The sequence below is a fragment of the Rhizobium sp. L43 genome, from assembly GCF_002531725.1.
Lineage (GTDB): Bacteria > Pseudomonadota > Alphaproteobacteria > Rhizobiales > Rhizobiaceae > Rhizobium.
The window spans coordinates 1-57,671 of sequence record NZ_NWSQ01000014.1 but is presented as its reverse complement, the minus strand read 5'-3'; the positions used below and the strand labels follow the sequence as shown (position 1 = coordinate 57,671).

Below are 57,671 nucleotides of genomic sequence, written 5' to 3'. Positions count from 1 at the left end.
GCTTTTTGCCGGCGCTGCGTCCGCGGCCGATTTGAAATTTCCCCCGGGACAGGATGCCAAGTTCAACTGGAAGAGCTATGACGAATTCAAGGCTGCGCATGCCGATCTGAAGGGCCAGCCGCTGACGATCTTCGGGCCGTGGCGCGGCGAGGACGAGGCGTTCTTCCAGAGCGTTCTTGCCTATTTCACCGAAGCCACCGGCATCGATGTCAAATATTCCTCTTCCGAAAACTACGAACAGCAGATCGTCATCGATACCCAGGCAGGCTCGCCGCCGAACATTGCCGTTCTGCCGCAGCCGGGCCTGCTCGCCGATCTCGCCAGCAAGGGCTTCCTGACGCCGCTCGGCGATGACAACTCCAAGTGGATCAAGAACAATTACGGCGCCGGCGACAGCTGGGTCGGATACGGCACCTACAAGGGCAAGGACGGCAAGGACGCCTTCTATGCCTTCCCTTACAAGGCCGACGTGAAATCGCTGGTCTGGTATGTTCCGGAGAACTTCGAGGAAGCCGGCTACAAGATCCCGACGACCATGGAAGAACTGCACGCCCTGACCGACCAGATCGTCAAGGATGGCGGCGTTCCCTGGTGCATCGGTCTCGGTTCCGGCGGCGCCACCGGCTGGCCGGCGACCGACTGGGTCGAGGACCTCATGCTGCGCATGCAGCCGCCGGAAGCCTATGACAAATGGACGACCAACGAGCTGAAATTCACTGATCCGGCCGTCGTCGCCGCGATCGACGAATTCGGCAAGTTCGCCAAGAACGAGAAATACGTCAATGGCGGCGTCGCGGCCGTGGCCTCGACCGATTTCCGCGATAGCCCGAAGGGCCTCTTCTCCGTTCCGCCGAAGTGCTACATGCACCACCAGGCCTCGTTCATCCCGAGCTTCTTCCCCGAGGGCACGAAACTCGGCCAGGATGCCGACTTCTTCTACATGCCGACCTATGCTTCGCATCCCGAACTCGGCAAGCCGGTGCTCGGCGCCGGCACGCTCGTCTCGATCGCCAAGGACTCGAAGACGGCCCGCGCCTTCATCGACTTCCTGAAGACCCCGATCGCCCATGAGGTCTGGATGGCGCAGTCGAGCTTCCTGACCCCGTATAAGGGCGTCAGCACCGAGGCCTATGCCAACCCGCAGATGAAGAAGGAAGGCGAGATCCTGACCTCGGCCACCACCTTCCGCTTCGACGGTTCCGACCTGATGCCGGGCAAAATCGGCGCCGGCGCCTTCTGGACCGGGATGGTCGATTTCGTCGGCGGCAAGTCGGCCGAAGAGGCTGCCGGCGAAATCCAGAGCGCCTGGGACGGCATCAAGTAATCGTCAAAATGATGCCGCCGGCGTGCCGGCGGCATGGCTTGCATGACTGGCCGGGCTCGCCAAGAGTCCGGCCATCGCAGGCTGTATTGTGTTGGGGCAATGCGAATAGATTGACGATGACCGGCGCTGACCCGTCAGCATAAAAACCGGTCGGGATAAGATCAGGGGAAGCAGGGGAGGGACGAAATGCTGTTGCAGATTGTGTCCGCTTTGGGCGTCGTGGTCGGGGCCGTTATCGCGTGCTCGGCCTATTTCTATTTTTCGAACAAGATCCTGGATCTGGCTCTGCCGGTGAAGGATGGCGACATCCGCGCCGCATCGCGCAATCTCAACCGCCGCGCGCTGATCCGGCCGTGGTTGTTCATCGGCCCGGCGCTCTTCCTGCTCATCGTCTATCTCGTCTATCCCGTCGTTGCGACCTTCATCCTGTCCTTCTACGACCGGTCGGGCAATCAGTTCGTCGGCGCGACGAACTACCTGTGGGCCTTGAACGACCGCGAATTCCGTCAGTCGATCTTCAACAACATTCTCTGGCTCGCCGTCGTGCCGGCCGCCTGCACCTTCTTCGGCCTCGTCATCGCTGTGATGACCGATCGCATCTGGTGGGGCAATATCGCCAAGAGCATCGTCTTCATGCCGATGGCGATCTCCTTCGTCGGCGCCTCGGTCATCTGGAAGTTCATCTATGAATATCGCGGCGGCAACGACGTCCAGATCGGCCTGCTGAACGCCATCGTCCAGACCTTCGGCGGCACGCCAGAAGTGTGGATCTCCGTTCCCTTCTGGAACAACTTCTTCCTGATGGTCATCCTGATCTGGATCCAGACCGGTTTTGCCATGGTCATCCTGTCGGCCGCGCTTCGCGGCATTCCCGAGGAGACGATCGAGGCCGCCGTCATCGACGGCGCCAATGGCTGGCAGATCTTCTGGCGCATCATGGTGCCGCAGGTCTGGGGCTCGATCGCCGTCGTCTGGACGACGATCACCATCCTCGTCCTCAAGGTCTTCGACATCGTGCTGACCATGACCAACGGCCAGTGGCAGACGATGGTGCTGGCCAACCTGATGTTCGACTGGATGTTCCGCGGCGGCGGCGATTCCGGCCGAAGCGCCGTCATCGCCATCATCATCATGCTCGCCGTCACGCCGATCATGGTCTGGAACGTGCGCCGCGCCAACCGCGAACTGAAGGGCCACTGAGATGACCGCTGCCGGAAGTTACTTCAAGATCGGCCCCGCCCGCCTCTTCGTTCACGCCGCCGTTCTGCTGATCGTCATCATCTGGCTGATCCCGACGCTCGGCATCTTCGTCAGCGCCCTGCGCGACAAGGACCAGATCGTCGTCTCCGGCTGGTGGACGGCCTTCGTCGGTTCGACGCAGACCGTCGCCGTCCGCTTGGGCACGCCGGACCAGCAGCAGCAGGAAGGTGCAGCCTATGTTATTGCTGGCAACGTGCTGGAAGGCCAGACCGGCCGCTCGGTGAAGGCCTTCGGCAACCGCGTGCAGCAGCCCGCCGCCTATAAGGCCGGCGAGACCGCCGATCTCGGCGACGGCGAAACCCTGCAGATCAACAGCGACGGCAGCTACCGCTATGTCAAGAACGCCGCCTTTTCGCCCGACGAACGCCCACGGCGCATCTATGCCTCCGTCTCGGCGCCGCCGGAATTCACTATGCAGAACTATAAGACCGTTCTCACAGGCGAGGGCATCGGCCAGTCCTTCATCAACTCGCTGACCGTGACGATCCCGGCGACGATCATCCCGATCCTGATCGCCGCTTTCGCCGCCTATGCGCTCAGCTGGATGGAGTTTCCCGGCCGGGCCCTTTTGATTGCGCTGGTCGTCGGCTTGATCGTCGTGCCGCTGCAGATGTCGCTGATCCCGCTGCTGCGCCTCTATAACGAGATCGGCAACCTGCTCGGCGAACCGTCGAAGACCTATCCCGGCATCTGGCTGGCCCACACTGCCTTCGGCATGCCGCTCGCCATCTATCTCCTGCGGGCCTATATCGCCGGCCTGCCGAAAGAGATCATCGAATCCGCCCGCGTCGACGGCGCCAGCGACTTCGAGATCTTTACCCGCATCGTTTTGCCTCTGTCCTTCCCGGCACTCGCCTCCTTCGCCATCTTCCAGTTCCTGTGGGTGTGGAACGACCTGCTCGTCGCTATGGTCTTCCTCGGCACCGACAAGGACCACCTCGTGCTGACCGGCAGCCTGAACGCGCTGCTCGGCTCGCGCGGCGGCAATTGGGAGATTTTGACGGCGTCGGCCTTCGTCACCATCATCGTGCCGCTGCTCGTCTTCTTCGGGCTGCAGCGTTATCTGGTGCGCGGCCTGCTGGCCGGTTCGGTCAAGGGAGGCTGACCATTCGCAAACGTGACTTCAAACAGGATATTCCATGAACGTGGCTTCCCAATCGATCTCGACCCCCGACAAGGACTGGTGGCGCGGCGCGGTGATCTATCAGATCTACCCGCGCTCCTACCAGGATTCGAACGGTGACGGCATCGGCGACCTGAAGGGCATCACCGCCCGCCTGCCGCATGTGGCAAGCCTCGGCGTCGATGCGATCTGGATCTCGCCCTTCTTCACCTCGCCGATGCGCGATTTCGGTTATGACGTTTCCGACTACGAGAATGTCGATTCGATCTTCGGCACGCTGGTGGATTTCGACACGATGATCGCTGAGGCCCATCGCCTCGGCATCCGCGTGATGATCGACCTCGTCATCTCTCACTCGTCGGATCAGCATCCCTGGTTCGTGCAGAGCCGCTCCAGCAAGACCAACGCCAAGGCCGACTGGTATGTCTGGGCCGACGCCAAGCCGGACGGTACGCCGCCGAACAATTGGCTGTCGATTTTCGGCGGCTCGGCATGGGCGTGGGATCCGACGCGCATGCAATATTACCTGCACAATTTCCTGACCTCGCAGCCGGATATGAACCTGCATAATCCGGAAGTGCAGGATCGTCTGCTCGATGTCGTGCGTTTCTGGCTGAACCGCGGCGTCGACGGCTTCCGCCTCGACACCATCAATTTCTATTTCCACGATCCGTTGCTGCGCGACAATCCCGCCCTTGCTCCCGAGCGGCGCAACGCCTCGACGGCGCCGGCGGTCAATCCCTATAATTTCCAGGAGCATGTCTACGACAAGAACCGGCCGGAGAACCTTGCCTTCCTGAAGCGCTTCCGCGCCGTTCTCGAGGAATTCCCGGCGATTGCCGCCGTCGGCGAAGTCGGCGACAGCCAGCGTGGTCTCGAAATCGTCGGCGAGTACACCTCCGGCAACGACAAGATGCATATGTGTTATGCCTTCGAGTTCCTGGCGCCCGATCCGCTGACGCCGGAGCGCGTCGAGGAGGTGATGGAGGATTTCGAAGCCGCCGCACCCGACGGCTGGGCCTGCTGGGCCTTCTCCAATCACGACGTCATGCGCCATGTCAGCCGCTGGGGCGGGCTGGTCGCCGATCACGACGCCTTCGCCAAGCTCTATGCCTCGCTGCTGATGACGCTGCGCGGCTCCGTCTGCCTTTATCAGGGCGAGGAACTGGCGCTGACCGAGGCCGATCTCGCCTATCAGGATCTGCAGGATCCCTATGGCATCCAGTTCTGGCCGGAATTCAAGGGCCGCGACGGCTGCCGCACCCCGATGGTCTGGGACAGCCAGGTCGCCCAGGGCGGTTTCTCGACAGTCAAGCCCTGGCTGCCGGTGCCGGTCGAGCATATCCTGCGCGCCGTCAGCGTCCAGCAGGGCGACGAGGCTTCGGTGCTGGAGCACTATCGCCGCTTCATCGCCTTCCGCAAGCTGCACCCGGCTTTTGCCAAGGGCGAGATCGAATTCGAGGAGACTGAGGGCGATACGCTGGTCTTCACCCGCGAATACGGCAATGAGAAGCTGCTCTGCATCTTCAACATGAGCCCGGCCGAAACAGGCGTCACCCTGCCTGCGGGAGAATGGCAGGCGTTGACGGGGCATGGCTTTATCAGCAACAACTATGGCGACAAGATCGATATTCCGGCCTGGGGGGCGTATTTCGCCCGTCTCGCTTAAGGATCAGCAGGGGAGAGAGACATGACTGGACTGACGCTGAAGGATATCCGCAAATCCTACGGTTCCGTGGACGTTCTCCACGGGATCGACCTCGATATCAAGCAAGGCGAATTCATCGTCTTCGTCGGCCCGTCCGGCTGCGGCAAGTCCACGCTTCTGCGCATGATCGCCGGTCTCGAGGCGATCACCGGCGGCGAGATGTATATTGACGGCCATCTCGTCAATGACGTGCCGCCCTCCAAGCGCGGCATCGCCATGGTCTTCCAGTCCTATGCGCTCTATCCGCACATGACGGTCTTCGACAACATGGCCTTCGGCATGAAGATCGCCGGCGAAAGCAAGCAGGAGATCGACCGCCGGGTGCGGGCGGCGGCCGAGAGCCTGCAGCTGACCAAATATCTCGACCGCCTGCCGAAGGCGCTGTCCGGCGGCCAGCGTCAGCGCGTGGCGATCGGCCGCGCCATCTGCCGCGATCCGAAGGTCTTCCTGTTCGACGAGCCGCTGTCCAACCTCGATGCGGCGCTGCGCGTCGCCACCCGCATCGAGATCGCCCGCCTGAACGAACAGATGGCCGATACGACGATGATCTACGTGACCCACGACCAGGTCGAGGCGATGACGCTCGCCGACCGCATCGTCGTTCTCTCCGCCGGCAATATCGAGCAGGTCGGCGCGCCGCTGGAGCTCTATGAGCGCCCGGCCAACCTCTTCGTTGCGAAATTCATCGGCTCGCCGGCCATGAATATCATCCCGGCGACGGTCGCCGGCACCGGAGGCCAGACGACGGTGACGCTGACCGGCGGCATGTCGGTGACGCTCGATGTGGCGACCGACGCGGCCGAAACCGGCAAGCAGGCAAGCTTCGGCGTTCGCCCGGAGGATCTGCGGATCGCCGACGGCGCCAACTACCTCTTCGAGGGCGAGGTGTCGATCGTCGAAGCGCTCGGCGAAGTGACGCTGCTCTATATCGAGGGCCTGGTGCCGGGCGAGCCGATCGTCGTCAAGCTGCCCGGAATCTACGATGTGAAGAAGGGCCAGAGGATGCGGTTTGCCGCCGACAGGCAGAAGTTGCATCTCTTTGACGCAACCGGTCATACCTACCGGAAATAAGGCGGCCATTTTTGGGGTGGTCATCCCAAGAATTGTCCGCGGCGGGCCGGATTCTCACTTTCTGTTAAAGATCGGCTGCTACCTTTTCCCAGTCAATTTATGAGGGGGATAAGCACGTGGCCGCTTCCAATCCGTCACAGCCAAAATCTCATTTCCTGAGCAAGGAAGAATCCTTCATGTATGACCGCGAGGCGCGGTTCAAGATGGAGGACACGATGAATGCCGCGCGCATCGAATATACGGAAAAGGGCGTCATGCACGCGGCTTCGCGCCGCTGCGACATTGTCCGGATTTCGATGAGCAGCGCGACACTGGCGATCCTGACCCAGTTCAACCTGCCGAAGCAGTTCTATCTGGATATTCCGGATGCCCGCATCACCAAGGTCGGCTGCCTGCTGATGAAGGTCAACGCCAACAACACGATCGAAGTCCGCTTCCTGCGCCTGCTGACGCAGAAGGAGCTGAACAAGATCTTCGTCTACAGCACCCACCCGGCGCATCGCGACTACGTGCTCGATATCCGCGCCTGACGGATCGCACGGGACTGATACGGAAAACCCGCGGGGTGCTGCGCGCGCTCCGCGGGTTTTTGTTTGCCGGGAATTGCGTAAAAACAAAAGGATAGAGCGGTTCTGCACTTCCGTTAAAAGCTGAACCGCTCTGGAGCGTCTATGCTCAGTGGAAGAGCACGCTGGCCCCCTGATCCGAAGCGCCGACGGCGCGGCGGAACGGCGCGAAGAGCTCGCGGCCCATGCCGAATTCATTGTCGGAGAGATCGACGGTCACTGGTTCGCGCTCGGCCAAGTCGGCAGCATCGACGAGCAGCTCGAGCGTGCCCTTGATCGCATCGAGGCGAATGATGTCGCCGTCGCGGATGCGGGCGATCGGGCCGCCGTCGACCGCTTCCGGGGTGACGTGGATCGCGGCCGGCACCTTGCCGGATGCGCCGGACATGCGCCCATCGGTCAGCAGCGCCACGCGAAAACCGCGGTCCTGCAGCACGCCGAGCGGCGGGGTCAGCTTGTGCAGCTCCGGCATGCCGTTCGCCTTCGGGCCCTGGAAGCGCACGACGGCGATGAAATCGCGGTTGAGCTTGCCTTCCTTGAAAGCGTCCTGCAGTTCCTGCTGGCTGTGGAAGATGATTGCCGGCGCCTCGATGATGTGACGCTCCGGCTTGACGGCCGAGATCTTGATAACAGCCTTGCCGAGATTGCCGCGCAGCATCTTCAGCCCGCCATTCGCCTGGAACGGCGTTTCGATGCTGGAGAGCACCTTCGGATCGTGGCTCTTGTCAGGCGACGGCTCGCGCAGGACGCCGCCCTTTTCGCCGAGGCGGGCATCGACCGTATAGGCTTGGAGGCCCTGGCCGAAGACGGTGCGCACATCGTCATGCACCAGGCCGTGCTTCAGGAGCTCCTTGATCAGGAAGCCCATGCCGCCGGCCGCCTGGAAATGGTTCACGTCGGCAAGCCCGTTCGGATAGACGCGGGCGAGCAGCGGCACCACTTCCGAAAGCTCGGCAATGTCCTGCCAGGTAAGATGGATGCCGGCCGCCCGCGCCATGGCGACGAGGTGCAGCGTATGGTTGGTCGAGCCGCCGGTCGCATGCAGGCCGACGACGCCGTTGACAACGGAGCGCTCGTCGATCATCTCGCCCGCCGGGGTGAATTCGTTGCCGAGCGCGGTGATCGCCAGCGCCCGCTTGGCGGCTTCGCGCGTCAACGCTTCGCGCAGCGGTGTGCCGGGATTGATGAAGGAGGAGCCGGGCATATGGAAGCCCATGATCTCCATCAGCATCTGGTTGGAATTGGCGGTGCCGTAGAAGGTGCAGGTGCCGGGGCCGTGATAGGATTTCGATTCCGCCTCGAGCAGTTCGGCGCGGCCGACCTTGCCCTCGGCAAAGAGCTGGCGCACGCGCGACTTCTCGTCGTTCGGAAGACCTGTCGTCATCGGACCGGCCGGAACGAAGATCGACGGCAGGTGCCCGAAGGAGAGCGCCGCGATGACGAGGCCCGGCACGATCTTGTCGCAGACGCCGAGGAAGAGGGCGGCATCGAACATGTTGTGCGACAGGCCGACACCTGCCGACATGGCGATCAGATCGCGCGAGAACAGCGAAAGTTCCATGCCCGGCTGTCCCTGGGTAACGCCGTCGCACATGGCCGGCACGCCGCCTGCCACCTGCGCCACGCCACCTGCCTCGGCGGCCGCTTCGCGGATGATCGCCGGATAGGTCTCGAACGGCTGATGGGCCGAGAGCATGTCGTTATAGGCGGTGATGATGCCGAGATTGGCGATGCGGTCACCGGCGAGCGCATCCTTCTCGGCGGGGGAACAGACCGCGAAGCCGTGGGCAAGGTTGGCGCAGCCGAGTACCGAACGGGCCACACCCTTGGATGCGGCGGCGCGCAGGCGTTCCAGGTAGCGCTCGCGAGATGGCTTCGAGCGTTCGACAATGCGATCGGTGATCGCAGAAATACGTGCGTGAGCGGACATGGAAAATCCCTGCCTTGTTCGTTGTCTTATCTGTTTCGGCGGCTCTGGCCTGAATCTCGATCCGGATTGACGGCCGATCAGGGAGCCCAGTAGATCTCGACCGGGGAAGTGGCCCGGCGCAGAACGGCGCGGATCGGCATTTCTGCCTCGTCTCCGTTGCCTTCCGCCTTGGCGAGAACGTCTTTTTTGCCTTCGCCCTCAATATGGAGAACCAGGAGTGCGGCATCCTGAAGACTGGAGAAGGTGAAGGTCAGGCGCGGCTCGCCGGCCCCTTCCGCTTCCATGGTGATGATGCCGCGCGGCGTCGATGCATCGAGTGCCTTGGCAAGATTGCTGCCGCCGGGAAAGAACGAGGCCGTGTGGCCGTCGCCGCCCATGCCGAGGATGACGACGTCGAAGGGTGAACTGATCGCCTTGGTCTTCTCGGTCGCGAGCGAGGCTGCCTCTTCCACCGAAGCCACATCCTGATAGAGCGGCAAGAAGTGTGCCGCCTTTGCCTTGTTCTGCAGCAGATTGGCGTCGACCAGCAAATGGTTCGAGCGTGCATTGTCGGCCGGCACGAAGCGTTCGTCAATGAGGGTGATCGTCACCTTGTCCCAGGCGATGTCGCGCGTCGAAAGCGCCTGGAAGAAGGCCTTCGGCGTGGAGCCGCCGGAAACGGCGATGGACGCCGTTCCGCGGGCGGCGATCGCCGCCGAAAGCGTATCCGCGACCTTGTCGGCAAGGTTGCCGGCGAGATCTGCCGCGCTGGCGAAGGAATGCAGGGTCGATGCCATCGATTTCCTCCTAGATCTCGTCATGCCAGGTGCGGCCATCGCGCTCGATCAGCGCAATGGCCTGGCTCGGGCCCCAGGTGCCGGCCGTATAGCCCTGCACCTGCTGGCCGGTCGTTTCCCAACCCTTGAGGATCGGATCGACCCATCTCCATGCGGCTTCGACTTCGTCACGGCGCATGAACAGCGTCTGGTTGGAGCGGATCACATCCATCAGCAGACGCTCGTAGGCGTCGGGATTGCGGACGTTGAAGGCCTGGGCGAAGCTCATGTCGAGCGACACGTTGCGCAGGCGCATGCCGCCCGGACCCGGATCCTTGATCATCAGCGACTGCTTGACGCCCTCATCCGGCTGCAGCCGGATGATCAGCTGGTTGGCGACGATGCGCCCGGCCGCCTGGTCGAAGATCGCATGCGGGATCGGCTTGAAGGTGATGACGATCTCGGACATGCGCCCGGTCAGGCGCTTGCCGGTTCTGATGTAGAAGGGAACGCCGGCCCAGCGCCAATTGTTGATCTCGGCCTTGATGGCGACGAAGGTTTCGGTGTTCGAGACGCCGCCTTCGAGCTCTTCGAGATAACCTTTGACCGGGCCGCTGCCCGACGCGCCGGCGCGGTACTGGCCGCGCACCGTCGCCTGCTCGACATTGGAGGCATTGAGCGGCTTCAGCGCCCGCAGCACCTTCAGCTTCTCGTCGCGAACGGCTTCCGAATCCATGGACGAGGGCACTTCCATCGCCGTCAGGCAGAGCAGCTGCAATATGTGGTTCTGCACCATGTCGCGCAGCGCGCCGGCCGTATCGTAATAACCGGCGCGGCCTTCGAGGCCGACCGCTTCGGCCACGGTGATCTGCACGTGGTCGATATAATTGGCGTTCCACAGCGGCTCATAGAGCGCGTTGGCAAAGCGCAGCGCCATCAGGTTCTGCACCGTCTCCTTGCCGAGATAGTGGTCGATGCGGAAGATCTGCTCTTCCTTGAAGGCCCGGCCGATCGTGTCGTTCAATTGCAGCGCCGAGGCGAGGTCACGGCCGATCGGCTTCTCGACGACGATGCGGGTCGACTTGGTGATCAGCTTGTGGTCGTGGATCTTCTGCGAAATGTCGCCGAAGATGCCCGGAGCGACGGCGAGATAGAAGGCGCGAACGCGGTCCTTGCCCTCGTCGAGCAGCTTCTTGAGATGATCCCAACCGGTGTCGGTGCGGGCGTCGACGGAAACGTAGAACAGACGGGCACAGAACTTTTCGACTTCCGCCTCGTCATATTCGCCCTTTTTCAGGTGCTCCTTGAGCGCGTCCTTGGCGAATTTGCGGTATTCCTCATGCGAAAGCGGGCTGCGCGAAGCGCCGATGACACGGGTCGGTTCCGTAAACTGGCCCTCGATCTGGCGATGATAGAGGGCGGGCAGCAACTTGCGCTCGGCAAGGTCGCCGCTGCCGCCGAAGACGACGTAATCAAAAGGCTCAACGGGAATGATCTGGCTGCTCATGAGCTTGTCTCTCAATCAGGCTGGTTGGCGGCCCTTTTAATCTAATCGATTTAAAAAAGCCAGTGTGCAGTGCAATGAATCTCTCAGGCACCGGTTTTAGAGCGAATTCCCGGAAGAGGAAATCCGCAATCGGACTAAAACTTGTCGCGAAGCGCAAACCACGACAAGGCGAGGAAAAGCAGCGGCGCCCGCATGCGCGCTCCGCCGGGAAAGGCGGGAATATCGAGCGATTTGAACAGGTCGAGATCGCCGGATTTTCCAAGCACCGTTTCCGCGTAGAGCTTGCCACAGTAGTTTGACAGCATAACGCCATGGCCGGAATAACCGCCGATCGAGATGACGCCGGGCATGACCTCGCGCACGAAAGGCTGGCGCGGCATGGTGATGCCGACGCTGCCGCCCCAGGCGTGGGTGATGTCGATATTCTTCAGCGCGGGGTAGATCTCGGCGATCTGCCGGCGGATATGCTCGGAAATGTCCCGCGGATTGTCCGCCGTATAGGCCTCGCGCCCGCCGAACAGCAGGCGGCCGTCGCCGAATTTGCGGAAGTAGCGCACGACGAAGCGCGAATCGGCCACCGCCTCGCCGCCCGGCAGCACATCGGGGTATCGGTCGAGCGGCGCCGTGGCGCCGATGAAGGAGCGGATCGGCATGATATGGCTTGCCGTCACCGGTTCGAGGCCGTCGATATAGGCGTCGCAGGCAATCAGCGCGCGCTCGGCGGTGATCACACCCCTTTCGGTTTCGATCGTCACCTTGCCGCCGCTTTGGCGGATCGCCGTTGCCTTGGTCATCTCGAAGATGTCAGCGCCGGCGTTGGCGGCGACCCGCGCCAGGCCGACCAGCAACTTCAGCGGATGGATGTGGCCGGTGCCGACATCGCGCACGCCGCAATGGAAACGCTTCGAACCGAGCCGCTCCTGCGTTTCCTTCTCGTCCATGAAGCTGATATGCGGATAGCCGTAGCGCTCTGCGGCGATCTCGGCATTTTCATAATAGTCGCGTTTGTAGCTCGCCTTGTGCGCGACGTTGAGTTGGCCGGGCACATAGTCGATCTCGATCTGGTGCTCGCGGGCGAAATCGATGAGATGCCGCTTGGCCGCCTCGGCAAGATCAAACAGCGCCTTCGAGCGTTCGTAGCCGATCTTCTCCTCGATTTCTTCCGGCCACCAGCGCTGGCCGGTGCCGAGCTGGCCGCCATTGCGTCCGGACGCCCCGTCGCCGAAGCGGCAGGCCTCGATCAGCACCACCGAAACGCCCGCTTTGGCGAGATGATAGGCGGCCTGCAGGCCGGTATAGCCGCCGCCGATGATGGCGACGTCTGCTGTTCTCGAGCCGTCGAGAGCGGCATAGGTGGGCCGCTCCCCGACCGTTGCCTGATACCAGGACAGCCCGGGCGCGATCGGGCTCTGCCACGTCTCCTGCAATGCCATGGATGGTTCCCTCACACGTTGAGCAGAAGGAATTCCCGCTCCCAGGGGCTGATCACCTGCATGAAGGTTTCGAACTCGCCGCGCTTGACGCCGGCATAAAGGCCGATGAACTGCGTGCCGAAAATCTCCTCGAAGGCGGGCTCGTCCTCAAGCAGCGCCACGGCTTCCAGGAGGCCGCGCGGCAGGTCGATCGAGCCTTCATTGGCCGAATCTTCCGTCGGTGCAGTCGGCTCGATCTCTTTCATGATGCCGAGCAGGCCGGCGGCAAGCGAAGCGGCGAGCGCCAGATAGGGATTGGCGTCCGAACTCGGCAGCCGGTTTTCGACGCGCCGCGCCTGCGGATCGGAAACCGGAACGCGGAAGGCCGTCGTCCGGTTGTCGTAGCCCCAGGCATTGTTGACCGGGCAGGACATATCGGGCTGCAGGCGCCGGTAGGAATTGACGTAGGGCGCCAGCATCGCCATCGCGCTCGGCACGAATTTCTGCATGCCGCCGATGAAATGGAAGAATTCCTTTGAGGCCGATCCGTCCGGATTGGAGAAGATGTTCTTGCCCGTCTCGATATTGACCACCGACTGATGGATATGCATCGCCGAACCCGGCTGACCCTGCATCGGCTTGGCCATGAAGGTCGCATAGATGTCGTGTTTCAGCGCAGCCTCGCGGATCGTGCGCTTGAACAGGAACACCTGATCGGCAAGCTCGATCGGGTTGCCGTGGCGCAGGTTGATTTCGAGCTGCGCCGGTCCCTCTTCGTGGATCAGCGTGTCGATCTCCAGCCCCTGCTTCTCCGAGAAATGATAGACGTCGTCGATCAATTCGTCGAATTCGTTGATGCCGGCGATCGAGTAACCCTGGCCGCCGAGGATCGAGCGGCCGGACCGGCCTTTGGGCGGGTGTAGCGGATAATCGGGGTCGTCATTCTTGGCGACTAGGTAAAATTCGATCTCGGGTGCGACGATCGGCTTCCAGCCGCGCTCGTGATAGAGGCTCAGGATCCGCTTCAGCACGTTGCGCGGCGTATAGGGCACCTCGCCGCCGTCCGAATCGACGATGTCGCAGATCACCTGCGCCGTCGGGTCGGTCTCCCAGGGCACGACCGACAGCGTCGAAAGATCGGGCATCAGCTTCAGGTCGCTGTCGCGCGGCTCGTAGCGGAAGCTTTCGGTCTCATCGGGATATTCGCCCGAAATCGTGTGCCGGTAGATGGCCGAAGGCAGCGCCAGCGAGGTGTTCGAGGTGAATTTCGAACTCGGCATCATCTTGCCGCGCGGAACGCCGGCAAGGTCCGGTGTGATGCATTCGATGTCCTCGATGCCGCGGTCCCTCAGCCACCGCGCTGCTTCCTTCCAGTTCGCAACGCCGCGCAGGGATCCGGGGTCCGGGGGAGTCTTCTTCGAGGCGGGTACGTTTCTGGCAGGCTTCAGCGTCGTCTTTTTTGGGGACATGACACACCGGTTTGGTTGATCGTGGCGCCATCATAACCGGACTTTGCCAATTGGCGAGAGGTTGAGAACGTTGACTTTCGCCCTTCGATGGAAAAAGAAGACGCTGTCTTGATCGGGGAAACGGGTTTGCAGCGCAAAAGCGACGTCATCGTCATCGGCGCCGGGGCGGCGGGCATGATGGCGGCTATCCGTGCGGGAAAACGCGGCCGCTCGGTCGTGGTTCTCGATCATGCAAGGGCGCCCGGCGAGAAGATCCGCATCTCCGGCGGCGGCCGCTGCAATTTCACCAATATCCATGCCGGGCCGAAGAATTTCCTCTCCGCCAATCCGCATTTCTGCAAGTCCGCGCTCGCCCGTTTCACCCCCGCCGATTTCATCGCCATGGTCGATCGCCACGGCATTGCCTGGCATGAAAAGACGCTCGGCCAGCTTTTCTGCGACGACAGCGCCAAGGATATCATCCGCATGCTGCTGGAGGAGATGCGCGCGGCTGGTGCTACGCTGCATCTCGGCGCGGAAATATCAGGCGTCGAAAGGACGGAGGCAGGCTTCCGCATCTCCACAGGCGAGGGCGTCTATGAAGCATCGTCGCTGATCGTCGCCACCGGCGGCAAGTCGATCCCGAAGATGGGCGCCACCGGCTTTGCCTATCGCCTTGCCGAACAGTTCGGCTTGGCCGTGCTCGAAACCCGGCCCGGCCTCGTGCCGCTGACCCTCGATCCCGGCCTGCTGGAAAGCATCGCCCCGCTCGCCGGCATCGCCGCCCCGGCCGAAATCCGCCACGGCAAGACGGCTTTCCGCGAAGCGCTGCTGTTTACGCATCGGGGGCTGAGCGGCCCCGCCATCCTGCAGATCTCCTCCTACTGGCGCGAAGGCGACGAGATCGTCGTGGCGATCGAACCGGACATCGACATCGCAGCACATCTGAAAACGGCAAAACAGCGCAATGGCCGCCAGTCGCCGCAGACCGCACTTGGCGACATCCTGCCGAAGCGGCTGGCGCAGTTTCTCGCGGAACGCGAAAAAATCTCCGGCAACATGGCCGACCTGCCGGACAAGGCGTTGCTGCGCCTCGCCGCCGGCGCCCAGAATTTTGCGCTCAAACCCTCCGGCTCGGAAGGCTACCGCACCGCCGAAGTGACGCTCGGCGGCATCGACACGGCAGCGCTGGATTCACGCAGCATGGAGGCAAAGGCGGTGCCCGGGCTTTATTTCATCGGCGAATGCGTCGACGTCACCGGCTGGCTCGGCGGCTATAATTTCCAGTGGGCCTGGGCCTCTGGTTTTGCCGCGGGCGAATGCGCTTAATGCATGTCGCCCAAAATTGCGCAGCGGTTTTGGGAGAACGACTTGCATAAGACAAAGAGAAAAGCCGATTCAAGACTTCTTAACAGAGGTGCGCCATCCTGTCTCAATTGGCGGTTTGCATGGTCGTTCCTAGATAATGCTTTACCGGCAAGCTGTTTTGTTGGATTGTTGTGTCAGACAGAAGTGAGGTTTCGACCATGACCAGAAACACACGACGCGCCCGCGCCATCGCAATTGCCGAGGCAAAGCCGAACGCCCGGATGGTGACCTTGCGTTATCTGATGCTTGCCGCCGGCGCCACCGCCGCCAGCCTCGCGCTGCTGCTCTCACACGTCATCTGATCCTGTCCGTAGAGTTGGAAAGAACATTCCGGCATGCCGATCGGCCGCACGGCGGCGTTGCGGCTTACAATCTGCAACTATTTCACCGCCTTGGCTTAACCTGCCATCACCGCTTATCCGAAAATTAATACCTAATCTGACACAATTGCCCGCGATTATTTGGGCATCTCCAAGTTGTTTGGACATGAACTGGCAATGACTGCCGCCTGGCCTCCAGGTTTCCCAATGTAAATTTAAAAACAGCTCGATGTGCACCCGGCTGGCGCCAAATGGCCGCCTGCGGGAGGGTGGTGTATGAAAGGCCCGGAACGCCATGTTGATTGACAAGATTCTTTCCCGCTTCAGGATCAAGACCAAGGTTCTGATCTTCGTTCTGCCTTTCGTCGTCACCATTTCGGCGGTGGGCCTGACCGGCCTTTACGCTTCGGGACTTCTGCAGGGCCGCATGGAAATATCCAACAGCGTGCTGCAGTCGCTGAGCGGCTTCAAGGATCTCTACGGTTCGATGGACGATTTCCTGCGCGTCACCAGCCCGGAGGCGCGCGACAAGCTGACCGCGGAACTGAAGACCCAGCAAGGCGTACTCGACCAGACGCTGAACCAGGTCGGCGACGAGGCCGCCGGCCGTGACAGCCTTGCCGAGGCATCGCGCCGCACCAAGGACATTTCGGGCGTCGTCGACAAGCTCTGGGCCTTGCATGAGCAGGAGCAGGCACTGCATGAGCAGATCGACGCCGCGCAGAAGAGCCTGATCAGCACCCGTTTCACGGTCTCCTACCAGGCCGAGGAATTGCAGACCGCGCTCCAGAACGACGAGGGTGCCGCCACCATCACGCTGCGCACCGCCGACCGCCTGCTGAAGGGCGGCGATTTCCTCGGCACCGTCGCCAGCGGCTACAGCAAGCCGCAGACGCCGCAGGACAAGATCGCCTTCATCAACGAACAGATGCCTGCGATCATCAAAGCCCAGCGGCAGATCGCCATTTCGGTTCCGACCAACCAGAAGAACGTCATCGACGCGCTGACCGCCACCATCGACAGCATCAAGGCGATCGCGCAGCTGCCCGCTCCGACCGACGAGGACGTCGCCGAACTCGGCCGTCTCGTGTCGCGCTTCCGCCAGACCTCGACCTATACGCAGCTGACGGCAACGCAGAAGATGCGCGAGGCGACACAGCGTTTCGCCGAGCTCGAGGGCCGCATTGCCCAGACCAACTCCGTCCTTCAGGATACGCGCCGCCTCGAAAATTCCGTCTATGCGCTGCAGATCGTCCTTTCCGATTTCCTCTCCAATTCGAGCAAGGATAATCTCGTGCGCCTGCAGCAGCAGGCCGGCACGCTTGGCAAGGACATGCAGGTGCTGACCACCAGCGCCAAGGGCATGGGCTTTGCCGAGGGCATATCGGGCGCGATCCAGCCGGCGCTCGACGCCATTTCCGGCGGCGGCTCGAAGATCGTCGATACGATCGGCGAGCGCGTCACCGCCTATGCCGCTGCCCGCCAGGAGCTCGATCAGATCTGGACGAAGCTGACCGATTTCGCCGAGCTGCAGAAACAGACGGCCGGTACCGAGCGCACCCAGGCAAACAGCATCTCGGTCATGACCACCGGTCTCGGCATCCTTCTGTCGATCCTCGGCGGCATCGCCCTGGTGCTGACGCTGCAGCGTCCGATCAGCCATATCACCGCCGCCATGCGCCGCATTGCCGAAGGGGCGCTGGATACCAGCATCTCCGGCGAGCAGCGCTACGATGAAATCGGCGACATGGCCCGCGCGCTCGGCATCTTCAAGGAAAACGCCATCTCGAAGATCCGCATCGAGGAGCAGAGCGACGAGGAGCGCGCTGCCGCCGAACACGAGCGCCAGCGCAACGATGCCGAAAAGCGCGAAATGGATCGTCAGATCGAATTCGCCGTCAACGCGCTTGCCGCCGGCCTCGAACGCATGTCGCAGGGCGATATCTCGACGACGATCGAGACGCCCTTCATCGGTCGCCTCGAACAGCTGCGCCAGGATTTCAACGGCTCGATGATGCGCCTGCAGGCGACGATGAGCCAGATCCGCGACAATGTCGAACTGATCCAGGGCAACGGCAATCAGATGGCCCAGTCGGCCGAGGATCTGTCCAAGCGGACCGAACAGCAGGCCGCCTCGCTCGAAGAGACCGCCGCCGCCGTCGACGAGATCACTGTCACCGTCCGCTCGTCGGCCGAACGCGCCAAGGATGCCGACCAGATCGTCCGCCAGGCCAAGCGCAGCGCCGATGATTCCGCCGTCGTCGTCAACAATGCGATCGACGCGATGGGCCGCATCGAGGATGCCTCGCGCCAGATCGAGCAGATCATCGGCGTCATCGACGAGATCGCCTTCCAGACCAACCTGCTGGCGCTGAACGCCGGCATCGAGGCGGCGCGCGCCGGCGAAGCCGGCAAGGGCTTTGCGGTGGTGGCGATGGAAGTCCGCGAACTCGCCCAGCGCTCCGCAGCCGCGGCGCAGGAGATCAAGGGCCTGATCAACAAGTCGACCAACGAGGTCAGCTCCGGCTCGCAATTCGTCCAGGAGACCGGCACGGTGCTCGCCAAGATCAGCGCCCAGATCGTCACGATCAGCCAGCATGTCGAGATGATCGCCCGCGCCAGCCACGACCAGTCCAACGCGCTGCAGAGCGTCAACGCCACGGTCAACCAGATGGACCAGATGACGCAGCAGAACGCCGCCATGGTGGAAGAGACGACCGCCGCCAGCCGCGAACTGGCCGACGAGGCCGATTCGCTCCGCCGGCTCATCCAGCAGTTCAAGATCGATGGCGAGGCAGCCTCCGCGCCGGTCTACCGCGCCGCCTGATCGTCGACCGACCCCGTCTTCACGCGAACGGCCCCGGGCTTTCCGGGGCCGTTTCTCTCTATTCAGCAGAAACTGCGCTCCAAGGAGATTTTGAGCGCGCCGGAAGAATAGCTCGACCACAGGCGGTCTATCACGCCGGGATAATCGGAAACGTCCGAAAACGAAGCGGGTGAATATCTCCGCGGCCCTGATTTACGGAAAATTTTCCTTAACGCTTTTCGCTTAATTTAACCCTGGTTTCTTCCGGGGGTCTTGATGCTGCGCCTTTTCTCTACGTCGATCGTACGCCAGATCGTTGCGATCACATTGTTTCTGCTGGCGATCAGCACGGCCGCCATTGTCGGCGTGACCTATTACAATCTGAGCCATCATGTCATGGACGGGGCCGTCGCCGATGCGAAGGAAGCCACCCGCGCCATGGCCGTCCTCTACGGCGCGGCCGATCAGGCGGCAAAGATCGAGCTGAAGGACAATCAGCTCTCCACCGTGACGGAAGATGCCATTCCGGCCCTTGCCGATCATTCGCTGGTCGACCGCACGGCGCAGTCGATCGCCGGTGTTGCGACGATCTTTCAGAAGCAGGGCAGCGACTACGTCCGCATCTCCACAAACGTCAAGAAGGAAAACGGCGACCGCGCCGTCGGTACCAAGCTCGTCGCCGAACATCCCGCCCAGCCGGTTCTCGCCAAGGGTGAGGCCTATTACGGCCCGGCGGTGCTTTTCGGCCGCCAGTTCATCACCGGTTACTTCCCCATCAAGAACGCGTCGAACGCCAATGTCGGCATTCTCTTCATCGGCATTCCGATGGAGGTCTATTACCAGCGCCTGAATGAGCTGCAGATCCTGGTTCTGGGCGTCGGCGCCATCGTCATGCTGATCGTCGGTGTTGTCGCCTTCTATGCGATCCGCCTGTCGGTGAAGCCTTTGCAGGCGCTGACCGCGAGCGTTCACTCGATTTCCGCAGGCGATCTCGATGGCGCCATCCCCTGTGTCGACCAGAAGAACGAGTTCGGCGATATCGGCCGGGCGTTGGCATTGTTCCGCGACAGCGCCCGCGCCAGGCGCGACCTGGAAAGCCAGGCTGCCGAACAGCGCGCCTTGAGCGATGCCGAACGCGCCAGGAACGATGCCGACAAGCGCTCGCTCGACGGCCAGATCGACTTTGCGGTCAATCAGCTCGCCGCCGGCCTCGGGCGCCTGTCGCAGGGCGATGTCTCGCAGACGATCGCTACGCCCTTCGTCGGCCGGTTGGAGCAGCTGCGCGTCGACTTCAATGCCTCGCTTCTGCGACTGCAGGATACGCTCACCGGCATCCGCGACAGCGCCTCGACGATCCAGCGCAACAGCGGCGCCGTTTCCGCCTCTGCCGGCGAGCTTTCGAAACGCACCGAGGCTCAGGCGGCAAGCCTGGAGGAAACCGCGGCGGCGGTGGAGGAGATCACCGTGACGGTGCGTTCTTCCGCCCAGCGAGCCCGTGAAGCCAACAGCGTCGTGGCTGCGACCAAGAAGACGGCTGACAATTCCGGCGCCGTCGTCGGCGATGCCGTTTCCGCCATGGAGCGCATCGAAGAGGCCTCGCAGCGCATCGAGCAGATCATCGAGGTGATCGACGACATCGCGTTCCAGACCAATCTTCTGGCGCTGAACGCCGGCATCGAGGCGGCCCGCGCCGGCGAGGCGGGCAAGGGTTTTGCCGTCGTCGCCCAGGAGGTCCGCGAACTCGCCCAACGTTCGGCCGATGCGGCGCGCGAGATCAAATCGCTGATCGAGACCTCAAGCCGGGAAGTGACGGCAGGCTCCGAACTGGTGCAGAAGACCGGCAGCGTGCTGGCCTCGATCAGCCAGGAGATCATCGCGATCAGCGGCCATGTCGAGACCATCGCCACCGCCAGCCGCGACCAGTCGGCGGCACTGCAGGAGGTCAACGGCTCCGTCAACGCCATGGACCAGATGACCCAGAAGAACGCCTCGATGGTGGCCGAGACGACACAGGCAAGCCGGCTGCTTGCCGGCGAAGCCGATACGCTGATGACGCTGATCGAGCGGTTCCGCATCGTCGCAGAGCCGGCCGCCGCTCATCTCGGCGCCAGGAAAGTCGCCTGAGGCGCGTGGCCGCAGTGGCCGCAGGATTGCGCCGCGGCCTTGCGGCGCTTTGTCAGATAGAGATCGAGCGACGTCAACCAGCTGCCGAAGCGAATGAGGCTGCTGTCTCCGAACTCGGCATAGAACCTATCCTCATCGGCCTTGCCGCGGCCTCGTCCGCCAGAGTGCCGATATCCGATAGTGCCCGCGATGGTCATCATGTCGATCATGGCAATGTCCTTTCTTATGTCAGACATCACATGATCTAGGCATCGAATTTCTCTTTATAAACGGGGAAAATCCCGCTATGTTTTTCATTGATGAAAAACGCGAATTGGGATTCCTATCAGCTTTTCCTGCAGGTCGCGCGCCTCGGCGGCCTGACCGGGGCAAGCAGCGCAAGCGGGCTGAGCCCGGCGACCGTCGGCCGGCGCATGCTCGACCTCGAACAGGAGATCGGCCGCGCCCTGTTTTCACGCAGCCAGACCGGATATCGCCTGACCCGGGATGGCCAGGCGCTGCTCGATCACCTTCAGGAGATGGAAGCCGCCGCCCGCAGGGTCGAGGCGTGGCGGCAATCGGGCGAGGGCGGCACGACGGTCAGGATTACTGCCGGCACCTGGGTCGCCTGGCTGCTGACGGAGAATTTCGCGGCAATCCGCATGCCGGGCGATGCCTTTGCCATTTCGCTCACCATCGGTGAGGCGCGGGCAAGCCTTGCTTATCGCGAGAGCGATATCGGTATTCGCGCCTTCGAGCCTGAGGAGGCCAATCTGGCGGCACGCCGGCTCGGCGAGGTGGCCTATGCCGTCTATATCAGACGCAACGCCGCCGAGACGGACGAGCGCTGGATTGCGGTTGCCGAGGAGGAGGCGATATCGGCCTATCTGCGCTGGCCGCACGCCCATGCCGCAACGGATATCGTCGCCACCGTCAACCGGCCGCGTTCGCTGCCGGATCTGGTGCGCGCTGGCGCCGGCAAAACCGTGCTTCCCTGTTTCGTCGGCGATCTCGAGCCAGAATTGCAGCGCCAGGGCGGCGAGTTGCCGGAATTGCGCCATACGCAATGGATCGTCATGAACGCCGAAGACCGCCATCGGCCGGAAATCCGCACAGTCGCCGACCGCATGACCAAGCTGATCAGAAGTTATGCCGATCTCTTCGCCGGAAAACGGCCGAGCCGCGGCTGACGTTTACGATGAAGCGCCCGCGCATCTCTTGCGACGCGCGGGCATTCCCCGGATCGAAGCCAGTTCGCCGGTCGTCTCAATGCCGGTTGGTGACGACGACGGGGATCAGCAGGTCACCCCAGTTGCCGTCGCCGCCGTGATGACGGGCCGAGCGCACCAGCTCGACCGAGACGCCGGCCTCGACGGCTTTCATGACCGATTGGTTCAGCCGATGCAGGTCGTTGGCGAGCATGCGGATCGTCGTCTGCTGATCCTCGCTCATGCTGGTCGCCTGCTCCTCGGCCCGTTCCCTGACGCGTGAAATGGATGCCATGATCGTCTCCTCTTCTTCGGGTTATTCCGCAGCCGGTTTGAACTGCGCATGTTCGGTCGAGCCGTGCATTGCCGTGGTCGAAGACCGGCCGCCGGTAATGGCGAGCGACACCGCATCGAAATAGCCGGTGCCGACCTCGCGCTGATGTTTGGTGGCGGTGTAGCCATTGGCCTCGGCGGCGAATTCCGCCTGCTGCAGCTCGGAATAGGCCGACATCTGCCGCTGCTTGTAGCCGCGCGCCAGTTCGTACATGCCGTAGTTCAACTGGTGGAAGCCGGCGAGCGTGATGAACTGGAACTTGTAGCCCATCGCGCCGAGTTCACGCTGGAACCGTGCGATCGTCGCCTCGTCGAGGTTCTTCTTCCAATTGAAGGAAGGCGAGCAATTATAGGCGAGCAGCTTGCCGGGATAGACCTTGTGCACGCCTTCGGCAAAACGCCGCGCCTGCTCGAGGTCGGGCTTCGAGGTCTCGCACCAGATGAGGTCGCAATGCGGCGCATAGGCGACGGCCCGGGCAATGCAGGGCTCGATGCCGTTTCTGACCTGATAGAAGCCTTCGACCGTGCGGCCGGCATCATAATCGACGAAGGGCTGGTCGCGCTCGTCGATATCAGACGTCAGGAGCTTTGCCGCTTCCGCGTCGGTGCGGGCGATGACCAGCGTCGCAACGCCCATGACGTCGGCGGCAAGCCGTGCGGCGTCGAGATTGCGGATATGGGCGGCCGTCGGGATCAGCACCTTGCCGCCGAGATGGCCGCATTTCTTCTCCGAGGCGAGCTGGTCCTCGAAGTGGACGCCGGCAGCGCCCGCCTCGATATAGGCCTTCATGATCTCGAAGGCGTTGAGCGGCCCGCCGAAGCCGGCCTCCGCATCGGCAACGATCGGCGCGAACCAGGTGTCGACGGAAAGCCCCTGGCCCTCCGAAGTCTCGATCTGATCGGCGCGCTGCAGCGTGCGGTTGATGCGCTTGGCAAGTTCAGGACCGGCATTGGCCGGATAGAGGGACTGGTCGGGATACATGGCGGACGCCGTATTGGCGTCGGCCGCCACCTGCCAGCCGGAGAGATAGATCGCCTTCAGCCCGGAGCGCACCATCTGCATGGCCTGGTTGCCGGACAGCGCGCCGAGCGCATTGACGAAATCCTCCTGGTGCAGCAGCCGCCACAACCGGTCCGCGCCCATTTCCGCCAGCGAATGGCGCAGCGCCACCGAGCCCCGCAGCCGTCGCACGTCATCGGCCGAGTAGGGTCTCTCAATGCCGTCGAAGCGGGTTGCCGGTGTGTTTGGGACGAGTTTGTAAAAATCGGTCATGCTGCTCTCCTCACTAAAAGCCCGTCAAAGGGTGCTGCATGACAAGATTGACAATGCAGCGCGGTATGGCCAGGAAAACCTTTGATTTCGGGGATGGAAAGAGGTTAAGATGACGAGGATTGACAGAGCGGCGCTGTGAATTTGTAAAATATTGTAAACAGAGCGCTCCTCGCCTGTCAAAGGGTGTGACATGGCGGAACGGAAGATATTCGCAGGCCCGAAAGTCAGGCGCATCCGCAATGCGCTGGCGCTGACGCAGACCGCCATGGCCGAAGCGCTTGAGATATCGCCGTCCTATCTGAACCTGATCGAGCGCAACCAGCGGCCGCTGACGGTGCAACTGCTTCTCAAGCTCGCAAGCGTCTATCGGGTCGATCTGGAAGAGTTGCGCGGGCAGACCGGCGGCAGTCTCGGCCAGCTCAAGGAAGTCTTTGCCGATCCGCTGCTGGCGGGCGAGCTGCCCGGCGATCAGGAATTAGTGGAGGTGGCCGAGGCGGCCCCCAATGCCGCAAGCGGCATGATCAAGCTCTACCGCGCCTATCGCGAACAGGCGGCACGGCTCTCCGATCTGACGGCGCTGATGGCCGCCGAAGGCCATGCGCCGGTTGCCGCCGGCCGGTTGCCGCTCGACGAGGTGCGCGAGACGCTGGAGCGCCGGTCCGGTTATTTCGGGCGGATCGAGACGGCGGCGGAAGCCTTTGCCGCGACGCTGCCCGGCGGCGTCGATCTTGCCGCCGGACTGAAGGACTGGCTGCGCTCCGAGCGCGGCATCGCGGTGCGTATTCTGCCGGTCCATGTCATGCCGGATCTGCGCCGCCGTTTCGATCGCCATTCGATGCGGCTTTTCATCTCCGAGCGCCTGTCAGCGGCCGACCGTGCGCATGAGATGGCAGTCGAGGCCGCGACGCTCGCCTTGCTGCCGGCCATCGATGCCGAACTCGACGATCTCCAGCTCTCCTCCGCCGAGGCGCGCCGCATCGCCCGCTTCGAGCTTGCCCGCATCGCGGCCCTGGCGCTGGCAATGCCCTACGAGGCCTTTCTCTCGGCGGCGAAGGCGACGCGCTACGATATCGATATTCTCAGGGCGCGCTTCGGCGTCTCCTTCGGCCATGCCGCCGCGCGCCTTGCCATGCTGCAGCGGCCGGGGGCAGCGGCCGTTCCCTTCTTCCTGATCGAGATCGATGCGGCGGGCCACCGGCTGCGCCGGGCGGGCGCTCAGGGCTTTCCGCAGGCCCGGTTCGGCGGCGGTTGTCCGAAGCTGAATATCCACGCCGCCTTCCTGCAGCCCGGCCAGATCCTCGCCGAAACGGTGGTCATGCCGGATGGCGCATCCTTCCTGACGGTCGCCCGCACCCTGGAGGGCCCGAGCGTCGAATTCGGCGAAAGGCTGCGTCGCACCGCGATCCTGATCGGCTGCGACGCCGCCCTTGGCGAGGCCCTGGTCTACGGCCAGGCGACGGCGCTCGATCCGATCGAAATCGGTCCGGCCTGTCGCCTGTGCGAGCGGCGCGGCTGCCTTTCCCGGGCCGAGCCGCCGGTGACGCGGCCGCTCGGTCTCGACGAGATGGTGGCGGGGCTCAGCGCCTTCGATTTCCAGTGATTGTGAAATCATTGAAGCGGCAGGATTTTGCGCTTGTAGGCTGCGAAATTCCTTCTTAGTCTGCGGGCAAAACCAGAGGGAAAAGATCTCCGGGGGTGCGGAAATCTTTGAACAAACAGGAGAAGTCATGAGGTCAACCATTCCAAGCGTGACGGCCGCCGTCGTTGCCGCACTCCTTGCCGCCGCTCCGGCCTTTGCGCAGGACCGCGTGGTCAACGTCTACAACTGGTCGGATTATATCGACGACTCCATCCTTGCCGATTTCACCAAGGAAACTGGCATCAAGGTCGTCTACGACACCTTCGATTCCAACGAGACGGTGGAAACCAAGCTGCTTGCCGGCGGCACGGGTTATGATGTCGTCGTTCCCACAGCCGACTTCCTGCAGCGCCAGATCCAGGCCGGCGTCTTCCAGAAGCTCGACAAGTCGAAACTGCCGAACCTTTCCAACATGTGGGATGTGATCCAGCAGCGCACCGCCGAATACGACCCGGGCAACGAACACGCGGTCGATTACATGTGGGGCACTGATGGCATCGGCTACAACGTCAAGAAGGCCGCCGAAATCCTCGGTCCCGATGTCAAGCCCGGCCTCGAAGTGATCTTCGATCCGAAGGTCGCCGCAAAATTCAAGGATTGCGGCATCTACGTTCTCGATACGCCGAAGGACGTCATCACCACGGCGTTTCGTTATCTCGGCCTCGACCCGAACTCCACAAAGGCTGAGGATTTCAAGAAGGCCGAAGAGCTGCTGACGGCGGCCCGCCCCTATGTCCGCAAGTTCCACTCGTCCGAATACATCAATGCGCTTGCCAACGGCGACATCTGCATCGCCTTCGGCTATTCCGGCGACCTGCTGCAGGCGCGTGACCGGGCGGCCGAAGCCAAGAACGGCGTCGAGGTCAATTATTCGATCCCACCGCAGGGCGCCCAGATGTGGTTCGACATGATGGCGATCCCCGCCGATGCGCCCCATGTCGCGGAAGCCCATGAGTTCCTGAACTACCTGATGAAGCCCGAGGTCATCGCCAAGGCGAGCGACCACACCTTCTATGCCAACGGCAACAAGGCTTCGCAGCAGTTCGTCAGCAAGGACATCCTGGAAGACCCGGCGGTTTATCCCACCGACGAGGTGATGAAGAACCTCTTCACGGTCAAGCCGTGGGATCCGAAAACGCAGCGCCTGGGGACGCGCCTCTGGACGAAGGTCGTTACCGGCCAGTAATTCAGCTTTAGGGCCCGGACGGAAACGTCCGGGCCTTTCAATTCCCGGCCTGGGTGGAGGCCGGCAAAACCTTGTATTCGGGGAATAATATGAAGTCTCTCGGCAATATCCGCCGCGCTTTTGCGCCTTGGACCGATCCGTCTGCAAAACCCTTCATTGCTTTCAAGAACGTCACCAAGCGCTTCGGCGATTTCACCGCCGTCGACGATCTGTCGCTGAATATTTATCACCGCGAGTTCTTCGCGCTGCTCGGCGCTTCGGGTTGCGGCAAGTCGACGCTGCTGCGCATGCTCGCCGGCTTCGAGCAGCCGACCTCGGGCGAGATCGTTCTCGACGGCACCGACATGGCCGGCACGCCGCCCTACAAGCGGCCGGTCAACATGATGTTCCAGTCCTATGCGCTTTTCCCGCACATGACGGTCGAAAAGAATATCGCCTTCGGCCTGAAGCAGGACGGCATGCCCAGGGATGAGATGATCGACCGCGTCTCGCAGATGCTGAAGCTCGTCAAGCTCGAGCAGTTCGCCGCCCGCAAGCCGAACCAGCTTTCCGGCGGCCAGCGTCAGCGCGTGGCGCTCGTCCGCTCGCTCGCCAAGCGCCCGAAGGTGCTGCTGCTCGACGAACCGCTCGGCGCGCTCGACAAGAAGCTGCGCGAGGAAACCCAGTTTGAGCTGATGGACCTGCAGCAGAGCCTCGGCCTCACCTTCGTCGTCGTCACCCACGACCAGGAAGAGGCGATGACCATGGCCGACCGCATCGCGGTCATGAGCCACGGCAAGGTCGTGCAGGTGGCGACACCGGCGGAGATCTACGAGGCGCCGAATTCCCGCTTCGTTGCCGACTTCATCGGCGACGTCAACATCTTCGACGGCAAGGTCGCCTCCTCGGGCAACGGCACCGTCGAGATATCGGTCGACAGCGGCTTCAGCGTGCGCGTCGCCTCTTCCGAGACGCCGGCGGCCGGCAGCGCCGTCGGCTTCGCGATCCGGCCGGAAAAGATGCGGGTCGGGCGCGCCGCACCCGCCAACGCTTCGGTCAACGCCGCCAAGGGCGAACTCTGGGACATCGCCTATCTCGGCGACATGACCGTCTTCCATGTGAAATTGCAGAGCGGCAAGATCGTCAAGGCCTCGTCCCTCAATGCCCAGCGCTCGGTCGACGATCCCTTCACCTACGACCAGGAAGTCTGGGTCTCGTTCGACGAGAACGCCGGCGTGCTGCTGAAGGATTGACATCATGGGCAAGCTCACGTCCGGCCTCTACAACCGCCTGGTCATCACCGTCCCTTATGCCTGGCTGCTGCTCTTCTTCCTGGCGCCGTTCTTCATCGTCTTCCGCATTTCGCTGTCGACGACGGCGATCGCCATGCCGCCTTATGAGCCGGTCTTCTCGCTTGCCGACGGCTGGGCCGGGCTGTGGAGCAAGATCGGCGAGCTTTCCTTCGACAATTACACCTACCTCACCGAGGACTCGCTTTATTTCAATGCCTATGTCTCGAGCGTGGTGATTGCCGGGATCTCCACTTTCCTCACCCTGCTGATCGCCTATCCGATCGCCTACGGCATGGCACAGGCGCCGCGCACCATCCGCCCGACGCTGGTGATGCTGGTCATCCTGCCCTTCTGGACGAGCTTCCTGATCCGCGTCTATTCCTGGATCGCCATCCTGAAGCCGGAAGGCCTTCTCAACCAGCTTCTCCAGTCGCTGCATATCATCGACAGCCCGCTGATCATCCTCAACACCAATACCGCCGTCTATATCGGCATCGTCTATTCCTATCTGCCCTTCATGGTGCTGCCGCTCTATTCGGCGCTGGAAAAGATGGACGGAACGCTGATCGAGGCGGCGCAGGACCTTGGCTGCACGCCGATCCGGGCTTTCTGGCGCGTCACCTTTCCGCTGTCGATCCCCGGTGTGGTGGCCGGCTGCATGCTTGTCTTCATTCCCGCTGTCGGTGAATTCGTCATTCCCGATCTGCTTGGCGGTTCGCAGACGCTGATGATCGGCAAGACGCTCTGGAACGAGTTCAACGCCAACCGCGACTGGCCGGTCTCCTCGGCGGTCGCAACCATCCTGCTGATGATCCTGGTGATCCCGATCGTCTTCTTCCAGAACGCCCAGGCCAAGGCCGAAGAGCGGGGGAAATAAGTCATGCTGAAATGGACCCGTTTCAACATCGTTTCGGTCACGCTCGGCTTTGCCTTCCTCTACCTGCCGATCGTGCTGCTGGTGATCTTCTCCTTCAACGAATCCAAGCTCGTCACCGTCTGGGGCGGTTTTTCCACCAAGTGGTATGTCTCGCTGCTCTCCAACCAGGGTCTGCTCGACGCCGCCTGGGTGACGATCCGCGTCGGCTTGCTGTCGGCGACGGCCGCAACCATCCTCGGCACGATGGCGGCGCTGACGCTGGTGCGCTACACCCGCTTTCGCGGCCGCATGCTGTTCTCGGGCATGATCTATGCACCGCTCGTCATGCCTGACGTCATCACCGGCCTGTCGCTGCTGCTGCTCTTCGTCGCAATCGGCTTCGATCGCGGCTTCTGGACGATCACGCTGGCGCATACGACGCTCACCATGTGCTTCGTCGCCGTCGTCGTGCAGTCGCGCCTGCTGAGCTTCGATCATTCGATCGAGGAAGCGGCTCAGGACCTCGGTGCGCCGCCGGTGCGCACCTTTTTCGAGATCACCCTGCCGATCATCGCCCCAGCGGTGATCTCAGGCTGGATCCTTGCCTTTACCCTGTCGCTCGACGATCTGGTGATTGCCAGTTTCACCTCGAGGCCGGGCGCCACCACGCTGCCGATGCGGATCTACAGCCAGGTGCGCCTCGGCGTGACGCCCGAGATCAACGCGGTGTGCACGATTCTGATCGGCATCGTCGCGGTCGGCGTCATCTGCGCCTCGATCGTCACCAAGCGCCGCGAAATCCAGCGCCAGCGGGACGAACGTGCGGCGGCTGCCGGCGCCTGATCCCACGCGCCGCGCAAAACCGCGACGCACTTTTGTTGGAATTGCTCTATTGCGCGTGGGGCGTATTGCCGAAGAGCGGAACCGGCGAGATCACCGGGTTCGGCCACGAGCCGCCAATGAAGAACGGCAGAAGCGGCAGCTCGGCCGCCTTGGCCGGATCGGTTGCCTCAAGCGATCCGGACAGCGCCAGCCCATTCGAGTGATAGGTGATGACGCCGGAAAGCGTCAGCGTCTCCGAGGGACCGGCGATACGGACGTCGTGCATCTCGGCGGAGCCGTTGGCGAAATCGGCCTGGAGGTTCAACTGGTTGAAGGCAAAGGCGCCGCCTGCCGCCGCGCTCAGCGGAAAGAACGGCTTTCCGGCTGCCTGTGTCCGGAGCGCTGCGGCATCGATGCCGGGGATCGTGCCTTCCCGTGTCCAGAAGCGCAGCCGGCCGGTGACGTCGGCAAGACCGGTCGTCCAGATCGCCTTCGGCGACTGCAGGTCGAGGTCGAGCGATCCGGTCGCCAGCGGCAGCGGTCCCTTCAGCTGCAGGCGCTCGGCAAGGGCTGCGAAGTCGGCATCGCGGATCGACAGCTGCAGCTTGCCGCCGCCGTCGAAGTCGCGCTGGGTCGCTTCCAGATGCGCGGTCATTTCGCCGCTCTCGAACCGGCTGTCGCCAATATCGAATTTCGCTTCGCCGCCCGAAACAATCATGCTGGCGCCGACATCGGAGAGTTCGAAGAGACCCATCTGCGCGCGCCGCGCCGAAAGTCTGACATCGACATCGAGCATTCGCAGCGGCCCGTTGATGCCGGCGGAGATTTCCTCCGCCTCGCCGGCGGCGAGCCTGAGCGCGAAGGCATCGAGGAACGGCTTGAGGTTCATCTCGTCGAAGGCGAGCGTGCCGCCGATTTTCGGTCGTTTGCCGGGTTGGGTGAAAAGGTCCATCACCCCCGTGGCGCTTGCTTCGTTCAGCGAAAGGCTGAGATTGTTGAAGCGCAGCCCGTTGCCCGACGACATGATGTCGGATTCCAGCGAGGCGCTCTTCAGCGTTGCGATGCCGGGGATCGATTTGCCCGCCCATGCCAGAAGCGCCGGCATATCGGGAATGCTGGCGCTAATATTACCCGAAAGGGCCGAAAGGCTGGCAATGCTGGCAATCCCCTGGAAGTGTGCCGTCAAAAGGTTCGATGTCAGCGACGTTCGTGTCTCTGCATTCCTGCCGGCAAAGGCAAGCAGCGGCTGGCGCGAGGCGAAATCGACCTTCAGGTCCTCGCCGTTGATGCGGGCGATGACGACCGCCGAGATCGCGCCCGACAGTCGCGGCCAGGCGATATCTGCGGTGACGCTGTCGAAATGATAGGCCTTGGCGGTCTTGATGTCGGTCACCGTGAGCGTGCCGTCTTCAACCGTCACCGCGCCGATCTCGGCATCGAGATCGGGATCGAGCATCTCGGCGCCGTTTTCGTAGCGTACGCCGCTGATCGCACGTGCGAGCAGGCCGGCATAACTCCAGTCGATCAGCCCCTTCTCGTCGCGCGTCAGCGCCAGATTGGGGCGCACCAGATGGAATTCGTGGAAGCTCGTCCGGCCTCTCAACGCATCGATGAGGCTGAAATCGGCCGACAGGCTTTCAATGCTGCCGAGCAGCTTGTCGCCGCTTTCGCGCGGTTGGCGGATGGTGATCTGGTTCAGCGTGATGCGCGGCGTCGGCCAGAATTCCAGAACCGGGCTGCCCTTGATCTCGGCATGATAGCCCGTCCATTTCGACAGCGCGTCCTCGATGCCGGAGCGCACGAAACCGGTCGAAATGAGATAGGGTGCGGCGACCCGGAGCGCCACGAAAAGCGCCAGCGCAATCAGCAGGAACACAGTCGACAGACGGGCGAAGGCCGGAAGCCAGCGCGAAACGGGTCCGATCTTCCTGCGCCACCTGCGATGTCTTGACGTGCTCATGATATCCGCCGGCAATTCAGCCGGTCATCCCGTTATGCGCTGGCCGTTATGCGCTGGTTTCGCCGATATAGGAAATATCAGGCATATGCAAATCCCTCCAGTGCCACGCGTCTTTTCAGCCCTGCAGAGGATGACGTGATAGGCGACGGATCGCGTCGGTTCCGCACTTTATAATGCAATGCAGCATGATATAAAGACGGTATTGGGGAGGAGGATTGAATGCTGGATAACAGACCACTTTGGGTGCCCTCGGAAGAGGCCGTTGCAAAAAGCCCGATCCATGCCTTCATGGAGCGCTGCAATGCCGACTTCGGGCTTTCGCTTTCGGGCTTTGAGGATCTGCATGCCTGGTCAGTGACCGAGCGGCAGAGTTTCTGGTCGGCTGTCTGGGATTTCTGCGGCGTGAAGGGAGAGCGCGGCGCAGAGGTGCTCGTCGACGGCGACCGCATGCTGGAGGCCCGCTTCTTTCCCGATGCGACGCTGAACTTCGCCGAAAACCTGCTGCCCCGCCGCGGCGAGGGCGACGCCATCATCTTCCGCGGCGAAGACAAGGCTGAGGATCGCTGGTCGTGGGATCGGCTGCGCGCGCTGGTCTCGAAGCTGCAGCAGGCCTTCGCAGCACGCGGCATCGGCAAGGGCGACCGCATCGCCGCCATGATGCCGAACATGCCGGAGACCGTTGCCGCCATGCTCGCCGCCGCCTCTATCGGCGCCATATGGTCGTCCTGCTCCCCCGATTTCGGCGAGCAGGGTGTGCTCGACCGCTTCGGCCAGATCGGCCCCAAGCTCTTCATCGCCTGCGATGCCTATTGGTATTCCGGCAAGCTGCAGGATGTCGGCGCCAAGGTCGCCACGGTTGCCAAAAGCCTGGATGTGCCGACGATCATCGTCCACTATGCCGGCGATGCCGAAGCGGTGGCGGCCAAGACATCAGGAGCTTCGACGCTGGAGGCCTCTATTGCGCCCTATGAGGCAAAAGAGGTCGCGTTCACGCCGCTTGGCTTTGCGCACCCGCTCTACATCCTCTTTTCCTCAGGCACGACGGGCGTGCCGAAATGCATCGTGCATTCGGCCGGCGGCACGCTGCTGCAGCACCTCAAGGAGCAGCGGCTGCATTGCGGCCTGCAGGCGGGCGAGAAGCTGTTCTACTTCACCACCTGCGGCTGGATGATGTGGAACTGGCTGGTCAGCGGCCTTGCCAGCGGCGCCACGCTCTGCCTGTTCGACGGCTCGCCCTTCGCACCCGATGGCAACGTGCTCTTCGACTATGCCGAGGCCGAAAAATTCGCGATCTTCGGCACCTCGGCGAAATATATCGATGCCGTGCGCAAAAGCGGGCTGACGCCGCGCGCAAGCCATGATCTCTCCAGCCTCCGGCTGATGACCTCCACCGGTTCGCCGTTGTCGCCCGAGGGATTCACCTTCGTCTACGAGGGCATCAAGCCGGATGTGCAACTCGCCTCGATTTCGGGCGGCACCGATATCGTCTCCTGCTTCGTGCTCGGCAATCCGCTGCAGCCGGTCTGGCGCGGCGAGATCCAGGGGGCCGGCCTCGGCCTTGCGGTCGACGTCTGGAACGATGACGGCAAGCCGGTCCGTGGCGAGAAGGGTGAACTCGTCTGCACCAAGGCCTTCCCCTCGATGCCGGTGATGTTCTGGAACGATCCCGATGGCGCCAAATATCGCGCCGCCTATTTCGAGCGGTTCGACAATGTCTGGTGCCACGGCGATTTCGCCGAATGGACGGAGCATGGCGGCCTTGTTATCCACGGCCGCTCGGATGCGACGCTCAATCCCGGCGGCGTGCGCATCGGCACGGCCGAGATCTACAATCAGGTGGAGCAGATGGAGGAGGTGGCCGAGGCGCTGTGCATCGGCCAGGAGTGGGACGACGACGTGCGCGTCATCCTCTTCGTCCGCCTGGCCCCCGGCGTGACGCTGACCGAGGATCTCGTCAAGGCGATCAAGACGCGGGTGCGCACCGGCGCCTCGCCGCGGCACGTGCCGGCAAAGATCATCGCGGTCGCCGATATTCCCCGTACCAAATCCGGCAAGATCGTCGAGCTTGCCGTGCGCGAGGTCGTTCACAACAGGCCGGTGAAGAACCAGGAGGCGCTCGCCAATCCCGAGGCGCTGCGGCTCTTCGCCGGCTTGAACGAATTGAAGGATTGACGGAACTCGTAAACCACAAACTTTCACCCTCTATCAATCTCTTGTGATGGAAACCTTTCGTTAAGAAAGCTTTGCCAAAGGTGAAGCTAACCTTGGGGCCGCACTGAACGAGGCGGCGTAGGGCCTTCGGGCTTACAACATGACGTTGATCGACTGAGCTCTTGTTGAACAGCACCAGATTCAAAGGCGGCCTCGTGGCTGCCTTTTCTTTATGGCGACCGCTTTGCTTTTACGCTGATCAGCCGGCCAGCACCCGCTGCGACGGGAAGGTGATTTCGACGAGCGTGCCCTCGTTCGGCGCCGAATTGATCGAGAACACCGCCCGGTTGGCATCGACCATCGCCTTGGTCAGCGGCAGGCCGAGCCCGGTGCCGTCGCCGCGATGGCGTGATTGGGTCGAGGAGACCTGCCGGAACGGCTTCATCGCCTGGTCGAGTTCGCTGCGCGTCATGCCGATGCCGGTGTCGCGGACCCTGAGCACAACACTGCCATTCGTCTCATAGGAGGTGGAAACGACGATCTGTCCGCCGGATGGGGTGAAACGGATGGCGTTCGACAGGATGTTGAGAGCGATCTGCTTGATCGAGCGCAGATCCGCCACGACCTCCGGCACCGCATGCGACAGCGCCGTGCGGATGATGACGCGCTGGCCGTTCGCCTGCGGCTGGACCAGCGCCACGGCCTCGGAGACCGCCTCGTTGAGGCCGACGGCGGCAAAGTCGAGGTCCATCTCGCCCGCTTCGATCTTCGAAATGTCGAGCAGATCGTTGACGATATCGAGGACGTGCCGGCCGGAACGGCCGATATCGTTGGCGTATTCGATGTAACGGGGATGGCCGATCGGCCCGAAGCGCTCGCCGGCCATCATGTCGGAAAAGCCGATGATGGCGTTGAGCGGCGTGCGGATCTCATGGCTGACGCGGGCAAGGAAATCGGTCTTGTGGGCGTTGGCGGTTTCGGCCGCACCCTTGGCGTTGCGCAACTCGTCCTCGGTGCGCTTCCACTGGGTGATATCGCGGATGACAGCGCAGTAGCCGTTGGAAGAGGTGAGCTGGCCCATCGTCATGAACAGCGGCACGAAGCCGCCGGCGGCCTCGCGGCCGATCACTTCGCGTCCGTCGTTCAGCACGCTGGCCACGCCATGGCCGGAGAGGCCGTTCAGATAGTCGAGCACGGCCTTCTGGCTCTCATGGGCAAACAGCATGACGAAGGGTTTGCCGCGCGTCTCCTGCTCATCGTAATTGAAAAGCGCGCTGGCCGACCGGTTCATCGAGCGGATGTCGCCCTCCGTGCCGATGACGACGACGCCGTCGGTCGCCGTTTCCAGGATCGAGCGCAATTCCTCCACTTCGACCTGCAGCTTGGCGACCTTCTCGACCATCCGCTCGGGACGGGCTTCGAAACGACCCTCAAAACGGCCCTCGGAGCGACTTGTTTCGCTGCGGCTGTCATCCTTGCCTTCGACTGGCATCAGCGCCAGCATCAGCGCATTGGCGTCTTCCCAGCGCACCGATTGCAGCCGCGCGGTCACCGGCGCCAGCGTATCATCGGCCTTGACCAGCATCATGGTGCCGGCGCCGGCGGCCTTTTCCTCGAGTTCGCGGCGCTGCAGCAGGGCTTCGATGCCGCCCACCTCACGCAATGCGTCGAGCGTGGCATAGCCGGTCAGCCGCATGAATTCCGGATTGGCATGGATCAGCGCATCGCCGATATGGATCAGCACGGCGACAGGCAGCTGGTCGACCGTTCCCACCGAAAGCCCGTCGGTCATCTTGACGCGCGGCGGGATGAAGCTGGTGAGAACCTCGATCTGGCTGACCGTCTCCTCCAGCCCTTCCGTCGCCTCGTCTTCGGCGATACCAGACGGCTCTTCGGCCGTGACCTCGTCTTCGCGCTCGGCCTCGGCGGCATTCTCGAAGATCGCCTCCTGCGGCGCGATCTCCTCGGGCGAGGGCATATCAGCCGTGTCGGCGGGAGTTTCGGCCTCGACCTCTTCGGGGCTGGAAACCTCTTCGAAGCTGGCCATTTGCGCGACGGCGGGTTCCGCCGGCGCCGGGGCGGCAGGCTCTTCCTTGCTGGCGCCGAAGGCTTCCAGGCGCTTGGCAATCTCGCGGAAATTCGCCTGTTCGGCCGCCGTCAGTCCGGCGCTGGTATTGTGGAGCTGAACGATCTTGTCGGAGAAGCGGCGATTGGGCGTTTCGACAATGCGAAGCGCCGGCGGCTCGTCCGAAAGATCCGCTGACGGCCAGGCGGCAGGTGCTTCGTCGGTGCCGGCCGGCTGTTCTTCTGCGGCATTTTCCGGGGCCGATGTCTCGACAATCGCCTCTTCGGCAGTGATCTCTTCCGATCCGGTCTCTTTGATCTCTTCGGTCGCTAGGGTCTCCGGCTCGGCCGCCGTCAACACCTGGTCTTCGATGTCTTCAGCCGCGCTGGTTTCGGCCGAGACCTCTTGAGGTGCTGCTTCCGCTTCGTCTGCCAGTTCGGCGACCGGGCCGAGGCTTGCCGCATCATGGCCGACGCCATCAGGGCCGAGCGTCAGGCCGAGCGCCAGCGGGTCTTCCTGCGCATCGGAAAGCCGGACGACGCCGAAGCCGCGGAAACCGTCGAAGTCGCGGTTGCGGGTATAGGTCGGCAGGGCTGCCAGATCGACCGGAACGACGAGGCTGGTGCTTTCGACCGGCCAGAGGATCGTTTTGCCCGACCATGTGTCGCGGCGGGCGAGCGCCTCGGAAAGCTTGCCGTCGGGATCGAGATTGAAAAGGGCGGCGATATCGCTGAAGGCGGTGCCGATAATGTCGGATGCATGCGGACCGACGGCCTCGGCAAATTCGTGGCTGACCTCGGTGAACCGGCCCTCGGCGTCGATCTTCCAGACGAAGCGCGTGGCGCGGCTGTTCGGCCTGAAGACGAAGCCGGGCTCAGCCGCAAGCGCAGGGGGCGCTTCGGAGACGAAAGTCGGGGCGAGGGCGGGTTCGTCGTGAACCGCTTCCGGGGCCTCTTCGACAGGCGTTTCGCTGGCCTCGACGAACGGTTCCGTTTCCACCGCCTCGGTGAGGGAGGCAAGGTCGTCCTCGATGATCGCGGCAGGCTCATCGGCCCCATCCGTGTTGCTGTCGATCACGCTGCCGTCATTCTCCAGCTCGGCATGTCCGGCGAGACCAGCCTCGTCGACTGCCGCGTCTGTGGATGCCGCTGCCGTTTCGGCCGGCCGTTCGCTTTCGCCGGTGATGTCCTCGAGCGTCTCTTCGACCTCTTCGATCCCCGAGACCGCGTCGATAATCTCGGTGAAGCCGGTGGCGACCGCAGGCTCGTCCTGAAGCAGTTCGGCGGGCGGCACGCTTTCTTCCTGCGCAGCCGCATCGATCGAATCGAGCGCGGGTGCATCGATCGGGTCGAGATCGCCGATCGCGGCCTCCACGGCAAAGAGCAGATGGAGCGCCGGCTCGTCACTGAGCTTGCCGACGGCGGCCGGAAGATTGCCTCTGCTGGTGGCGACGGGACGCTTCACCAGCCGGTCGGGATGGGCGCCGGCAAGATTGATCAGGGTCTTTGCCGTCTGCTCGGATATCCCCAGCGAGGCAAAGCCCGGCGAAGCGGCGATGACCTCGCCATTGGCGCCGATGACAGCCATATGCGTATCGGGATCATCAAGCCCTTGCAGCATCTGCGCCGCCGAGGCGCCGGCCGCCAGCGGTTTTGCCGAGACCGGCACCGAAAACAGGATGGCCTTTTCGCCTGAGGAGAGCCGGATCAGTTCGGCCGCCGCCTGCACCTGCGCCCGCTGAAAGCCCTTGGCGACGCGGATTATCAGGCTTCTGTTGTCACCAATATCGGCAAGCTGGCGCGCCGCCGTTTCCAGCTGGCGGAAGGTGATGTCGGTCCGGTCGACGCCCTGATCGAGCAGATCATAGACCGCCGAATGGCCGAAAAGCTCCGCGCCCGCACCGTTCGCCCAAAGCAGGCGGGTCAGGTCTGATGAAAACAGCACCATCGCCTCGCCACGTGAAAAGCGTTCCCGCACCCGTGCATGCACGGCGATATCGATGAACGGATATTGGACTGCGGGCATGATGGAACCTTGTCGCTGTCGGCCTTCTTAAATTAACGGCTTATTAATAACTGCGAGGCGCATGCGGGTCCAGAAGAGCAGGGTGTTTTCGGCCGGCAAGGTTAACGTCTTGTGCGTCGCACAATAATTGTTGCAATGCACAATGAAATGCCTTATATGAGCATCATCCAACTAACAACAGGCAGCGACTGCCTCAGCCCAAAGGATGCGACCCATGGCTACCATAAAGACCGATGACGTTTTTTCAATCGCTTCTTTCGACCCGTCCAAGTTCGCGGAATCCTTCCGTGATTTCGCCGAAAAGGGCGCTCAGCAGTCGAAGGAAGCCTATGCCAAGCTGAAGACCGCTGGCGAGGAAGCCGGCAAGACGCTCGAAGCCACCGTTCAGACGGCTCAGTCCGGCACCGTTGAGATCGGCCTGAAGGCGATCGACATCCTGCGCGTCAATTCCGAGAACTCGCTGTCGCACTTCGAAGCCCTGCTCGGCGTCAAGTCCGCCGCCGAATTCTTCGAACTGCAGACCTCTTTCATCCGCAAGCAGGCCGAGCTCACCGTCGAGCAGGCGAAGTCGATCCAGGAAACCACCAAGCAGGTCGCCGAAAAGCTGGCAAAGCCCTCCAAGGACGCCGCCGAAAAGGCCCTGGCTTCCTTCAAGGTCGCCTGATCGGTCTTTTACCGATCACAGACAAAAGGCTGGACCTCGCGTCCAGCCTTTTTGTATATTGACGAGGAATGGGGCTTGAATTCGTCGCCAAGTCCTCGTATGTGACCCCCGTCGCGCCAAGCGTGACTTATGCGGTTGTAGCTCAGTTGGTTAGAGCGCAGGTTTGTGGCACCTGAGGTCGGAGGTTCGAGACCCCCCAACCGTACCATCTCCCCCACGATCAGAATGAAAACCCGGTTCCCGCCGTTTCGATGGAACCCATGTCGTTTCGCGCCGTTCTCCAAGTTAACGGGAGAATACGCATGTCGAAAACCCTTCTCTACGGTGCGACCAAGATTGATGAGACCAACAGCGCTTATGCGCCGGTCGAAAGCCTCGCCGCGTTCCAGTGGAAGAACCGCGTTTTCGTCGTTTTTGCCGACAGGGACAATTCTCGCGCTGCCCGGCAGGAGAACCAGCTGCTGGCCGATCGTTCGGCCCTCGACGAGCGTGACGTGGTGGTGCTGAAGATTTCCGGTGCCGGCGTTCGGCCGCTCTTCGGTGCCGCCGACGGCCTCGACGGCGAGGCGATCCGCCGCGATCTCGAGGCGTTGGAGATCGGCGAATTCGCAGCCTTCCTTGTCGGCAAGGACGGCACCGTCAAGCTCAAGGCCAGCGAGCCGATCACCGATGGCGAGCTTTTCGCCATCATCGACAGCATGCCGATGCGCGCTGCCGAATCGTTGAAGCCGGACAAATAGCCCCGGTCGAACGTCGCGTTTATTCCAACATCATGAAAAGGGAGGCGGCCATGTCCGTGCCCAACGAACCCATTCACGATCAGCCGCCGTTGCCGGCACCCGGCTGGAAGCCGGTGCCGCCGATCACGGAGCCGGAGCCGGACAGGCTTCCTGACGAAGCGCCGGTTCCGAACCCGGATGAGAACGACGAGCCGGCCAAGCACGTTTCCTAAAGAAAAATCTGCCGTTCGGCGCTGACGAGTTCCTGCAGGAAATCGGCAACGCTCCTGACACGCACGAGGTCGCGCGCAGTTTCGTGATAGGTCGTCCAGTAGGCGCGCCGGATCGAAATATCGGGCAGGATGCGCTGGAGTTCCGGATACTGCCGGGCGATATAATCGTGCAGGATGCCGATGCCGGCGCCGGATCGGACCGCCTCCGTCTGTCCGATTGCCGTCGAAATCTCGAAACTCGCATCCCAACTGCGCATCACCTCGCCGGAGAAATTCAGCGAGGCGGTGAAGATCAGGTCTTCGACATAGCCGATGCGCGGATGCGCCTTCAGCGCCTCGATATCGCCGGGCGTGCCTCGCGAAGCGAGATAATCGCGTGAGGCATAGAGGCCGAGCGTATAGTCGGTGAGCTTGGAGGAGACGAGCCGGCCCTGTTCGGGGCGCTCCAGCGTGATGGCGATATCGGCCTCGCGCTGCGACAGCGAGAAGGAGCGCGGCACAGGGACGAGCTGGATCTTCAGCTCCGGATGGCGCTCGATCAGTCTGCCCATGCGCGGCGCCAGAAAGGAAACGCCGAACCCATCGGGCGCACCGACGCGCACGGTCCCGGCAATTGCCGTATCGGTGTGGCCGAGGCTCGCCTGTACTGCGAGCATTTCGGTTTCCATCCGCTCAGCGGATGCCAGGAACACTTCACCTTCGGCCGTCAGCTCGCAGCCATTTGTGCGGCGGATGAAAAGCCGTGTCTTCAGCGCCTCTTCCAGCGACGTCAGCCGGCGCGAGAGCGTGGCGTGATTGAGCCCCAGCCGCTTCGATGCGGCGAGAATCTGCCCGGTACGGGCGACGGCGAGGAAAATCCGAACATCGTCCCAGTTCATGGCTTGGCACGCATGGCGATCGGATCGACCTCGATAAGCGCCAGCGATGTCACCATGCCCGCCGTCTGGTTCTTGTATTTGAGGAAATGCGGCGTCCGCAGATGGGCCTCATATGCCTCCTGGTCGGCGTAGACCTCAAGAATACGGATGCGGTTTGGGTGCGCCCGGATGGAAACGGCGCTGAGCGAAAGGACGCCCTCTTCCAGCGCCAGGGATGCCTCGATTTCTGCGGTCAGCAATGCGCGATAGGTTTCCAGCGTGTCCGGATCGATCTCCAGCTCCGCCATTCTGACGACGGGTTTCCGGCTCATCGGATTGACCTCCCCAGGGTTTTGCTTGTCGGCGTTTGACTTGTCGGCGAGCCGTGCCAAGTTTGGAAGCAGCAGCGCTTGATGCAATGATAGGACTATAATCTGCGCACAACAGTTCCTTATATCAGCGCATTGATTTGTGCAAATTGAAGTGCGATTGTAGGCCATCCAAAAACAGGAGGAGCATCCCATGCGTGAGATCGGTCATTTCATCGGCGGCAAGCATGTTGCCGGCACCAGCGGCCGCGTGAGCAACGTCTACAATCCGGCGACCGGCGAAGTGCAGGCGGCGGTCGCGCTTGCAAGCGTCGAGGAACTGCGCGCCGCAGTCGAAAACGCCAAGGCCGCGCAGCCGAAATGGGCTGCCACCAATCCGCAGCGCCGCGCCCGCGTCTTCTTCAAGTTCGTCGAGCTGCTGAACAAGCACATGGACGAACTTGCCGAGTTGATTTCTAAGGAACACGGCAAGACGATCGAGGATGCCAAGGGCGACGTCATCCGCGGCCTCGAAGTCTGCGAATTCGTTTGCGGCATCCCGCATCTCGCCAAGGGCGAATTCACCGAGGGCGCAGGCCCGGCGATCGACATGTATTCGATCCGCCAGCCGGTCGGCATCGGCGCCGGCATTACGCCCTTCAACTTTCCCGGCATGATCCCGATGTGGATGTTTGCGCCGGCGATCGCCTGCGGCAACGCCTTCATCCTGAAGCCCTCCGAGCGTGATCCCTCCCTGCCGATCCGTCTCGGCGAGTTGATGATCGAGGCAGGCCTGCCTGCCGGCATTCTCAACGTCGTCAACGGCGACAAGGGCGCGGTCGACGCGATCCTCACCGATCCCGATATCGGCGCCGTCTCCTTCGTCGGCTCGACGCCGATCGCCCGCTACGTCTATGGCACGGCGGCGATGAACGGCAAGCGCGCCCAGTGCTTCGGCGGCGCCAAGAACCACATGATCATCATGCCGGATGCCGATATGGACCAGGCCGTCAACGCGCTGATGGGCGCAGGCTACGGTTCGGCCGGCGAGCGCTGCATGGCGATCTCGGTTGCCGTTCCGGTCGGCGAAGAGACCGCCAACCGTCTCGTCGAGAAGCTGACGCCGAAGATCGAATCGCTGCGCATCGGCCCCTACACCGACGACAAGGCCGATATGGGCCCGCTCGTCACCAAGGATGCCTATAACCGCGTCCGCGGCCTGATCGACCGCGGCATCGAGGAAGGTGCCAAGCTCGTCGTCGACGGCCGCGATTTCAAGCTCCAGGGCTATGAAGACGGCTATTTCGTCGGCGGCTGCCTGTTCGACCACGTCACGCCCGAGATGGACATCTACAAGACCGAGATCTTCGGACCCGTCCTCTCCGTCGTTCGCGCCAACAACTATGAGGAAGCGCTGTCGATGCCGATGAAGCACGAATACGGCAACGGCGTTGCGATCTACACCCGCGACGGCGATGCCGCCCGCGATTTCGCCTCGCGCATCAATATCGGTATGATCGGCATCAACGTTCCGATCCCGGTTCCGCTCGCCTACCACTCCTTCGGTGGCTGGAAGGCCTCGAGCTTCGGCGACCTCAACCAGCACGGCACGGATTCGATCAAGTTCTGGACGAAGACCAAGACCGTCACCGCCCGCTGGCCCTCGGGCATCAAGAGCGGCGCCGAATTCGTCATGCCGACGATGAAGTGATCTGCGCGATTGATCGATCTACAATCTGCAATTCGGGGGCCTTTCGGCCCCCGTTTTATTTGATCTCCTGCAACCAAGGGCACCGCACCGGCATGCTTTCACTATCCCTGCCCGCCCGAGCGCGGGCAGGTCATTATGGATTGCAACCAGAAGATCCTGAGGCGGGATTGACGTCGCGGCAAATGGCCTCATAAGCTGAATGCGAATTTCATATTTTGGAATTGTTCAAAACTACCAAACCGCCTATATAGGTCTGAACAGGCACGAGTCAGGAGAATGGCATGCGGTTGACGAAGCAGACCAACTATGCGGTTCGCATGTTGATGTATTGTGCTGCCAACGACGGGCACCTGAGCCGGATTCCGGAAATCGCCAGGGCCTACGGCGTTTCCGAACTCTTTCTTTTCAAGATCCTCCAGCCGCTCAACAAGGCGGGTCTGGTCGAGACCGTGCGCGGCCGCAATGGCGGCGTGCGCCTGGGCAAGCCGGCGGCCGACATCACCCTCTTCGATGTCGTTCGGGTGACGGAAGACAGTTTCGCCATGGCCGAATGCTTCGAGGATGACGGCATGGTCGAATGCCCGCTGGTCGATAGCTGCGGTCTGAATTCGGCGCTGCGCAAGGCGCTCAACGCCTTCTTCGCCGTGCTGTCGGAATATTCCATAGACGATCTCGTCAAGGCGCGTCCGCAGATCAATTTCCTTCTCGGAATCACTGGCGAGCAGCCCTATCGCAAACCCGCGATCGTTGCACCGGCCGCCTGAATCCAGAGAGCAGGACAGAGTTTATGAAACCGCGATTGCCCCGGCAATCGCGGTTTTTATTTTGCCGCGTTGCGCCGGCTCGACAAGAGGAAATACCGCAAGCGTGGCGGGTGGGTCTGATCGATCGCCACACGTTTAGGAGGCGCAATTATCCAAAATACGACGAAATCCCGGTCATTTTTATCCGAAAATGTCCAAATGAGGCCGATTTTTGACTGAAAATTTCTAAAATTGTCCAACTGGAAAAATTTTCTCCGTAGACCGTTGCTTTCAGTAGATAAATGTCGTTCCATCGACCGTCGATCGGGATGTCTATCTCAGGTCTCCAAACATCAAAAAAGAACAACCGGGAAACAATATTATGAAAAAGATCTCTGTCATGCTGGCAGCGACGGCCCTGATTTCGGTCATGGCGACGTCGGCCTGGTCCAAGACCCTTGTTTATTGCTCCGAGGGTTCGCCGGAAGGCTTCGACCCGAGCCTCTACACGGCAGGCACGACCTTCGACGCCTCGTCGCGCACGGTCTATAGCCGCCTCGTCGAATTCAAGCATGGCGGCACCGAGATCGAGCCCGGCCTCGCCGATAGCTGGAGCGTTTCGGCCGACGGCACGGAATACACCTTCAAGCTTCATCCGGGCGTCAAGTATCAGACGACCGACTTCTTCACGCCGACGCGCGATTTCAACGCCGACGACGTCGTGTTCTCCTTCGAGCGCCAGCTGAAGTCCGACAATCCGTGGAACAAATATGTCGAGGGCGGTTCCTACGAATACGCCGCCGGCATGGGCTTCCCGGAGCTGATCAAGTCGGTCGAGAAGGTCGATGACCTCACCGTCAAGTTCACGCTCAACCATCCCGAAGCGCCGTTCCTCGCCGACCTCGCCATGGACTTCGCCTCGATCGTCTCCAAGGAATATGCCGACAAGCTTGCCGCCGACGGCAAGATGGCGCAGCTGAACCAGCAGCCGCTCGGCACCGGCCCCTTCACCTTCGTCGCCTACCAGCCGGATGCCGTCATCCGCTACAAGGCCAACGAAACCTATTTCAAGGGCAAGGAAAAGATCGACGATCTGGTTTTCGCCATCACCTCTGATGCCGCCGTCCGCGCCCAGAAGCTGAAGGCCGGCGAATGCCACCTGATCCCCTATCCGAATGCAGCCGATGTGCCGGAACTGAAGAAGGATGAAAATCTGACGGTGATGGAACAGGCCGGCCTCAATGTCGGCTTCCTCGCCTACAACACCCAGATGGCCCCGTTCGACAAGCCGGACGTTCGCCGCGCGCTGAACATGGCGATCAACAAGCAGGCGATCATCGACGCCGTCTTCCAGGGTGCGGCCGCCGTTGCCAAGAACCCGATCCCGCCGACGATGTGGTCGTATAACGACGCCGTTCAGGACGACAAGTACGATCCGGATGCCGCCAAGAAGGCGCTCGCCGATGCCGGCGTCAAGGATCTCAGCATGAAGGTCTGGGCGATGCCGGTGTCGCGCCCCTATATGCTAAACGCCCGCCGCGCCGCCGAACTGATCCAGGCCGATTTCGCCAAGGTCGGCGTCAAGGTCGAGATCGTCACCCATGAATGGGCCGAATATCTGAAGCTTTCCTCCGACGTGAAGCGCGACGGCGCCGTCATCCTCGGCTGGACCGGCGACAATGGCGACCCCGATAACTTCATGGATACGCTGCTCGGCTGCGATGCCGTCGGCGGCAACAACCGCGCCCAGTGGTGCAACAAGGAATATGACGCGCTGATGACCAAGGCCAAGCTGACCGCCGATGTCGGCGAGCGCACCAAGGCCTACGAGCAGGCCCAGCTGATCTTCAAGAAGGAAGCTCCCTGGGCGACGCTCGACCACTCGCTCGTCTTCGTGCCGATGAGCAAGAAGGTCTCGGGCTTTTTCATGGACCCGCTCGGCATTCACCGTTTCGACGGCGTCGACGTATCCGAGTAACAAGAATAATGTAAGAATGCCCGGCAGAGCTGGGCGCAGCCGGCGGTCAGGGTCTCCTGACCGCCGGAAACTATTGGACATCTGCCATGTTGCGTTTTTTCATCGGCCGCTTCGCGGTGCTGATCCCGACATTCCTCGGCGTTTCCCTCATTGCCTTCTCGTTCATCCGCATGCTTCCCGGCGATCCCGTCATGCTTCTGTCGGGTGAACGTGTCATGGCGCCGGAACGGCACGCCCAGATCATGCACGATCTCGGTTTCGACCGGCCCATGTATGTGCAGTATTTCGATTATCTCGGAAAAGTGCTGCACGGCGATCTCGGCACCTCGATCGTCACCAAGCGGCCTGTTCTCGGCGAATTCCTGACGTTGTTTCCGGCAACGCTGGAGCTTTCATTCTGTGCCATAGTCCTCGCCGTCTGTCTTGGCGTGCCCGCCGGCGTCTTTGCGGCCGTCAAGCGAGGCACGTGGTTCGACCAAAGCGTGATGGGCGTGGCACTCATCGGTTATTCCATGCCGATTTTTTGGTGGGGGCTGCTGCTCATCATCTTCTTCTCCGGCTATCTCGGCTGGACGCCCGTTTCCGGCCGCATCTCGCTGATGTATTTCTTCAAGCCGGTCACCGGCTTCATGCTGGTCGACAGCCTGCTGTCCGGCCAGAAGGGGGCTTTCGCCTCCGCCGTCAGCTACCTCATCCTGCCGACCATCGTGCTGGCGACCATCCCGCTTGCCGTCATTGCGCGTCAGACGCGCTCGGCGATGCTCGAGGTTCTGGGTGAGGATTATGTCCGCACGGCGCGCTCGAAGGGCCTGAAGCCGCTGCGTGTCGTCGGCGTGCATGCACTGCGCAATGCGATGATCCCCGTCATCACCACGATCGGCCTGCAGATCGGCGTCCTTCTTGCCGGCGCCATCCTCACGGAGACGATCTTCTCCTGGCCGGGCATCGGCAAATGGATGGTCGATTCGGTCTTCAAGCGCGATTACGCCGTGGTCCAGGGCGGTCTTCTCCTGATCGCCGGCGTCATCATGATGGTCAATCTGATTGTTGATGTTCTCTACGGCTTCATCAATCCGCGCATTCGTCACTAGGAGCGGTCCATGAGCACGGTCACCGTCAAAACCGGCCAGCCATCCGCTCTTGCGGAATTCTGGCATTATTTCTCCCGCAACAAGGGCGCCGTCATCGGCCTCGTGATCTTCATCGTCATCCTGGTCGTTGCAGTCTTCGCGCCGCTCTTTGCGCCGCATGAACCGAACGAGCAGAACCGTGCGGTGCTGCTCGCCGTACCGGCCTGGATGGAGGGCGGCAGCGCTTCCTTCCCGCTCGGAACGGATGCCGTCGGCCGCGATATCCTCTCGCGGCTGATCTATGGCGCGCGTTTCTCACTGTTCATCGGCGTCGTCGTCGTCACGCTTTCGGTCATCTCAGGCGTGCTGATCGGCCTCGTCGCCGGATATTTCCGCGGCAAGGTCGATACGGCGATCATGCGCCTGATGGATATCATCCTGGCTTTCCCGTCGCTGTTGCTTGCTCTCGTGCTGGTGGCGGTGCTCGGGCCTGGCCTTACCAATGCGATGATCGCGATTTCGCTGGTCAACCAGCCGCATTTCGTGCGGCTGACGCGTGCTTCGGTCATATCGGAGCGCGAGAAGGAATATGTGATCGCTTCGCGTGTCGCCGGTGCCGGAACGCTGCGCCTGATGTTCAAGACGATTTTGCCGAACTGTCTTGGGCCGCTGATCGTCCAGGCGACGCTCGCCTTCTCGGCGGCGATCCTCGATGCCGCCGCCCTCGGCTTCCTCGGCATGGGCGCCCAGCCGCCGACACCCGAATGGGGCACGATGCTCGCCGAATCCCGTGAGTTCATCTCGCGCGCCTGGTGGGTCGTAACATTCCCGGGTCTAGCCATCCTCATCACCGTTCTCGCCATCAACCTGATGGGTGACGGCCTGCGCGATGCGCTCGACCCCAAGCTGAAGAGGTCGTGATGCCACTTCTCGAAATCGAAAATCTGACCGTCGAATTCCAAACGTCATCCGGTCTGTTCCGCGCCGTCGACGGCGTATCGCTTACCTGCGACAAGGGCGAGATCCTGTCGGTCGTCGGTGAATCCGGCTCGGGCAAATCCGTCGCCATGCTGGCCCTGATGGGGCTTCTGCCCTGGACGGCAAAAATCACCGCTGATCGCCTGCAGTTCGACGGCCAGGATCTGCGCGGCATCTCCGCCCGCCAGCGCCGCAGGATCGTCGGCAAGGACATGGCGATGATCTTCCAGGAGCCGATGTCGAGCCTCAATCCGTGCTTCACGGTCGGCTTCCAACTCGGCGAGACACTACGCTTCCATATGGGCCTCAACCGGAAGGAGCGTCGCGAACGTTCGATCGAGCTTCTGAACCTCGTCGGCATTCCGGCGCCGGAAGACCGCCTGTCGAACTTCCCGCATCAGATGTCCGGCGGCATGAGCCAGCGCGTCATGATCGCCATGGCGCTCGCCTGCAATCCGAAGCTTCTGATCGCCGACGAGCCGACGACAGCGCTCGACGTGACCATCCAGGCGCAGATCCTCGATCTGCTCGTGCGCCTGCAGAAGGAGCACGGCATGGCGCTGGTGCTGATCACCCACGACATGGGTGTCGTTGCTGAAACCGCCGAGCGTGTGCAGGTGCAATATGCCGGCCAGAAGGTCGAGGAGCAGCCGGTGAGGGCGCTGTTTCGCGATCCGCACCACCCCTATACCGCAGCCCTGCTCGCCGCCTTGCCGGAGCGCGCCCAGGTCGGCCACCGCCTGCCCTCGATCGCCGGTGTCGTGCCCGGCCAGCATGGCCGCCCGACGGGCTGTCTTTTCGCGCCGCGCTGCGGCTACGCCACGGTCGAATGCGATCGCGGCGTCGTCCGCCAGGGGCCGGAACTCGGGCTGGCGCTGTGCAACTATCCTTTGAAGGATGGCAAGCCGCTCGGGCATCCAGGCGTCATGGCCACTGAAACCGCAGGAGACCTGGTATGACCGGCGCTGTTCTCGAGGGCAGGGATCTCGCCCGCTTCTACACCGTCAACCGCGGTCTCTTCAAAGCCGATGCCACGGTCAAGGCGCTGAACGGTGTCAGCTTCAGCCTCCATTCCGGCAAGACGCTGGCAGTCGTCGGCGAATCCGGCTGCGGCAAGTCGACGCTCGCCCGCCTGGTGACGATGATCGAGGATCCGACGGCCGGCGAATTGCTGATCGATGGCAAGCCTGCGCGCGTCGGCGACCGCAGCCTGCGCAGCCAGGTGCAGATCGTCTTCCAGAATCCCTACGGCTCGCTCAATCCGCGCCAGAAGGTCGGCGCGATCCTCGAAGAGCCGCTGAAGATCAACACCGATCTCGATGCTGCCGCCCGCCGCCGCAAGGTGGAGGAGATGATGGCCCGCGTCGGCCTGCGTCCGGAGCATCACGGCCGCTATCCCCATATGTTCTCAGGCGGTCAGCGCCAGCGCATCGCCATTGCCCGCGCTTTGATGCTGCGGCCGAAGGTGCTGGTGCTGGACGAACCGGTTTCGGCCCTCGACCTGTCGATCCAGGCGCAGGTGCTGAACCTCCTGATGGACCTGCAGAAGGAGATGGGGCTTGCCTATCTCTTCATCTCGCACGGCCTCTCCGTCGTTCATCACATCGCCGACGAGGTGATGGTGATGTATCTCGGCCGCCCGATCGAAACCGGTCCCGCCGCCGAGGTCTTCGCCCGGCCGCGCCACCCCTATACGGCAGCGCTGCTGTCGGCCACACCGATCGCCGATCCCGAGCGCGAGAAGAACCGCATCCGCCTGCAGGGCGAACTGCCGTCGCCATTGAAGCCGCCGTCCGGCTGCCACTTCAATCCCCGCTGCTGGAAGGCGCAGGACCATTGTCGTCAGGTTTCTCCCGAATTAAGGGGAGAAGGTGCACAACAATATGCCTGTCATTTCCCGCTCGATTGAGCGGGAGATATGGCGTGGGAGGAAACATGCAGGATGAGCGGATGAACAAACCCCATGCGATCATCGTCATGGGGGTCAGCGGCTGCGGCAAATCCTCGGTCGGCGAAAGGCTCGCCGAGGCCCTGCACTTGGCCTTCGTCGAAGGTGATGCCCTTCACCCGGCCGCCAATGTCGAGAAGATGTCGAAGGGCATTCCACTGACCGATGAGGATCGGATGCCCTGGCTCGACCGCATCGGCGAAGACATCAAGGCCTCGCTGGAGAAGAGCAAGGGCATCATCATTTCCTGCTCGGCGCTGAAGCGGCTCTATCGCGACAGGCTGCGAGCTGCTGCCGGTGGCAATCTGTTCTTCGTCTATCTCGAAGGTTCCAGGGCGCTGCTGATGAAGCGGATGGGCGAGCGCAAGGGACATTTCATGCCGGTGTCGCTGCTCGACAGCCAGCTGGCGACGCTTGAGGTGCCCACAGGTGAGCCGGGCGTCGTCACCGTCGATATCGACGACACGATCGAAGGCATCGCGGCAACGGCGCTCAAGAGCCTTGCAGCGCTCGGCATCACGGGTTGAAACGCCGCGGCGAATAGGCCGCAATATCGATGAACGGCGTCTCGCCGGTGATGAGTTCGGCAAGCGCGCGGCCGGTCACCGGCCCGAGCGTCAGCCCGTGATGGGCATGGCCGAAGGCAAACCACAGGCCCTGATGGCGCGGCGCCTTGCCGATAACAGGCATCATGTCGGGGGTGCAGGGGCGCGCGCCCATCCAGGGTTCGGGATCGAGCCGCTTGCCAAGCGGGAAGATGGTGCGCGCCACGGCTTCGGCCCGGTCGAGCTGGACCGGCGTCTTCGGCGCGTTAAGCGATGCAAACTCCGCCCCTGTCGTCAACCGGATGCCGCGGTTCATCGGTGCAAGGAGATAGCCGCGTTCGGCATCGAGCATCCAGTTGTTGAGCACCGCATTGCCCTCGGCGGCATAATGCATGTGATAGCCGCGCTTGACACCAAGCGGAAAGGAATAGCCGAGCCGGCGTGTTGCGGCGGCGGCCCAGGGGCCGAGCGCTATCACCGTATCCTCGGCTTCGAGCGGACCTTCCCCGGTCATGATCTTCCAGCCGGAGCCGAACGGACCGAGCGAGGCGGCATCACCGGTGACGAAGCGGCCGCCGAGGCTTTCGAAATAGCGGCGATAGGCCGATGTCAGCGCATGCGGGTCGAGCACCGACCAGGGGTCGCGCCAGCGGATGCCGCCGGCGAAATCGCCGGTAAGATCAGGTTCCATGCCGGCGATATCGGCCGGAGCCAGGCTGTCGTAACCGACCCCGAATTCACTCTGCCAAAGTGTTGCCTCCGCCAGAGCCGCGTCGTGCTTGGCCTGCGTGCGGAAAAGCTTGATCCAGCCGTCCTTGCGGATCAGCGCTTCAGCCTGCGACGCCTCGATCAGGTCCTTGTGTTCAGCAATCGAATGTTCGATCAGCGGCGCATAGGTCCGGGTGATGATCGCGTGACGGCGCGTATTGGAGTTCCACCAGTAGCGGGCGAGAAAGGCGATCTGGCTCGGCAGCGTGCTGAGGTGATAATGCGCGTCGATGCGGTTATTCAAAGCATAACGCAGCAAAAGCCCGAGCTGCTGCGGAAAGCCGTAAGGTGCCACACCTTCCCGCTGGATCAGCCCGGCATTGCCGAAGGAGGTTTCGTTGCCCGGATCCTTGCGGTCGATCAGCGTCACCTGCCGGCCGCGCCGCTGGAGATGGATGGCGGTGGAAACCCCGACGATGCCGGCGCCGAGCACGATTGCGTTCTTCGTCATTCCCCTGCATTCCACTTTGTGATCGGCGTGAAAATGCCCGTGCCGATACCGCCGCGCAAACGAAAAATCGCATTCATTTCAAAATCATTGCGCTTTTCAGTGCGGCATTTTCGGCCTTTACCCTGATGAGGAGGATGCAGGCGTTGAGCAGTGAAAAGACGATCGCGTAAAACGGCAGGCCGAAGGCGAGAGGAAGGACGGCGATCTCGCCGACGACGATCGCGTAATTCGGATGGCGGAGGAGGCGATAAGGCCCGGATCTGACGAGCGGCGCGCCGGGCAGGATGATGATGCGTGTCGTCCAGCGGCCTTTCAGGGTCGCGAGCACCCAGAGCCGCAGGACCTGCAGCCCGATGAACACGACAAACCAGAAGAGCTCGACCGGCCTGCCCGGCGCCAGCAGCCAGAGGCCGATGACCCAGCCCGCATGCAGCGCCACCATGGCGGGATAGTGCTCCGGCGCGATCTCCCTGGCGCCCCGGGCGAAAAGGGCTGCGGTGTTGCGCCGGGCGAGCACGAGTTCGCCCAGCCGCTGCAGCGTCACGAATGTCAGAAGCGCAACCGACGGCCACATCATGCGAGCCTCCTGAGCGTCACGCAGCTGGCCGAAAAGCCCGGCCCCATGGCGATCATCGCCGCGCGCTCCGGCAATCCGGCGCGGATTGCCCGCGCCAGCACGAACAGGATGGTCGGCGAGGACATATTGCCATATTCTGCAAGCACGGCGCGTTCGTGATCGAGCGAGCCCGGCGCCAGCGACAGCGCGCTCTCCATCGCGGCCAGCACCTTGGTGCCGCCGGGATGGCAGATGAAGCGGTCGATATCCTCGCGCCTCAGCCCGTTGCGCACCAGAATGGCCGCCACTGCCGGCCCGAGCTCACGTTCGGCAAAGGGCGGCAGTGACTGCGCCAGCACGATGCCGAAGCCGCCGTCATCGATCTTCCAACCCATGATATCGAGCGTGTCGGGAAACAGATGCTCGCCCGTTGATTCCACTTCCGCCAGCCCGGCCTCGCCTGATCGCAGCACGCAGGCGGCAGCGCCGTCGCCGAAAAGCGCCGTCGCGATGATGTTCGGCCGCGTCAGCTCGTCCAGCCGGAAGGCGAGCGTACAAAGCTCGATCGAGACGAACAGCACAACAGTGCCCGGCCGGCCTTGCGCCAGCCGCGCGGCGATCGCAAAACCCGACACGCCGGCGGCGCAGCCGAGCCCGAACACCGGCACGCGCTCGATATCGGCCCTGAAACCCATCTTGCGGGCCATCTGTGCATCGAGGCTCGGTGTCGTAAAGCCGGTGGACGAGACTGTCACGACACAGTCGACGTCGCCGGCCTCAAGCCCTGCCTGACGAAGGGCCGAACTGGCCGCTTCGACGAAAAGCGAGCCCGCCACCTCCGCATAGGCCTGCATTCGATCCTGCCAGCCATGCGGCTCGTCGAACCAGGCAAGCGGCCGCGCCGCGTGGCGCTTTTCGATGCCGGCACTGTCGAAGACGCGGGCAAGATGGCGGAAATCCTCGAAACGGTCGGCAAACAGCCGGGCCGAGGCTTCGACCGCCTGTTTCTGAAAAATGATATGTTCGGGTGCGGCGACGGCGAGGCTGACGAGTTTCACGGTATCGGTCACAGAATTCTCCTTGCGTTCCCGGCGGAACGAAAAACACGCGGTGCCGATGATTTATTCGACCTCGTCGGCTTCACGAAGCCGTGATGGAGAAAATGGAGACGCCGGCGAATAAAGCCAGATGCAGCGGTGTTCTCTCCTCGCAACGTCACTTCCAGAGGAGTTTCCCCATGACGACCATGACAGTCCGCATCGCTTCCATCCTTCTCGGCGGCTGCCTTGCCGCTTCCGTTCTCTCCGGCCCGGTCTTTGCGATCGGCGATGACAGCAGCACGACACCCACCTGCAAGAAGGGCGAGATCTACGACCAGAAGACCAAGAAATGCGTCAAGCAGCAGAGCGCCAACGTCTCCGATGAGAACCGTGCCGACTACGCCTATTCGCTGGCCAAGGCCGGCCGTTATGAGGAGGCCCTTGCCATGCTCGATACGGTCAAGGATCAGAACACGGCCGAGGTGCTGAACTATCGCGGTTATGCCACCCGCAAGCTCGGCCGCACCGACGAAGGCATTTCCTATTACCTCAAATCGGTGAAGATGGACCCGCAATATGCCAAGGTCCGCGAATATCTCGGCGAAGCCTATGTCATCAAGGGCCGGCTCGATCTCGCCAAGGATCAGTTGAAGTCAATCAAGGCGATCTGCGGCACTGACTGCGAGGAATATCAGGACCTGAACGCCGCAATCCTCGACCCGTCGAAGATCTGATCGGTCGCCACGGGCGGGAAGCGGAAGCACGAAAGGGATGCAAGAATGTCGGTCGCGCGCACCCACTTTCCTGCCTATAGTCGCGCAAGAGTGGAATCGCCGGTTCGTCAGGCGGTTCCGAAGGATGTTGGATCGTCGGAGGCGGCCATCGCGAGCGCAGCGGATATCAGGAGCGGCCTGACGGAAAATCTGGCCAGGCTCTGGCGTTATGGTCTCGTTCTCTCGCATCAGCGCGATGTCGCCGACGACCTGGTGCAGGCAACCTGCCTTCGCGCACTGGAGCGCGCCGATCAGTTCATCCCCGGTACCCGGCTCGACCGCTGGCTGTTTTCGATCCTGCATTCGATTTGGCTGAACGAGATCCGCTCCCGCCGGGTGCGCCAGGGCCAGGGTTTCGTCGATGCCGGGGAGACGCTGACCTTCGATGGCGCCCACGACACCGAAACGCATGTGATGGCGAACCAGGTGCTGAGACAGGTGAATGCGCTGCCCGAGGCGCAGCGGACGGTGGTTTTCCTCGCCTATGTGGAAGGACTTTCCTATCGCGAGGTTGCAGGCATACTGGATATCCCGATCGGAACCGTGATGAGCCGGCTGGCGGCTGCTCGCGCCAGGCTCGCCGGCGCCGGATCGGAAGGGGGACGGCAATGAACACCAAACACACCATTCCCTCCGACGAGGACCTCACCGCCTTCATCGACGGCGAACTGACGGCCGAAGAGGCTGCGCGCATCGAGGCCATGGTGAACGAAGACGAGAGCACCGCCGAACGGCTGGAAGTCCTGGCGCGCGCCAGCCTGCCGTTCAAGCAGGCCTTCGCCCCGCTGCTGTCTGAAGCCCCGCGCGAGAAGCTGGAGACGATGCTTGCCGCCATCCCGACGCAGCCGAGCGCAAGACCCGCCTCCACGCCCGCATTCGCCAGCCGTCGCCGCTTCCTCGGCGCGCTCGCCGCTTCGCTGGTCGCAGGCATCGCCATCGACCGCGCCGTCATCGGCATCGGCAGGGGCTTGTCGGCAAAGGACGAAAACAGCGAATGGCGCGCCGTGGTCGCCGACTATATCTCGCTCTATACCCCGGAAACGCTCGCCGGCCCCGCCCCCAGCAGGGAGGATCAGGCCGCCCAGCTCGCGGGCCTCGACGAAAAACTCGGCCTGTCACTCTCCCCCGAAGCCGTCTCGCTGCCGGGCATCGATTTCAAACGCGCCCTGCTGCTGCAATATGATGGCAAACCGCTCGCCCAGATCGCCTATCTCGACCCCGAAACCGGTCCGATGGCGCTCTGCATCGTCAAGTCTGACAAAGGGCCGAAGGCGCCGGACCTCGAAAGTCGCAAGGGCATGAATGTCGTCTATTGGTCGAACGCGACGCACGCCTTCATGCTGATCGGCCGCATCCCGGTAGACCGGGTGCAGGAATTGGCGGAGAACGCCCGGAGCAGGCTTTCAAGCTGACCAGCTCAGCGGGACTTCAGCTTCGTCGGTTTTTCTTGGGGAGCGCGTTTGAGCGCGAAATTGACGCTTTGAACAAGGACATCGGCTTCATCACGGTCGGACAGGGTGCTGTCGTCAAGCTCGAAGCCTTCCCTTCACTCGCTACGGAACGTCACAGCCCACGTCACCAAGATTGCGGCAGATGCGATCCTCGAACCCGACGCGGCACGTCGTGAGGGCGAGCCCGCGGCACGACAGGCGAGACAATGTTCGGCGGCGCCGAAACAATGCGGACTCTCGCTTTCCCGATATCACCGAGCCTGAGACTTATTAAATTTCAGCAGATGACTGTAACGTCAAGTTAAGTGCGGGCATGGCAGCAATTGCGGAAGTGCGAACGGGTGAGCGCAGAATGCTGGAATATGTCTTCTAGCCTTGGATAGAGGTTGCGGAGAAAGCGCTTCATGAGCGTTAGTTACTAAGGTCAAAAACTTTCCTGAAGGGAAATAAAGCTTTTAGTTGAATTTTCCCCCAATTTGCGGCAGAGGGAAACTGGCATTAGGCGCGGCTGAATGGATGCGCAAACGGGGATTTTATGACGGACCTTAATACTTGGCCGACGTACGTCAGCTCGACTGGGGATCAGAAGGTAGACGGGCTCTTGGGCGACTTTGCCTGGAGTGGAATGATAACCTATGCGTTTCCCACGAGCTCGTCATCGTATACCTATGGTGACGAAAAATACCATTCTTTCTCTTCAATTTCGTCCCAGCAGCAGTCCCTCGCCTTGTACTTTATGGAGCAATCCTACGGGAGTGCGGCAAATGACGGCTTTTCCGTCGAGGGGTTCACGAACGCCAACTTTGAGGCCGGAAGCGCGAACACCGCAACGGTGCGGTTCGCTCAATCGTCTTTGCCTGACACGGCATGGGCCTATTTACCAGCTAGCGGCGGGCCGGGTGGTGATGTCTGGTTCGGGACGGGATATGCTGGCACCGAGAATGATCTTCGCTTTCCGAGGTTCGGCAACTATGCAGGCCATACCTTGGCGCACGAGCTGGGTCACGCTCTCGGACTGAAACATGCTCACGAAGGGGGGATAGTCGTTCCGCGAGCCTACGACTCGCTCGAATATACGATCATGACCTACCACACGTATGTCGGAGACGATTTGAGTGGGTACAAGTATGAGCATGATGGCGCGCCACAAACCTTCATGATGCTCGACATCGCCGCCCTGCAGGAAATGTATGGTGCGGACTACACGACGAACAGTGACAATACCGTCTACAAGTGGAATCCGAACCAAGGCATCACCTATGTCAACGGCGTTGCGGCCATCACGCCCGCTGCCAACAGGATCTTCGCAACAATCTGGGACGGCGGCGGTACCGACACCTATGATCTGAGTGCCTATACGACCGGCCTTAAAATCGACTTGCGAGCAGGGGGGTGCTCGGTCTTTTCCCAGAGCCAGTTGGCCGATCTGGGCGGAGGTCCGAACAATGGTTACGCCCGCGGCAACATTTTCAACGCCCTTCTTTATCACGGCAACGTCGCGTCGTTGATTGAGAACGTTCAGGCCGGCTCCGGCAACGATACGATTATCGGCAATGAGGCGGACAATACGCTCTGGGGCAATGCCGGAAATGATTCGCTTTCCGGCGGTTCCGGCAATGACACACTGATCGGCGGAACAGGCAACGACACCTATAATGTCGACAGTCTGGCCGACGTGGTGACTGAGGCGCTGAATGAAGGGACCGATCTGATCAGGACGGTGCTTTCTTCCTATGCCTTGACCATCAATGCCAATGTTGAAAACCTGACCTTCACCGGCACTGGCGCTTTTACCGGAACTGGAAGTAGCCTCGCCAACACGATCACCGGCGGCGCCGGCAACGACACGCTGGATGGCGGCGCCGGCAACGACACGCTGATCGGCGGTGCCGGCAACGATCTCTATGTGGTCGACGCTAGCTTCGATTTTGTCCTTGAGAGTGCGAACAAGGGGACGGACACAGTCCGGACGGCGCTTTCAAGCTATACGCTCAGCAATAATGTCGAGAATCTGATTTACACGGGATCCGCCAGCTTCACCGGCACAGGCAATGCGCTGGCCAACACGATCACCGGCGGCGCCGGCAATGATGTGCTGGACGGTGGGGCCGGTGCCGATAACCTGATCGGCGGGGCGGGCGACGACACCTATGTCGTCGACAATGCCGGCGACAGCGTTGCCGAGAACGCCGGCGCGGGAACCGACACGGTCCGCACGACACTGGCAAGCTATACGCTTGGCGCCAATATCGAGAACCTCACCAATATCGGAACGGCAGTCTTTACAGGGACAGGCAATAGCCTCGCCAACACGATCAAGGGCGCGGCAGGTGCCGACACCCTGGACGGAAAGGCCGGAGCAGACACACTGATCGGCGGAGCAGGCAACGACACCTATATTGTCGATCTGGCCGACGTGGTCACCGAAGGGGTGAATGCAGGCACCGATCTGATCAGGACGGTGCTTTCTTCCTATGCCTTGACCAATATTGCCAATGTCGAAAACCTGACCTTCACCGGCACCGGCGATTTTAGCGGGACTGGAAACAGCCTTGCCAACGTGATCACCGGCGGCGCCGGCAACGACACGCTTGACGGCGGCGCCGGCAATGACACGCTGATCGGCGGTGCTGGCAACGACCTCTATATCGTCGACAGTGCGAGCGACGTGATCAACGAAGCGGTCAGCGCCGGCACCGACGAAATCCGCACGGCGCTTGCAGCCTACTCGATCGCTGCATTGGTCAATGTCGAGAACCTGACCTACACGGGATCCGCCAACTTCAGCGGCACCGGCAATGCGCTCGCCAACATGATCACCGGCGGCGCCGGCAACGACACGCTGAACGGCGGGACAGGCGCCGATAGCTTGATCGGCGGTGCGGGCGATGACACCTACATCGTCGACAATGCCGGCGACATCGTCACCGAAGCCGCTGCCGCGGGAACCGACACGCTTCGCACGACATTGGCGAACTATGCGCTTGGCGCCGATATCGAGAACCTCACCTATATCGGAACGGGAACTTTTACGGGCACAGGCAATGCGTTGAACAACATCCTGACCGGGGGGGCAGGTGCCGACACCCTGGACGGAAAGGCCGGAGCAGACAGCTTGATCGGCGGAGCGGGCAACGACACCTATATTGTCGATGATCTGGCCGACGTGGTCACCGAAGGGCTGAATGCAGGCACCGATCTGATCAGGACGGTGCTTTCTTCCTATGCCTTGATCAATATTGCCAATGTCGAAAACCTGACCTTCACCGGCACCGGCGATTTTATCGGAACTGGAAACAGCCTCGCCAACGCGATCACCGGCGGCGCCGGCAACGACACGCTTGATGGCGGCGCCGGCAATGACACGCTGGTCGGCGGCATTGGCAAC

Annotated in this window: 47 protein-coding genes and 1 tRNA gene (1 of these 48 running past the window's edge); 33 read left to right on the top strand and 15 right to left on the bottom strand. The window is 62.2% G+C overall.

Annotated features, from left to right (window positions below; genetic code table 11):
• The 6 genes from CO667_RS19235 to CO667_RS19210 all read left to right on the top strand — a co-directional run.
• On the top strand, positions 1-1,324 hold the 3' portion of the coding sequence (locus tag CO667_RS19235) for an ABC transporter substrate-binding protein (protein WP_097619879.1). It extends 38 nt beyond the left edge of the window; 1,324 of the gene's 1,362 nt are visible here — the last part of the coding sequence; its start codon lies off the left edge, out of view; it ends in the stop codon at positions 1,322-1,324.
• Positions 1,325-1,510: 186 nt separating this feature from the next.
• Complete coding sequence (locus tag CO667_RS19230; protein ID WP_097619878.1) at positions 1,511-2,524, top strand: sugar ABC transporter permease; 1,014 nt, start codon at positions 1,511-1,513, stop codon at positions 2,522-2,524.
• Position 2,525: 1 nt separating this feature from the next.
• Positions 2,526-3,689 (top strand): carbohydrate ABC transporter permease, encoded by a 1,164-nt coding sequence (locus CO667_RS19225; protein ID WP_097619877.1) that lies wholly within the window; start codon positions 2,526-2,528, stop codon positions 3,687-3,689.
• A gap of 34 nt (positions 3,690-3,723) precedes the next feature.
• Entirely contained in the window at positions 3,724-5,376 is a 1,653-nt protein-coding gene (locus tag CO667_RS19220; RefSeq protein WP_097619876.1) for an alpha-glucosidase, read from the top strand.
• Between the two features lie 21 nt (positions 5,377-5,397).
• Positions 5,398-6,486, top strand: coding sequence for a sn-glycerol-3-phosphate ABC transporter ATP-binding protein UgpC (gene ugpC / locus CO667_RS19215; protein ID WP_097619875.1), 1,089 nt, complete (start codon positions 5,398-5,400; stop codon positions 6,484-6,486).
• A 176-nt stretch (positions 6,487-6,662) separates the two neighbouring features.
• Entirely contained in the window at positions 6,663-7,016 is a 354-nt protein-coding gene (locus tag CO667_RS19210) for a hypothetical protein (protein ID WP_047613630.1), read from the top strand.
• Positions 7,017-7,161: 145 nt separating this feature from the next.
• On the opposite strand, the gene edd is transcribed toward CO667_RS19210, so the two are convergent.
• From edd to CO667_RS19185, 5 genes are all read right to left on the bottom strand, one after another.
• Entirely contained in the window at positions 7,162-8,982 is a 1,821-nt protein-coding gene (edd, locus tag CO667_RS19205; protein WP_097619874.1) for a phosphogluconate dehydratase, read from the bottom strand.
• 77 nt (positions 8,983-9,059) lie between these two features.
• Positions 9,060-9,758 carry a 6-phosphogluconolactonase gene (gene pgl / locus CO667_RS19200; protein ID WP_097619873.1) on the bottom strand — a complete coding sequence of 233 codons (699 nt, stop codon included), beginning with the start codon at positions 9,756-9,758 and terminating at the stop codon, positions 9,060-9,062.
• Between the two features lie 10 nt (positions 9,759-9,768).
• Positions 9,769-11,244 (bottom strand): glucose-6-phosphate dehydrogenase, encoded by a 1,476-nt coding sequence (gene zwf, locus CO667_RS19195; RefSeq protein WP_097619872.1) that lies wholly within the window; start codon positions 11,242-11,244, stop codon positions 9,769-9,771.
• A 134-nt stretch (positions 11,245-11,378) separates the two neighbouring features.
• Positions 11,379-12,677, bottom strand: coding sequence for an FAD-binding oxidoreductase (locus tag CO667_RS19190; RefSeq protein ID WP_097619871.1), 1,299 nt, complete (start codon positions 12,675-12,677; stop codon positions 11,379-11,381).
• 11 nt (positions 12,678-12,688) lie between these two features.
• Positions 12,689-14,125 carry a glutamine synthetase family protein gene (locus CO667_RS19185; RefSeq protein WP_097619870.1) on the bottom strand — a complete coding sequence of 479 codons (1,437 nt, stop codon included), beginning with the start codon at positions 14,123-14,125 and terminating at the stop codon, positions 12,689-12,691.
• A gap of 87 nt (positions 14,126-14,212) precedes the next feature.
• On the opposite strand from CO667_RS19185, the gene CO667_RS19180 reads away from it, so the two are divergent.
• The 4 genes from CO667_RS19180 (at position 14,213) to CO667_RS19170 (ending at position 20,722) form a co-directional block, all read left to right on the top strand.
• The gene (locus CO667_RS19180) at positions 14,213-15,433 is read left to right on the top strand and encodes an NAD(P)/FAD-dependent oxidoreductase (protein ID WP_097619869.1); all 1,221 of its coding nucleotides are present in this window, start codon (positions 14,213-14,215) and stop codon (positions 15,431-15,433) included.
• A gap of 197 nt (positions 15,434-15,630) precedes the next feature.
• Complete coding sequence (locus CO667_RS35455; protein WP_179874182.1) at positions 15,631-15,774, top strand: hypothetical protein; 144 nt, start codon at positions 15,631-15,633, stop codon at positions 15,772-15,774.
• 313 nt (positions 15,775-16,087) lie between these two features.
• Positions 16,088-18,619, top strand: coding sequence for a HAMP domain-containing methyl-accepting chemotaxis protein (locus tag CO667_RS19175; RefSeq protein ID WP_097619868.1), 2,532 nt, complete (start codon positions 16,088-16,090; stop codon positions 18,617-18,619).
• Positions 18,620-18,874: 255 nt separating this feature from the next.
• The gene (locus tag CO667_RS19170) at positions 18,875-20,722 is read left to right on the top strand and encodes a methyl-accepting chemotaxis protein (RefSeq protein WP_097619867.1); all 1,848 of its coding nucleotides are present in this window, start codon (positions 18,875-18,877) and stop codon (positions 20,720-20,722) included.
• Here the strand turns inward: CO667_RS19170 and CO667_RS19165 are convergent.
• Positions 20,695-20,931: a hypothetical protein gene (locus CO667_RS19165; protein ID WP_097619866.1), complete on the bottom strand. Its 237-nt coding sequence runs from the start codon at positions 20,929-20,931 to the stop codon at positions 20,695-20,697. The genes CO667_RS19170 and CO667_RS19165 overlap by 28 nt on opposite strands.
• A gap of 90 nt (positions 20,932-21,021) precedes the next feature.
• On the opposite strand from CO667_RS19165, the gene CO667_RS19160 reads away from it, so the two are divergent.
• Complete coding sequence (locus tag CO667_RS19160) at positions 21,022-21,891, top strand: LysR family transcriptional regulator (protein WP_097619865.1); 870 nt, start codon at positions 21,022-21,024, stop codon at positions 21,889-21,891.
• Between the two features lie 76 nt (positions 21,892-21,967).
• Here CO667_RS19160 and CO667_RS19155 read toward each other — a convergent pair whose 3' ends face one another.
• Both CO667_RS19155 and aceA read right to left on the bottom strand, forming a co-directional pair.
• Positions 21,968-22,204 (bottom strand): hypothetical protein, encoded by a 237-nt coding sequence (locus CO667_RS19155; RefSeq protein WP_003570242.1) that lies wholly within the window; start codon positions 22,202-22,204, stop codon positions 21,968-21,970.
• A 21-nt stretch (positions 22,205-22,225) separates the two neighbouring features.
• The gene (aceA, locus tag CO667_RS19150; RefSeq protein WP_097619864.1) at positions 22,226-23,515 is read right to left on the bottom strand and encodes an isocitrate lyase; all 1,290 of its coding nucleotides are present in this window, start codon (positions 23,513-23,515) and stop codon (positions 22,226-22,228) included.
• Between the two features lie 190 nt (positions 23,516-23,705).
• Between aceA and CO667_RS19145 the strand changes: the two genes are divergently transcribed.
• The 5 genes from CO667_RS19145 to CO667_RS19125 all read left to right on the top strand — a co-directional run bounded on the left by CO667_RS19145 (position 23,706) and on the right by CO667_RS19125 (position 29,310).
• A complete protein-coding gene (locus CO667_RS19145; protein WP_097619863.1) occupies positions 23,706-25,115 on the top strand; it encodes an XRE family transcriptional regulator in 1,410 nt (469 codons plus the stop codon).
• A gap of 127 nt (positions 25,116-25,242) precedes the next feature.
• Positions 25,243-26,340 (top strand): polyamine ABC transporter substrate-binding protein, encoded by a 1,098-nt coding sequence (locus CO667_RS19140; RefSeq protein ID WP_097619862.1) that lies wholly within the window; start codon positions 25,243-25,245, stop codon positions 26,338-26,340.
• 89 nt (positions 26,341-26,429) lie between these two features.
• Positions 26,430-27,572: an ABC transporter ATP-binding protein gene (locus CO667_RS19135; protein ID WP_097619861.1), complete on the top strand. Its 1,143-nt coding sequence runs from the start codon at positions 26,430-26,432 to the stop codon at positions 27,570-27,572.
• A gap of 4 nt (positions 27,573-27,576) precedes the next feature.
• Positions 27,577-28,488, top strand: a complete 912-nt coding sequence (locus tag CO667_RS19130; protein ID WP_097619860.1) for an ABC transporter permease subunit — start codon at positions 27,577-27,579, stop codon at positions 28,486-28,488.
• Between the two features lie 3 nt (positions 28,489-28,491).
• Positions 28,492-29,310 (top strand): ABC transporter permease subunit, encoded by an 819-nt coding sequence (locus tag CO667_RS19125; RefSeq protein WP_097619859.1) that lies wholly within the window; start codon positions 28,492-28,494, stop codon positions 29,308-29,310.
• Between the two features lie 46 nt (positions 29,311-29,356).
• On the opposite strand, the gene CO667_RS19120 is transcribed toward CO667_RS19125, so the two are convergent.
• Entirely contained in the window at positions 29,357-31,249 is a 1,893-nt protein-coding gene (locus tag CO667_RS19120) for an AsmA-like C-terminal region-containing protein (RefSeq protein WP_097620004.1), read from the bottom strand.
• Between the two features lie 219 nt (positions 31,250-31,468).
• Here CO667_RS19120 and CO667_RS19115 point away from each other — a divergent pair, with 219 nt between their 5' ends.
• Complete coding sequence (locus tag CO667_RS19115) at positions 31,469-33,421, top strand: acetoacetate--CoA ligase (RefSeq protein ID WP_097619858.1); 1,953 nt, start codon at positions 31,469-31,471, stop codon at positions 33,419-33,421.
• Positions 33,422-33,659: 238 nt separating this feature from the next.
• On the opposite strand, the gene CO667_RS19110 is transcribed toward CO667_RS19115, so the two are convergent.
• The gene (locus CO667_RS19110; protein ID WP_097619857.1) at positions 33,660-37,490 is read right to left on the bottom strand and encodes an ATP-binding protein; all 3,831 of its coding nucleotides are present in this window, start codon (positions 37,488-37,490) and stop codon (positions 33,660-33,662) included.
• A gap of 214 nt (positions 37,491-37,704) precedes the next feature.
• Here CO667_RS19110 and CO667_RS19105 point away from each other — a divergent pair, with 214 nt between their 5' ends.
• The 4 genes from CO667_RS19105 to CO667_RS35450 all read left to right on the top strand — a co-directional run bounded on the left by CO667_RS19105 (position 37,705) and on the right by CO667_RS35450 (position 39,106).
• Positions 37,705-38,154, top strand: a complete 450-nt coding sequence (locus tag CO667_RS19105) for a phasin (RefSeq protein ID WP_097619856.1) — start codon at positions 37,705-37,707, stop codon at positions 38,152-38,154.
• Positions 38,155-38,285: 131 nt separating this feature from the next.
• Positions 38,286-38,362, top strand: a tRNA-His gene (locus CO667_RS19100).
• Positions 38,363-38,456: 94 nt separating this feature from the next.
• Positions 38,457-38,894 (top strand): DUF4174 domain-containing protein, encoded by a 438-nt coding sequence (locus CO667_RS19095; protein ID WP_097619855.1) that lies wholly within the window; start codon positions 38,457-38,459, stop codon positions 38,892-38,894.
• A 50-nt stretch (positions 38,895-38,944) separates the two neighbouring features.
• On the top strand, positions 38,945-39,106 hold the full coding sequence (locus CO667_RS35450; protein ID WP_097619854.1) for a hypothetical protein: 162 nt from the start codon (positions 38,945-38,947) through the stop codon (positions 39,104-39,106).
• Here CO667_RS35450 and CO667_RS19085 read toward each other — a convergent pair.
• Both CO667_RS19085 and CO667_RS19080 read right to left on the bottom strand, forming a co-directional pair.
• Positions 39,103-39,984: a LysR family transcriptional regulator gene (locus CO667_RS19085; protein WP_097619853.1), complete on the bottom strand. Its 882-nt coding sequence runs from the start codon at positions 39,982-39,984 to the stop codon at positions 39,103-39,105. The genes CO667_RS35450 and CO667_RS19085 overlap by 4 nt on opposite strands.
• On the bottom strand, positions 39,981-40,295 hold the full coding sequence (locus CO667_RS19080) for a putative quinol monooxygenase (protein WP_097620003.1): 315 nt from the start codon (positions 40,293-40,295) through the stop codon (positions 39,981-39,983). Before CO667_RS19080 ends, CO667_RS19085 begins: the two co-directional genes overlap by 4 nt.
• 190 nt (positions 40,296-40,485) lie before the next feature.
• Between CO667_RS19080 and CO667_RS19075 the strand changes: the two genes are divergently transcribed.
• From CO667_RS19075 to CO667_RS19040, 8 genes are all read left to right on the top strand, one after another.
• Positions 40,486-41,982, top strand: a complete 1,497-nt coding sequence (locus tag CO667_RS19075; protein ID WP_097619852.1) for a CoA-acylating methylmalonate-semialdehyde dehydrogenase — start codon at positions 40,486-40,488, stop codon at positions 41,980-41,982.
• Positions 41,983-42,263: 281 nt separating this feature from the next.
• Positions 42,264-42,746 (top strand): iron-responsive transcriptional regulator RirA, encoded by a 483-nt coding sequence (rirA, locus tag CO667_RS19070; protein ID WP_097619851.1) that lies wholly within the window; start codon positions 42,264-42,266, stop codon positions 42,744-42,746.
• 361 nt (positions 42,747-43,107) lie between these two features.
• On the top strand, positions 43,108-44,703 hold the full coding sequence (locus CO667_RS19065) for an ABC transporter substrate-binding protein (RefSeq protein WP_097619850.1): 1,596 nt from the start codon (positions 43,108-43,110) through the stop codon (positions 44,701-44,703).
• Between the two features lie 86 nt (positions 44,704-44,789).
• Positions 44,790-45,794 (top strand): ABC transporter permease subunit, encoded by a 1,005-nt coding sequence (locus tag CO667_RS19060; RefSeq protein ID WP_097619849.1) that lies wholly within the window; start codon positions 44,790-44,792, stop codon positions 45,792-45,794.
• A gap of 9 nt (positions 45,795-45,803) precedes the next feature.
• A complete protein-coding gene (locus tag CO667_RS19055) occupies positions 45,804-46,694 on the top strand; it encodes an ABC transporter permease subunit (RefSeq protein WP_096764880.1) in 891 nt (296 codons plus the stop codon).
• Positions 46,694-47,710, top strand: coding sequence for an ABC transporter ATP-binding protein (locus CO667_RS19050; protein WP_097619848.1), 1,017 nt, complete (start codon positions 46,694-46,696; stop codon positions 47,708-47,710). Before CO667_RS19055 ends, CO667_RS19050 begins: the two co-directional genes overlap by 1 nt.
• Positions 47,707-48,660, top strand: a complete 954-nt coding sequence (locus CO667_RS19045) for a peptide ABC transporter ATP-binding protein (RefSeq protein ID WP_097619847.1) — start codon at positions 47,707-47,709, stop codon at positions 48,658-48,660. Before CO667_RS19050 ends, CO667_RS19045 begins: the two co-directional genes overlap by 4 nt.
• Positions 48,661-48,686: 26 nt before the next feature.
• Complete coding sequence (locus tag CO667_RS19040; RefSeq protein ID WP_097619846.1) at positions 48,687-49,226, top strand: gluconokinase; 540 nt, start codon at positions 48,687-48,689, stop codon at positions 49,224-49,226.
• Here CO667_RS19040 and CO667_RS19035 read toward each other — a convergent pair.
• The 3 genes from CO667_RS19035 to CO667_RS19025 all read right to left on the bottom strand — a co-directional run bounded on the left by CO667_RS19035 (position 49,216) and on the right by CO667_RS19025 (position 52,089).
• Positions 49,216-50,463 (bottom strand): FAD-binding oxidoreductase, encoded by a 1,248-nt coding sequence (locus CO667_RS19035; RefSeq protein WP_097619845.1) that lies wholly within the window; start codon positions 50,461-50,463, stop codon positions 49,216-49,218. The genes CO667_RS19040 and CO667_RS19035 overlap by 11 nt on opposite strands.
• Positions 50,464-50,536: 73 nt before the next feature.
• Positions 50,537-51,040 (bottom strand): isoprenylcysteine carboxylmethyltransferase family protein, encoded by a 504-nt coding sequence (locus CO667_RS19030; protein WP_097619844.1) that lies wholly within the window; start codon positions 51,038-51,040, stop codon positions 50,537-50,539.
• Positions 51,037-52,089 (bottom strand): type III polyketide synthase, encoded by a 1,053-nt coding sequence (locus CO667_RS19025; protein WP_097619843.1) that lies wholly within the window; start codon positions 52,087-52,089, stop codon positions 51,037-51,039. The genes CO667_RS19030 and CO667_RS19025 overlap by 4 nt, the downstream gene beginning before the upstream one ends.
• Before the next feature lie 167 nt (positions 52,090-52,256).
• On the opposite strand from CO667_RS19025, the gene CO667_RS19020 reads away from it, so the two are divergent.
• From CO667_RS19020 to CO667_RS19000, 4 genes are all read left to right on the top strand, one after another.
• A complete protein-coding gene (locus CO667_RS19020) occupies positions 52,257-52,793 on the top strand; it encodes a tetratricopeptide repeat protein (protein WP_097619842.1) in 537 nt (178 codons plus the stop codon).
• Positions 52,794-52,838: 45 nt separating this feature from the next.
• The gene (locus tag CO667_RS19015; RefSeq protein WP_097619841.1) at positions 52,839-53,444 is read left to right on the top strand and encodes an RNA polymerase sigma factor; all 606 of its coding nucleotides are present in this window, start codon (positions 52,839-52,841) and stop codon (positions 53,442-53,444) included.
• Positions 53,441-54,244 carry a Fis family transcriptional regulator gene (locus tag CO667_RS19010; RefSeq protein ID WP_097619840.1) on the top strand — a complete coding sequence of 268 codons (804 nt, stop codon included), beginning with the start codon at positions 53,441-53,443 and terminating at the stop codon, positions 54,242-54,244. Before CO667_RS19015 ends, CO667_RS19010 begins: the two co-directional genes overlap by 4 nt.
• Before the next feature lie 574 nt (positions 54,245-54,818).
• A partial coding sequence (locus tag CO667_RS19000; protein WP_179874181.1) for a M10 family metallopeptidase occupies positions 54,819-57,671 on the top strand: 2,853 nt, incomplete at its 3' end.

Coding starts and splice junctions, on each gene's coding strand:
- CO667_RS19085 (WP_097619853.1), bottom strand. CDS start 39,984: ATGAACTGGGACGATGTTCGGATTTTCCTCGCCGTCGCCCGTACCGGG.
- CO667_RS19010 (WP_097619840.1), top strand. CDS start 53,441: ATGAACACCAAACACACCATTCCCTCCGACGAGGACCTCACCGCCTTC.
- CO667_RS19075 (WP_097619852.1), top strand. CDS start 40,486: ATGCGTGAGATCGGTCATTTCATCGGCGGCAAGCATGTTGCCGGCACC.
- CO667_RS19065 (WP_097619850.1), top strand. CDS start 43,108: ATGAAAAAGATCTCTGTCATGCTGGCAGCGACGGCCCTGATTTCGGTC.
- CO667_RS19145 (WP_097619863.1), top strand. CDS start 23,706: ATGGCGGAACGGAAGATATTCGCAGGCCCGAAAGTCAGGCGCATCCGC.
- CO667_RS19040 (WP_097619846.1), top strand. CDS start 48,687: ATGCAGGATGAGCGGATGAACAAACCCCATGCGATCATCGTCATGGGG.
- CO667_RS19015 (WP_097619841.1), top strand. CDS start 52,839: ATGTCGGTCGCGCGCACCCACTTTCCTGCCTATAGTCGCGCAAGAGTG.
- CO667_RS19190 (WP_097619871.1), bottom strand. CDS start 12,677: ATGGCATTGCAGGAGACGTGGCAGAGCCCGATCGCGCCCGGGCTGTCC.
- CO667_RS19170 (WP_097619867.1), top strand. CDS start 18,875: ATGCTGCGCCTTTTCTCTACGTCGATCGTACGCCAGATCGTTGCGATC.
- CO667_RS19185 (WP_097619870.1), bottom strand. CDS start 14,125: ATGTCCCCAAAAAAGACGACGCTGAAGCCTGCCAGAAACGTACCCGCC.
- CO667_RS19155 (WP_003570242.1), bottom strand. CDS start 22,204: ATGGCATCCATTTCACGCGTCAGGGAACGGGCCGAGGAGCAGGCGACC.
- CO667_RS19110 (WP_097619857.1), bottom strand. CDS start 37,490: ATGCCCGCAGTCCAATATCCGTTCATCGATATCGCCGTGCATGCACGG.
- CO667_RS19105 (WP_097619856.1), top strand. CDS start 37,705: ATGGCTACCATAAAGACCGATGACGTTTTTTCAATCGCTTCTTTCGAC.
- CO667_RS19130 (WP_097619860.1), top strand. CDS start 27,577: ATGGGCAAGCTCACGTCCGGCCTCTACAACCGCCTGGTCATCACCGTC.
- zwf (WP_097619872.1), bottom strand. CDS start 11,244: ATGAGCAGCCAGATCATTCCCGTTGAGCCTTTTGATTACGTCGTCTTC.
- CO667_RS19135 (WP_097619861.1), top strand. CDS start 26,430: ATGAAGTCTCTCGGCAATATCCGCCGCGCTTTTGCGCCTTGGACCGAT.
- CO667_RS19115 (WP_097619858.1), top strand. CDS start 31,469: ATGCTGGATAACAGACCACTTTGGGTGCCCTCGGAAGAGGCCGTTGCA.
- aceA (WP_097619864.1), bottom strand. CDS start 23,515: ATGACCGATTTTTACAAACTCGTCCCAAACACACCGGCAACCCGCTTC.
- CO667_RS19125 (WP_097619859.1), top strand. CDS start 28,492: ATGCTGAAATGGACCCGTTTCAACATCGTTTCGGTCACGCTCGGCTTT.
- CO667_RS19045 (WP_097619847.1), top strand. CDS start 47,707: ATGACCGGCGCTGTTCTCGAGGGCAGGGATCTCGCCCGCTTCTACACC.
- CO667_RS19035 (WP_097619845.1), bottom strand. CDS start 50,463: ATGACGAAGAACGCAATCGTGCTCGGCGCCGGCATCGTCGGGGTTTCC.
- pgl (WP_097619873.1), bottom strand. CDS start 9,758: ATGGCATCGACCCTGCATTCCTTCGCCAGCGCGGCAGATCTCGCCGGC.
- CO667_RS19095 (WP_097619855.1), top strand. CDS start 38,457: ATGTCGAAAACCCTTCTCTACGGTGCGACCAAGATTGATGAGACCAAC.
- CO667_RS19020 (WP_097619842.1), top strand. CDS start 52,257: ATGACGACCATGACAGTCCGCATCGCTTCCATCCTTCTCGGCGGCTGC.
- CO667_RS19230 (WP_097619878.1), top strand. CDS start 1,511: ATGCTGTTGCAGATTGTGTCCGCTTTGGGCGTCGTGGTCGGGGCCGTT.
- CO667_RS19175 (WP_097619868.1), top strand. CDS start 16,088: ATGTTGATTGACAAGATTCTTTCCCGCTTCAGGATCAAGACCAAGGTT.
- CO667_RS19220 (WP_097619876.1), top strand. CDS start 3,724: ATGAACGTGGCTTCCCAATCGATCTCGACCCCCGACAAGGACTGGTGG.
- CO667_RS19030 (WP_097619844.1), bottom strand. CDS start 51,040: ATGATGTGGCCGTCGGTTGCGCTTCTGACATTCGTGACGCTGCAGCGG.
- ugpC (WP_097619875.1), top strand. CDS start 5,398: ATGACTGGACTGACGCTGAAGGATATCCGCAAATCCTACGGTTCCGTG.
- CO667_RS19140 (WP_097619862.1), top strand. CDS start 25,243: ATGAGGTCAACCATTCCAAGCGTGACGGCCGCCGTCGTTGCCGCACTC.
- CO667_RS19210 (WP_047613630.1), top strand. CDS start 6,663: ATGTATGACCGCGAGGCGCGGTTCAAGATGGAGGACACGATGAATGCC.
- CO667_RS19050 (WP_097619848.1), top strand. CDS start 46,694: ATGCCACTTCTCGAAATCGAAAATCTGACCGTCGAATTCCAAACGTCA.
- CO667_RS19055 (WP_096764880.1), top strand. CDS start 45,804: ATGAGCACGGTCACCGTCAAAACCGGCCAGCCATCCGCTCTTGCGGAA.
- edd (WP_097619874.1), bottom strand. CDS start 8,982: ATGTCCGCTCACGCACGTATTTCTGCGATCACCGATCGCATTGTCGAA.
- CO667_RS19165 (WP_097619866.1), bottom strand. CDS start 20,931: ATGATCGACATGATGACCATCGCGGGCACTATCGGATATCGGCACTCT.
- CO667_RS35455 (WP_179874182.1), top strand. CDS start 15,631: ATGACCAGAAACACACGACGCGCCCGCGCCATCGCAATTGCCGAGGCA.
- CO667_RS19120 (WP_097620004.1), bottom strand. CDS start 31,249: ATGAGCACGTCAAGACATCGCAGGTGGCGCAGGAAGATCGGACCCGTT.
- CO667_RS19160 (WP_097619865.1), top strand. CDS start 21,022: ATGAAAAACGCGAATTGGGATTCCTATCAGCTTTTCCTGCAGGTCGCG.
- CO667_RS35450 (WP_097619854.1), top strand. CDS start 38,945: ATGTCCGTGCCCAACGAACCCATTCACGATCAGCCGCCGTTGCCGGCA.
- rirA (WP_097619851.1), top strand. CDS start 42,264: ATGCGGTTGACGAAGCAGACCAACTATGCGGTTCGCATGTTGATGTAT.
- CO667_RS19225 (WP_097619877.1), top strand. CDS start 2,526: ATGACCGCTGCCGGAAGTTACTTCAAGATCGGCCCCGCCCGCCTCTTC.
- CO667_RS19080 (WP_097620003.1), bottom strand. CDS start 40,295: ATGAGCCGGAAACCCGTCGTCAGAATGGCGGAGCTGGAGATCGATCCG.
- CO667_RS19060 (WP_097619849.1), top strand. CDS start 44,790: ATGTTGCGTTTTTTCATCGGCCGCTTCGCGGTGCTGATCCCGACATTC.
- CO667_RS19180 (WP_097619869.1), top strand. CDS start 14,213: ATGGAAAAAGAAGACGCTGTCTTGATCGGGGAAACGGGTTTGCAGCGC.